Consider the following 57,671-nt stretch of genomic DNA (forward strand, 5'->3'; position numbering starts at 1 on the left):
CTCGCCCCTGACCAATCAAACCGCCCGCGTCGCCAACTGCATCGGTCACGAAGCGCCTGATTGGGTAGCAGGCGAACTTTACATCGGAGGCACCGGTGTGGCCATAGGCTATCTTGGCGATCCCGCATTGACCGCCGACCGGTTTGTTCCCGATCCAAAAGGTGGCGGCGCGAGGCTTTATCGGACCGGCGATTACGCGCTACACCGAGACGATGGCGGCATTACTCTGCTTGGGCGCACCGACTCACAAGTCAAGATCAACGGGTTCCGGGTAGACCTGTCCGAGATCGAGGCCCGGCTGCTCAACATTCCAGATGTGAAACGCGCCTGCGTCCTGGCGGAATCCAATAATGGTCGACAGAAAAGACTCCGGGCGTTCGTTGTCTGTGACGATCCCAATGCCGGTGACCGCATCAGGGAGGGCCTGCAATCGTCGCTACCCGAATACATGGTTCCGGCACGCATTGAAATCATTGACGCGTTGCCCCTGACCCGCAACGGTAAGATCGACCGCCCAAAACTGCTGGAGACGAGCCAGGCTAACGCTGCATCCTCCTCACCGACTCTGACGGACAGCACTGGCGCCCCCAGACCGGTCGCCGATGCGCTCGTGAGAATTGTTGTGGCGAAGCTGGACCTCGATGCTGAACCAGACCTTGCAATGGATCTTCCGGCCTTAGGCGCGGACAGCCTTGCGATCTTAAGAATTCTGAACGAGGTTCGATTGAATCTCGGCGTCGAGCTTGGTCTGCAGCAGGTCATGACCGACCCGGTACTCTCCAGCGTCGTTCTGCAAATCGAAACCAGGCTGATTCAGATTGCACAGCGCGTGGCGGCGAACTCTGATGTAGCAGACAAAACTGCGAACGAGACCTTATTCGAAACAGGTGAGATCTGACGATGTCGGACGAAACTCGCGCCGATCGGTTGATCCAAAGGCTGGAACGCGAAGGCATCATTCTCCAGACGAATGGGAAGACGATTTCCTGGCGTGCGCCGAAGGGCGCAATGACCGAAACCTTGATGGGCGAGATACGTCAGGTCAAATCCGCACTAATCACGCGCCTGGGCGAGCGCGGAACTGGTTGGGTGACGTTGGCGCCAACGCAGCGGCGGCTATATGTGCTGATGCGCCTGTCGCCCGAACGAACCGACCTGAATGTTTCCGCGACCGTCCGCTTTCTTGGTGATCTCGACATAGCAGCCTTGCAGGATTCCTTGAACTCCTTACTCGAAGATCACGATGCGCTCCGCACCCAGTTCGCCGTTAAGGATGGCGAAGCCGTTCAGCGTGCCCTGCCCGCACGCGATGTGGCATTGACGGTTGAGGAGCATTCCAGCGAACCTGACGCTATACGCCGGGCGAAGGACTTTGAATTGGTCCGTTTTCGGCTGGATGGCGAACCGACCCTGCGCGCAGTAGCGCTGCGTTACGCGGATAGCGCTTGGATTGTTCAGCTAAATTTTCACCATCTGACATGCGATCAGGGCTCGATGCGGATTGCTGTCAATGAACTGCTGGCGAGATATATGAACAAAACGCTGAACGTCGGCCTTACTGTTAATCGGGCGCCCGCATCCTACCTCGCCTTCGCGCGTGAGGCCACGGCCAGTGTGGCGCAAACGCGTGCGTGCGATCTGGCCTACTGGAAAGATCGTCTAAAGGACCTTCCTCCGCGTGCGCGACCAGCGTCGGGAGGCACACCGTACTCCATCCGCCAGAGACTCGATGTCGATAGTGCCGCCGCGTTCATGGCACTTGCTAAATCCAATCGAACTACAATTACAGCCGTGATGATGGCGATCTTCTCCCTTACGCTGCGCCACCATTTTGGTCGAGAGGACATCTTGATCGGCTCACCGTTCAACAACAGAGGGCCGGAGCAAGATAGTTCGGTGGGCATGTTCATTAACTCACTTGTCATTCGTCTCACGGATCGTGGAGACGCGGACTTCCCGAGCTGGCTAAAAACTGTGGCGCACAGTCTGATCGACGCGTTACAACACGCGAACACTCCCTATGACATGGTGGTCGATGTCCTGATGCCGGATAACCGTCAGGCCGAGTTATACGATGCTTGGCTTGCAGTTCGGCAAGGATACCGGCTGCCGCCTGTACGCGGGCTGTCAATCGAGCCGTTAGACTTGGATAGCATCAACGCCAACCATACGCTAAAAATGGAAATCGACATATATAATGACGGCATACTGACGCATCTGATCGGAACGACGGCAGCTTGCAGCGCTCTGGAAATGGAAGCGATTGCCTTCAGGTTCGCTTGCACGGCAAAGGCAGTCGCGGCTAAACCAAGCCAAACGTTAAGCGCGTTGACGGCACAGGTGGACCACGAAGTGGAGCAGTGGTCCGCCCAGCAGCGACTTCAGCAAGGCCAATCAAAACGGAGCAGTCTGCGATCCGCAGTCCGCAGCCGTGGTTAGGACGCGCCGGCTGGGGAACACGAGCGTGATTGATTTAACTGAGAAACGGGCGCGGAATGCGTCCGAAATTGCTATGGAGACACGCATGCCAACGCATGGAAACCAAATTGATCTGGCCGAGTTGATAGCTCCCGTTGACGAAGATGTTTTCCTCGACAAATACCTTTTTAAGAAGCCGTTGATCGTGCCCGGGCCCGAAGACAAGTTCCATTCCTTGTTTACATGGCGATCTCTCAACCGCTTGCTGAACAAGAGTCGCCACGATCCAGTTCGGGTTCATATGGACAAGGTCGGCGTTGCTCAGGAGGATCTGCCATTCACCCATATTGTTCCAAACGTTCGGGGCGAGCGCATCTCCCGGATTGATGTCCAGGCGCTATACGGCCATCTGCGCAATGGCGCCACTTTGGTTGTGGACGCAGTGAATGAAGTCGACGAAGACGTGGCAACCGTAACCGAAAAAGTTGGCGCGCGCCTGTCGACCACGCGGGCGACGACCGTCTTGTTCACCTCCTTTGGGCGGACTCCTGGATTTGCGATGCATTGGGATTCCAGGGATGTATACGCCCTTCAGGTCGAAGGTGAGAAGCGCTGGACGATCTATGAGCCGAGCCAGGCCTTCCCTATGGGTCGGGGAGATCACTCAATTCCTGGAAGCGGCGAGCCCGGCACGTTGGTATGGGATGGCGTGTTGACCAAGGGAGACATGCTCTACGTTCCGCGAGGGTGGTGGCACGAGGTCAAATCGACCGATTCCCCTTCTGTTCATCTCGCTCTTGGCGTCGCACCGGTCACCGGCCTAGACTATCTCGATTGGCTGCGTGAAGTCTGCGAAGACGACGACTTCTTCCGCGCCGATATGCCACTGCTGATATCTGACTCCGAGATGGCGGCCTATGCCACGCGACTTACTGCCGCGATCACTGAGCGCCTCGCCTCCTATGACGCGAGGGATTTCATCCAGAATCTACAGGTATCTTCCCCCATTCAAACCTACGTGAGCTTGCCGGAGGGCGTTTGGCCGGACCGTAGTGGCCTTAAGCCCGAAGATCGCGTAAGACTAAGCCCGCTGATGGCGCGGATTACAGACGAACCAGACTGGATCAGGCTGCAAGGAGGCGGTCGGGAATTTCGCGCGCCCAAATGGTCCCTTCCACTGGTGAGGAGTCTTGCGGCGGGCCGGATGGCGAGCGTTCAACAGCTCGGAGAGCTTGTGGCCGGCACGCCGGAAGATGAGATCCGCCAACTGCTCGCACAGCTGATCACAAAAGGCTTTCTTCATATCATACAGTGACCCAGCTGCGACGAATTTCGATCATAATCGGGCGAGCCTGTCAGCACACCCCAAGATCCTTAAAGCGACTTGGCCGGGCCGCGAGATCAGAGAGGGTGTGCACCGTTACTTCCAAGCGGTGCATCGCTGGGGCGCCACATCCGGGAGCGCGTTCGACCGCCACAGCCGCCAGCACATCCTCACTGATAGGAAATTGAAATAGGCTCCATCGATCCGCTGTCCCTAAATGGCCCTCATGGATCAATCGAGGCGGTGAGAGTCCGACCGCGAAGCTATCAAGCGGAACCGACAGGCCCGTCCCCGACGCTTTCAAGAGAGCTTCCTTTAAGGTCCATATTGAGGTCGCGGCGTGCGGACAGCCCGCTTCTCTGGCTTCCTCGATCTGGCGGATTTCCTCTGCAGCAAAAAACTTGTCTGCCACTTCTAATGCGTGTGGCCTGTTCGCCGCTTCCACATCGACGCCGATGTTCCGAGAGACCGTAACACCAACCATCGCAAGGCCCTTGCAGTGGCTCAAATTCATTCGGAGATCGGGTTCTCCTGGATGGATCACAGGCTCCGGCTTGCCATGGGGGCCCAACCTAAAGGCCCAGGTCTCAGGAGATCGACCGGATATCGCGGCCAGCATGGTCCTGGCAAGCACGTGGCCGACCAGAAAGCTTTTCTGATCCGTGGCGAAACAAAAGCGATCGAAACGCTTCCTCTCGTCTTCGTCTAGGATGGGTAAGAGTGCTGATTCGAGGCTGTCATGAGTATCACTTGTGCGACACCAGACGAGGTGAACAACGCCTTCTTGCATAGTATCATACTCCTGCCTTGGCCGTCTCAAGCAAACGCCTTGTACCATCTCCATTCGCTGGAACCGGGCTGAAAGGGGATCCTTAAAATCGGCCACTCGAAAAGAAAGATACCTCGTTTGTGGCATCGCGAAAGGTCGAACAATCTCTGTTAATGCTAAATTTCAACACAGCTTTAGCAAGCACTGAAGGAGTTCACCAATGTACGAGATTTTTGAGCTCGCGAGCGCGTGCTCCTGTCAGCAAACTGGCAGGATGAATGCTTCACACTCTGTGGGTGCTTGTATGCTTAAACACCCACGCAGACAGACCAGATCTAAATGGCGATAGAAAACCTGCGGGAAAAGCTTGGGCTGTTACGCGCCGAGCATTCCTAGCGGTAGCTGGCAAATGGGCCCCAGCGCGGTCAAGCCCGCCGCCTTAGCTTGAGCTAAGGAGTGTTTCGACTTCCTCATCAGACAGGGATTCAATCTGCTGAACCAAGAGAAGGTCTATATACTCCGCCTGAGCGCCGATCGTCGTGCAGGCCATTAGCTCTTGCAAGCGAACGGGAACGGCGAACGCCTCTCGCAAACGGCTGACCAACTGCATGGCGGCGAGCGAGTGACCGCCGAGTTCAAAAAAATCACTATCGACCTCGAGTCGACTTGCATTCAACAGGCCGCTCCAGAGCCCTGCGATGCGAATTTCCGTCGTCGTCTGGAGCGTTTCGCCCGCGGCCACTCCATCTTCGGCCTCGAGCGACCGTTCAGGGCTTGCGCCGGACAGCGCTTGTCTCGCCATGTCCTTTAGCTCGGCGATTTCGGAAACGCTCACCACGACGCGCCTGCTTTCCCCGGCCAGGACGGCGTCGAACACATCAGCCCCTTCATCCGCCCGCAATCCGCTCGCCAATGCCTTTTCGCGCCAAACCCGGAGCGGCGCAGGAACATCTGCGACTGCCGCCTGCCCGATATCGCGCCAGGCCGACCAGTTGATTGACACGGTCCTGTGCGCCATCGGATCGCCAAGAAGCGCCAAAGCGTCCATATGGGCGTTGGCGGCGCAATGGTCTGATTGGCCCGCCGTCCCTAGAACGCTATCCAGCGCAGAGCACAGAATCAGAGTATCCACCGGCTCGGGCAGTGCGCTTCGCAATGAGTTTAAACCCTCAATCTTGGGCTTGAACACCGCGTCTGCGTCTTCCCGGCTACGCAGCTGCAACAGACCACCGGCCGGCACGCCCGCCGCGTGAATGACTCCATGAATTGCGCCGAAGGCCGAGTAGGCTTTTTCGACCGCTTTAAGGGCCGTTTCGGGCTCTGCTATATCACCCATCACAACCTCCCACTGACCGCCAGCAGCATTGATTGCTCGAAGCGCTTCGACCCGTTGGCGCTCTTCGTCCTTAAGAGCCGCGAGGGGTGCGCTCGTATCCGGTGATGTCCGGGAAACGAAAACTAGGCGCGCCTGTGATTGCTTCGCGAGGTGCACCGCCAATGTGCGCCCTATCGCTCCTAGGCCTCCCGTAATGATCCAGACGCCCTTCTTCGGATACTCTGACTTACATTCAGCGCGCGGGTACGGTTTGTACACCTCTTGGCTGAACCGTCCGCCTACATGGAAGAGATGATCGGGCATGACGTGTTGCAGTCTTTCCCGAATGATGGACGCAAGTTCTGCGTCATCGGCGTCCGCAGTGATCTCGAGAGACTGGCAATCAATATCGGGTTGTTCATTCTGAACGACTCTGGTCACGGAACTGGCCATAGCCATCGACGGCGTTGAAGTCGCCGTCTGGTCGGCGAGGATGGCGCCCCGTGACGCGATCAAAATTCTCGGAACGCCTTGTATTTTCCCCTTAGCAATCGCACGCGCCAAATCACATACCTCATGATAGTATGCGGGGCCGGATCGAATGGACGGGGCGGCCCAGACCACAAGGACGCCATCGACCGGCCCGTCTTTCGCGTCCCCCTCCAGCGCGTCATGCCAGCTGACCTCCGGACAAAGAACATGCATCCGCGTGTCGATTTCGACGCGGTCAAACTCTGCCTCCAACGCCTTGGACACACTAGCGTCGTCACAGAAGACATGCCATCGCTGCGGGTGGACGATGGCGTCACGGGGCTGCACGGCGTCGAGCGTTGGACGCCACAAGAAGTCGGAAACCGCTCGCTTCACCTCGGCGCGCGTCGAAGCCGGCGATTCGATTACGTGGCGTCTGCGGGTCAATGGATGGGGGGGCACGGCGGTTCGCCGAAGGGTTTCAGCGGCGTAGTACTTGTCCCAATCCACCGCAACGCCAGTGCACCACAAGCCTGCCAGCCCCTCGGCGAGGGCGGCGCTCGAGCTTTGGACGAAATGATGGGACCGGCAAACCGTGTGCGCCTGCACCCGGTGCGAAGCGCCCTGCATTCTTTGCACAATGCCCGCCATCGATTGGCCCGGACCAATATCGAGAAATTGCGTGACACCGTCTTCGATCAGCGAATCCAGCCCATCCTTGAAGCGGACACAGGCTCTCAAATGCTTGCCCCAATAGCCGGCTCGCAGGTCCGACTCGTCGATCCACCGGCCCGTCACGTTCGAGATCATGGGGATTGCTGGCGCGGTACAATCCATCGTCCGTTCCAGCGCGTCCAGCTCCTCTGAGATCGGCGCCACCAGGGCAGTATGCGCAGCGACCTTTATGGCGATTTTCGCAAACGTGATATCGGCGGCGTCGAGATAGGTTATGAAATCCGCCATCTCCTTCGCCGGCCCGCCCAGCACCGTGTCATCCGGCGTGTTGATCACCGAAATCTCGATATGAGACTCCGCCGGGATATGTTGGCTGATCTGATCCGCAGGCAGGTTGACGTTGACCATTACGCCTTCAGGCATGTCTTCGAACCGGTTTGCGCGAAGGAGCGCCAACTTCGCTGCGTCTTCAACGCTCAAAACTCCTGCGATCACCGCTGCAGCATATTCCCCTGCGCTGTGTCCGATGACAGCGTCAGGGACCACGCCGAAAGCCTGCAGTGTCCGCGCGACGGCCACTTGAATACAGAACATGGCTGGCAGGCTGACCGAGGGCTTCTGGAAAGCCTCGCCGGCTTCATCCTTCGACATGAAGATCGCTGCTCTCAGATTCAGCTGACTCAGGTTCTGAACCCGTGAGATAACGGTTTCTAGCTCCGTGGCGAACACCGGCTCAGCTTCGCACAGCCCCTCCACCATCTCTGCGAACGCCGCGCCCCCGCCCGGAAACACAAACGCAATGCGCGGCGGAGTCAAAGTCTCGCACGCGCCGGCCACAAGGCGCTTGGCCTGCGCGTCATTGCCCCTGCTTGCCGTGTGATCGAGCAGATACGCGCCGCGCGTTGAATAGGGTTTGGCGCCGGTCGCCAAAGCGAAGGCGAGATTAGCCCGTTGCGCGGCATCGCCTTGCTCGATCGTCTCACGGAGCGAGTCGCATCTTTTTTCCAGCGCGGCCGCCGATTTCGCCGATGTCACGAATATGCGCGACCGGAGCGGGTTTGCATTATTCGCCGGTAAAGGCGCCTCTGACATGATGACGTGCGCATTGGTGCCGCCAAGTCCCAGCGACGTGACCCCCGCATGCCGGGGCGCCTTGCCGCGTTCCCACTTAACCGGCGATGTCGGGAGCCGAAAACGAGTGCCCTCCACCCCAAGACCGGGATTGGGCGCCTCGAAATTCAAGATTGGCGGGATGAGTCCACGTTCCATAGACAGGGCCGTCTTCACCAGTCCCAGAGCGCCGGCCGCGGTGTCGAGATGCCCCGTGCAACTCTTTACCGCGCCGATATAGCAAGGCGCCTTGGCATCTCCATAAACGGTGTTGATCGCCTCAAACTCGACTTGATCGCCCAGCTTCGTCGCGGTGCCATGGGTCTCGATCAGCGAAATATCCCGGGGATCGAGATCGGCGACCGCCAACGCCTCCGACAGAGTGGCGATTTGGCCACCCAACCCCGGTGCGGCGAAGCTTGGCCGGTCAGCGCCATCATTCTTGACCGCGCTCGATCTTATGACCGCTCGGATCGGGTCGCGGTCGCTCAGCGCGCTGTCCAAACGCCGCAGAACCAACGCCACCGCGCCGTTCGAGGGAACGAACCCGGACGCTTTGTGATCGAATGGACGGCACACGCCATCCGGCGCCATGACGCCGTCAACCTGGTAAAGATAGCCGCGCTTCTGCGGAATTCTTAGGGAAACACCGCCGACGATCGCGGTGTCGCAATCGCCCGCAAGCAAGCTTTGAACCGCGAGGTGGGCGGCGACCAGTGATGTCGAGCACGCGGTCTGGACCGTCAAACTCGGACCGCCCAGACCCAATTTGTAGGACAGACGCGTCGACAGAAAGTCCTTATCGTTGGCCAAGGTCAGACCATAGGCGCCCACCTGGGCGATGACGTCTTCTCTCGGCAACAGATTATTGTGTAGATAGCTGCTGGCTGCGCAGCCTGCAAAAACCCCAGTATCTTTCAGATAGGATTGCGGCACGCTTGCATTTTCGAGCGCTTCCTTCGCGACCTCCAGCATCAATCGGTGTTGGGGGTCGGTGATCTCCGCGTCGAGCTGGCTGAACTCAAAAAACTCGGAGTCGAACAGGAAAGGGTCATCCAAAATACCGCCGGCCAGCACTCTCTCTCCATGTTGGAGGAAAAGGCTGTCCAGCTGGCTGGCCTCGGCTGGACTGTCGTCGAAGCGGTCTATGCAAGATCGCCCTTCCACAAGGTTCGTCCAGAATTCCTCAAGCGTCCGGGCATGCGGAATGTTGACCGCCATTCCCACGATCGCAATAGACTGCTCATCCGTCACCTTGGACGCCTCCGTTGTGTTCTCATTGAGCGCCTTTTCGATGCGCGCGCCTTGCCTGCGTCGACCGCTTCAGGTCCTCCGCTGCCAGTGCCCAAGTGCTCAGCCAGACCTCTAATCGTGGGGTGAGCGAACAAAGCCGTGGCGGTGATGTGTTCGCCAAGGCGCGAACGCATTTCCGCGGAAGCGTCAATCAGGAGAAGGGAGTCCCCTCCGGCTTCGAAAAACGGCGTGTCGATCCCGAAATCGCCGTGACCCAGACATTTTCGCCAGACATCATGAATGGTGCGCTGCAAATCCGTTTCCGGCCGCTTCTGCCTACGGTGGCTATCATGCGCCTCTTGAAGATGGGCTAAAGCACCGAAGTCGAGCTTGCCGCTGGGCGAAACCGGGAGCGTATCGACAAAGATCCAATGGGCGGGCGTCAGATGGTCCGGAAGATTGTCGGCAGCGAAGGTCTTGATTGCGTTTACGCTTGCCCCAGGCGCAGCTATGAAAGCGGTGAGTGACTGTCCCGACGGCGATACGGCAGCTTGGTCTACTTCGGGATGCTCTGCAAGGAGACGTTCTACTTCATCCGGATCGACCCGATATCCCCTAATTTTCAGCTGCCGGTCCACACGCCCGACTAATTCAAGATCACCATTGGCCATGCGTTTGGCTAGATCTCCCGTCCGATACATGCGCGCACCGCCGCCGCGAAACGGATCAGGCAGGAATTTCTCAGCTGTTTGGTCAGGTGCGCCGACATAGCCAAGCGCGACCCCTGATCCTCCGATATAGAGTTCTCCGGTCACACCTGCGCCCAAGGGTCGGTAGTCTTGATCGAGCACGTAAAGGCAGGTTGCGGCGATCGGTTTGCCGATTGGTATTACGTGAGCGTTTTTCGGCGTCTGTGCGCTATCAAAAAAACTGCTGCCCACAACTGTTTCGGTTGGGCCGTACTCGTTGAATACTCGCGTCTGTGGCGCTCTATCTCGCCATTGCGACAGCATGTGTGGCAGCAATTGCTCGCCGCCCAGCACGGCGGTTTTGACCCGGTCCAATACAGCCTGCGGTAAGGTCTCGGCAAGGCGCTCGAACAGGCGGGGCGTCAGCTTCAGACAGAGTTTGCGGTCATCTTCGTCTTCGAGCCCGGCCGCAACGGTCGCCGCATCCCTCAAAATTCGGACTTTCTGTCCGGCGACGAGCGGCACCAGACTGGTTGTAAGGGATAGGTCGAACGCGAAGGGCGTACAGACGATAGCCACTCCCTGACCGTCAAATTCATAGGCTCTTGCCGCCCATTCGGCGTAGTTAGCAAGCCCCTCATGGGACACCATCACGCCCTTCGGCGCTCCAGTCGATCCTGATGTGTAAAGGACGTAGGCTGGGGCGCGCAAGTCCAGCGGCGAACCCAATAGGTCTGGTTTAATGTCGGTTGAGGCTTCGGAGCCTTCGAACCAATCCGATAGGACTATTGTTTTCAAATTGATGGGGTCGGCCGGTGGTTCCGTGGCAACGAGAAGCACCTTGGGTGCGCAATTTCTAAGAATGCGGGAGATTCGCCCGGAGGGTTGCGCCAGGTCGATGGGGACATAAGCTGCGCGCGCTAGCATGACCGCCAGAAAGGCCAATATCGTGTAAACGGATCGCTCTGTAGAAACCGCCACTAAACCGCCTTCAACGTTAAGGGTTCTGAGTTTCTCGGCGAGGGCCAATGCACGCGCAGCGAGGTTCCCATAAGTGATGCAAAGCCTGTCGTCCTGAAGCGCTATTCGCCCGGGACAGTCCCTGGCGGCCTTGAGAAAACGCTCCGGCAAAGCTTCGAGCGCAGGCGCATACGGTGCTCGTCCCTGGAGGTCCAACCATGCTATCTCTTCCGAACCGTGACGAGTCAACGCCGAGATCGCCGTATCAGGTTGATCAATCGCCTGCTCGATCAAAGCGCGGAACCCCTCTCGCCTGAAGGCCAGCACCTCCTCAGACAGAAAAACTGATTGCCGTGCGGACAGAACAATGGTGTTCGCGAGCGGTCTCCATGAGAGCCTAAGATCAAACGGATGGGCGCAGCTGTCCGCGAAGAGCATTTCCACGCCGATCTTAGAACTTCCGGAGTCAAGAGGGTCAGGGGCAATGTCAAAACCCCACTCTCCCTTTGCCGGCGAGTAGGTTTTTCCCGGACCATCGGTCGACGTCGCCCGGTGGCGTCTCTCGATCTGATCAATCAGCGCTGCGAAGCTGAGCGTACCGTCAACTTCTATTCCGAGCGGTTCATACAGGATTGCGGGGCCGACCATTTCCGCCAACGCCTCTTCCTGCAACCGGGGGTCGGTTGCAATGCTGACCCCACCCGCACCGCTGTTGGAAGCAGTGTTGAACTGAAAGGCGACCCAAGCGGCTAGAAGAATAGTGTTTGGGTCGGTCGATAACCTCGAGGCGAGACTTTGGAGCATTTCGACGCTGGAGGGCGCTAACTCCAGATTGCACCTTAGGGGCCGTGTGTGGGCGGTAGAGGCCGCGCTGGTCGAATGGAAAGTCGGCTTCCGGCTGACCCCGTTTGCAGCGGCAAGTTCGGTTTGCCAATCGGCGAACTCTTCAAATTGAACGGGGTCCTCCGACAGATCTCCGCCGTTCAACAGCAAAGCGATCTCGCGCGCGACCAACGCCAATGATCGAGCGTCTATGGCCCAGGACTCTCCCGAAAGCTCCAAGACTATGGTCCCTTCACCCTGATGAAAAGCACGGGCAGAGATTGGGGAGTCCTGATCCTCGGCCCAGGACACATGGCCTGGATGCTCTATCCACTGCGAAACCTCACTCGGAGTCCGTTCAAGGCGGCTTCCGAGAACGGGATGGCGTTTGCAAACGGCGTCCAATGCGGACTTGATCTGGACGATATCGGATAGGCCGGAAATTTTGTACAAGGCAGTCGCAGGCCATGGCACGCGCCCTTCACAGGCGTCGAACATAGCCTCAAGATAGGGCGAAGTTCGGAATTTGATCATGCCTCGCGGCCCGCTCAGACAGCCGAGCGCTGTCGCACGCTGAGCGGTCTCATATCGACCCAGATCTTGGCGATATGATCAAGGCATTCTGTCTTGGTCCCGGTAGTGCCCTCTGCCGTCCAGCCGGCTGGCAGTGCCTTCGTGACCGGCCAGATGCTGTATTGCTCCTCATGATTAAAGACGACCGCGTATTGAAGTTCCGTTGTCATAGTGGTCTCCCATTTCAAATCTCTATCTTGGTCAATACCGCGCCCGCCCGCTCATCATTACGAGCAGCTCTCGACTTCCCTGATAGGCCAAGCGTCCATGAGCCGCGCTGACATTGTCAACGAACAGCAAGTCACCTTGGCGCCAATGCACTGGCACTTCGATCGCCTGATAAGCTGCCTTGATTCGTTCAATAACAATGTCGGGGATCGGGGTTCCATCTCCGAATGTACAGTCGCGCGGCGGACCGGTTTCTGCGAAGACGGTTTCAATCGAACGCCGCGACCGCTCGGGCAGCGCCGCTGGGTGAAAATGTAGGAGCTGGCCGACCCAGCATTCGCGTCGCGACAGAGGATGGGTCAGAATTCCCGGCCGTGTGGCGTAGGTGGTTAGCACATCGCCTCGCCACTCCACCCGCATCCCGCTTTCCGCGCACTGCCTCTCCACAACCTCTCGATCCTCCGAGCCGAACACAACTTTCCAATCCAGCCCAGGACCAAGGCCGTACCGTCGTACATAGGTCAGACCACGGTCGATCAGCCTCGGATCGATACTCTGAATAGAGTCGAGCACAGTGCTGCTTGACGCCACCACTGTCTCTCCTCCCGACGCCGCCGGTGCCCCGCAGGCGAACCAGATATGAGCCGGCCATTCACTATTAAAGCTGTCTTCATTATGCCAAAGTAGGCGCTCCTCATTGGGATAGGGGATCGGAGTAAATACCTCTTTGCCCCGCGCCTCTCGTGGATGTTCCCGCGTTGCATAGGCGGCATACCCAGTGGTCTTCACGATGGCCGCAAGTTTTTCCGGTGTGTCTACGTCGTAGCCTCGAAATAGAACAGCTGACTCCTCCGCCACCGTGTCAAATAGCCGCTCAGCGTTCGAACCGACCCAGTCGGCCAGGTTGGCTCCGGTCTCGTCAGGTCGGTAGGTTGTCAACGATGGCACTGGATCCGCGGACTCGGATCCGCTCCCAAGCGCGGGACGGCGCGATTGTGCTTTGCGACGTTTAAATTCCATGGTCTTCCTCGCAATAGGCTGATTGGCTTCAAGCCTTTCTGGAGACTGTGCAAGGATCGCTTCGAGCTCGTCAAGTATGCTTGCTGCAAGTGCCTCCGCAACAATCTCCGGGCGAAAATGCAGCTCAAGCGAGGCTCCAGCATCATCCTCTATCACCGCAAGCGTCAGTGCTTCCTGGGCGATCGGAATCGTTCGCGGCAATCGCATCAATTGAGAGGTGCCAAGCGCATGGCGCATCGAGTTGACGCCTTGGTGGATTATCTTCGTGTCAAACAAAGGTTCAGATCGCGAGCGTGATTGGTTTGCGGCGCGCATGAGTTGGTCATAAGGCGTACCGGCAAGGGGCAGGATTGCGCGCATTGCGAACTGGACGGTCTGCACGATCTCGGCCAGAGTGGTTTTCCCCGAAAGGTCCACAGGAATTGGCACCTGGTTCACAAGCGGGGCGATGCAATGGGCAGATGTGGGGTCGTCACGCTCTGCAAAATCTGTTCCAACGATCAAAGACTGTCGACCCGTCTTAAGCCGCAGCGTCTCGAGAAAAGCCGACAACACGACTGTGAAAGGGGTCGTATTGAGCTCTTTCGAGAGGTTACGAAATGAAGTACGCACCCTTGCCGTCAGGGTCTGGGTGGGTCCGACTGAGGGCAAGTCCACCGTTTCGCCCCAGATGGCACGCGGGTAACCATTCAAAAGCCGGAGAAGTTCTTCTGTGCCGCGCGATTGGTCCGCATTTCCGGCAGCAACAGCAATCGAGCGCCGATTTGGCAACGCTGTGTCGCGGCCCAGCGTCAGAGCGACATATTCTTCCGCGAGGTCGGCCAGCACCAGCTTCACGCCTTCTCCGTCCGTGACAATGTGATGCAGGGTCAGACACAAGAGCCAGTCCTCTTCATCGAACCGCGCCAAACGTAACGCCAGCAAGGGCCCCGTTTGGAGATCGAAAACTGTGCCGTCAGCCTTGGCGGCCAGTTTCAGAGAAGCGGCCTCACGATCAGCGGAGCGGATATGCGACATGTCCTCCACTGTTAGTGTGGAGACGACGGTTTCCAAGACGACCGGTTTAGGATTTCGTCCCTCCTGGATAAAAATTGTTCGAAGATCATCATGATGAGCGATCAGCCGCTCGAGAGCAGCGCGAAGGGCGTCAAGATTGAGCGGGCCCGCGACACGCAAGGCGATTGACACGTTAGGCACGAGGCCGGGTTGGAGTTGCTCTGCGACCCAGATCCGTCTTTGAGCACTAGTGAGGCCGCCTTGGATGCCACTCGGTTGCGAAGCAAGTGCGGCAGATTCGATATGGCGGGCAAGATCGCAAAGCTTCGGAAAGGCGAAGACATCCGCGACTTTCACCCGCCTGCCAGTCGCTGTCTGGGCGCGCACGGCCACGTTGTGCGCCAGGAGCGAGTGGCCCCCGAGCATGAAGAAGTCACTCTCCGCTCCGAAGTCGTCTCGTTCAAGCACGTTTCTCCAGATCTGGAATAGTGCGTTTTCAAACTCACCTTCGGGCGCGGTCTGGACAGCCTCGTCCTTTGGGACGGCCATGCCCCGCAATGCGGCATTCAGATCGAGCTTTCCACGGCTGGTGACCGGCAGGCTGTCCACGCTCTTGAACAGGCTTGGAACAGCATAGGGAGGAAGCTGCTTGGCTAAAAACGCACGCAGGTCGCGCTCGTCGAGCGACGATCCTTCAGGCAGCTCGAGAATCGAGACGAGTTTTCGGTTAGCGCCCTCACCGACCGCTGTTGTGATGCTCGCGCGGACTGCGCCGTAGCTTGCGATGACCGCATCAACGCCCTCGGGCTCAATGCGGTAGCCGCGAACCTTGAGCTGTCGGTCACGACGGCCGCGGAATTCAAGACATCCGTCGGGCCGGATCCGAACCAGATCGCCGGTTCGGTATAACCTCGCTCCGGGTTCCGACGAAAAGGGGTCCGGGAGGAAGTTTTCCGCCGTCCGCGCGGGATCGCCCACATAGCCGCGCGCGACACCGGAGCCGCCAATATAAAGCTCGCCGTCGACACCGGGCGGCGCCGGGCGAAGGAACGCGTTCAGAACATGGAGGCTCTCGCCGAATAGTGGCTCGCCAAGCGGGGGGTTTCCGCCGTCACGCAAGCGATGAGCGGACGACCAGATGGTGGTTTCGGTGGGACCATAGACATTCAGCACACGGCCACACCGTTCGAACAGACGGCCAAACAGGCCGGACGGCGCGGCCTCGCCGCCACATAACACGGTCAGTTCAGGGAAATGGAACGGTCGCTCCAAAAGGTTGGATAGGGTCGACGGCGTGGCCTGAAGCAGGGTGACGCCGTGGCGTTTTACCGCGGCAAGGACTGTATCTGGCGAGGTCAGCGCTCCGTCTCCCCCGATGACGACAGCGCCGCCAACCAGAAGGGGCAGGAATATTTCCAGTATCGAGATGTCAAAGCTTGTGGAGGTGAGCGACAGCAAGACGTCATCGCTGCTCGCGCCAAGCAGATCTGCAAGGGCGGCCAGTGTTGCATCCAGTGCGGCGGCCTCAACACCGATGCCTTTGGGGCGCCCTGTCGAGCCGGAACTGAACATGATGTAGGCAAGCCGATTTGCCGGCGGCGGCGCCGCCATTCCGCCCCCGGCATCGCATTGGTCCGACGTCAGGAGCACACGTATGCCCTTGGGGCATTTGGGCAGCAGGTCGGGTGTCGTGACAGCGGCGCGGACACCGCTTCGCTTGAGAATGTCTGCAATCTGCGCTTCAGGCAGATCGACGGAAATGGGCACCACGGGAAGACCCGCCATCAACGCCCCCATGAAAACCGCGATGTAGTCCGGAGACTTGGGCAACAGGACACCCACCGGAGCATCCGGCGAGCCCCCGCGCGCCGCATCAAGAGTTGCACTCCAACTGCGCGCCCGAGCGAGCAGGTCGCCGTAGGACACCGTACCGCCTTCGGCGATCACGGCGTCCTTCTCAGGCAAACAGGCCGCATGTTCTTGGAAGGCTTGGATAAGCCCCGAAACTTCTCTCGCGCGCTTGCCGCCCAGCCGCTCGGATTGGGCCAGCAACGGCCTGTCATGCGCGCGCAAAATATCGACATCCGCATGGGCATCACCGACGCCAGCGAGCATCGCGTCAAGCACAAGATTCAAGGTGTCGGATATTCGCTTCGCCGTGTTACGATCAAACACGGTGGTGGCGTATCGCAAAGTCCACCTGATGCGATGACCTTCATCAAAAAAGTCAAAGTTCAAATCGGTTGGTGCGCCTTGCTGCGAAATATCCATGTGAGACCAGCCGTGCTTGGCGAAGACGGATCGGAGCAAGTCGAGCCTGTGCCAGCTGGCGAGGACCTGATAGAGCGGTGTCGTGCCCGTCGCGCCCGACAATCCAAGATGCTGGACCAGCGAGGAAAAGGGCGCCTCGATACAGGAGCGGGCGCGCTCAAGCTCGCGCTGGCACTCCTCGATTAGGTCTTTGAAGGTCATGGTTTCGTCGGCTTGCAGGCGTAGGGCGACAGGGTTCATCAAAGGGCCGACAATCCCGTGCCGCTTCCGGTCATCGCGAGACGCCATGGCTGTCCCGACCACCAGCTCGCTGGTCGAGCTCAAGCGGGTCAATGCGCTGGACAGAGCAGCAAGCACCGCGACGAAAACAGTCGTGCGCGCGCTCTTGGCAAGCTCGCGCAAGCGGTGCGTCGTTGTCCGAGACAGCTTCGACCGCACAAGGCCCGCCTCAAACGATTGGACCGGGCCAGGATCGCGGTCACTTGGCAGGCCCAGTCGTACAGGCGCTTGCTTGAAATGCCTCGCAAGCGCCTGGAATTGCGCTTGTCCTCGTTTCGAAGCGAGGAAAGCCGCTTCGGCGGCCGCGACCGCCGCCAGCCCGGGATCCGCTTTCCAGCCTAAGGCTTCCTGTTCGGTGGAACCCGAGTAGTCTTCGGCGAGCTCGCGGGCCAGGATGTCCAGGCTCCAAGCATCCGCCACAATGTGATGGACGACGATGAGCAAATAGACGTCGCCTCCCGACACCTGTCCTATCACGCACCGCATGACGTCACTCGCCTCAATATCCAATGCTCGTCCAGCTTCGGCCTCGAACCGACTTACGAGGTCGGCTTCGCACTCAAGCGGCTCCCGCCACACTGCAATTTCGGGATAGGCATCACCTACCGGCCTGGTTCGCAAACGAGGGGCACCGTCATGATCTTCAATCACACTGCGAAGCGATGGATGCCGGTCCACCAACCTTCTAATGCACGCGGTGAGGCGATTCATATCGGCCACGCGTCCGACCTTCATTGCAAGGGGCAGATTCAAAGCCTCGCCCGCACCCAGCCGATGCTGGTGCCAAAGTGCCTGTTGGCCCACCAGAAGCCGCTCTGACGCATCGCCCGGCGCCTGTGCCGGACCTGATATGTCGTCGTCGGCGCGAGCCGCAGCGACCGATTGGCCGACTGCGCACAACGGCAAAGTCCCTAGCAGATCATCCGGCGCCAACCGCAAGCCATGGTGACTTTCCAGACGATCACAGACGTGCAGCGCGCCCATGCTGTCCAGTCCGTGGAAGGTAGCGGTTTCATTAACGTTGATCGAACCGGCGGTCAGACCGAGCACCTCTGCAACGGTTTGCACCAAAGCACCCTCGGGGGACCCGCCGGAATAAACCACAGTTCCCGATTGACCACGGGAGGACTCGATCAGGTTTAGGCCCTGCCGCGCATAAAGGCCTTTGGCTTCTAGCCTCCTAATTTTGCCGCTCGACGTTTTGGGAAGGCTGTTTGGTTTGACCAGGAGCAGGTCATCAGCCTGGACGCCAATAGCGTCGAACACGGCTTTCCTGATCTGCGACAACATGGCCTCAGGCGTCATTCGCGCCCGAGTGGGGACCTCGCGCGCCACTATCAGTCGTTCGCCAGCCGGATCGTCCTCGCCAAAAGCAACGGCTGCCCCATTCATCGGTAACGCCGACTCAACCGCCTCCTCCACGTCTTGTGGGAGTATATTCCGACCGCGTATTATTATTAGATCAGTTTTCCGTCCACAGATGAATATCTCGCCTTCAGCATCACAAAACCCTAAATCGCCTGTCGCTAGGTAGGGCTCCCGCGCGCCGTCAACGCATTCGTGAAACGGATCCCGTTTCGGATTGGTGTAGCCGGACGCAACATTCGGACCAGCAACGTGGACCTCGCCAACCTGCAGCGGCGCGACACTCTGGCCCGTCGACGGATCGACGATTTTCAGCGTCACGCCTGGCACCGGCGAGCCGCACCCGACGAGCACCCGTTCGTCATTCTCAGTCCTGGCGCTCCGAGCTTCGCCTTGCTCAAGCGCGTCGGCAGAAAACAGTTTCTTGCGCGCGCCCTCTCCGCGGCGGGCGCTGCTCACAATCAGAGTCGCTTCAGCCAAACCGTAACAGGGTAGAAACGCCTCTGCAGAAAACCCGAAAGGCGCACTGGCGACTTCGAAGCGCTTCAATGTAGCGGGCCGAATGGGCTCAGCACCGGTGAACGCGATTTTCCACCCTGAAAGGTCAATTTCCACGTTTGGATTCTTCTCAAGCTGGGCAGCCACGCGCGCAAACCCGAAATTCGGTCCGCCAGCCACTGTCGCCTTCCTGTCAGAGATCAACTGAAGCCATTTAAGCGGGTTTCGGATGAAGGACTGGGGGGTCATCAATAGATTAGGAAAACCCACATAGATCGGCGCTAAGATGCCACCGATTAGGCCCATATCGTGGAAGGGTGGAAGCCAGAGCACTCCTTTGTCCGACGAGCAGAGCGAGAATCCCAGCCGGATCATTTCCAGGTTGGCCATAATATTGTCATGAGTAAGAATGACGCCCTTTGGGGCGCCCGTTGATCCGGACGTGTATTGAATAAGCGCAATAGCATCTCTTGTCGGCGTGGGAATATGTGCCAAATCCGATCCGGAGCGTGCTGCAAGCCGACGTTCTGCAACATCCAAAACAGCCAATTTACCAAGAGCTTCACTAGAGGACGCGGTGAAGTCGAGCCACCTGTTTTTGGTCTCACATCCATCAATCAAGACCAGTTCGGCACCCGCATCCTGAGCTATGGCTGACACCCTTGGTAGCTGCGACGTCGCCGTCGGCGGATAGATCGGGACTGCGGTCACACCCGCCCTAAAACAGGCCAAAAGAGCAACAACATAGTCCAAACCCGGTTGGCATGCGATAAGCGCACGGGACCCCGGCCTGCCGCCAACTTCGTCTGAGGCCGCTACTTTCAAAACGGCATCCTGCAACTCCCGGTAGGAAATTGGTGTAATGTCGGAATGCGTGGCTAGGAATTCGAACGCAACCGCATCGGGAAGTAATTGCGTGAGTTGTTCGAGACGATCAGATATCGTCCCTCCAAGTTTCCCGACAGCCAAACTCAACCCCTTATGCTCAACCTAGCCCAAGCACCGGACAGGATAGTTGCGAAAAGCGTACACCTTATCCTTTTCCACCTACAAGTGTTCAATCTTGTATTATAATAACGCATCCCATCTTCAAGCTTATCCGCTTTGCGACGGAAAAAACCTCAGCGTTTCAATAGAAATGGAACCGTCACGATGCCGTCGACGGCCCGCTGAAAACCAAACAGAAAGACTGCCAGCTTAGTTTCAGCTTGACGCTTTGTCATGCAGTGATAACGCTCAACGTACAAAAGCTAACAGACAGTCGGTCGGGTCAGTGTCGTGGTGCAATTGAGAGCTGAAAAAGTACTGTCAGATATCGACGAGAGCCATCTCCGCAGTCAGGTTGAGAAACTGCTCGGCCCGCGGAGCCGACTTCACGCGCCAGAGCGCATGGCTGAAGTCGAGAGGGAGCTCATCAGCGCACTAGTTTCCATCGGCCTTCAGGTCAGCAAATGCCCTTACTCGTTATCGAATGTCGCGGGAAACAAGGACCTCGGCACGCATGAGGAAGGCGACTGGTCCGACACCGTGTATGAGGAGCTCAATGGACAGAATATCGTGGCGTTGAAACCCGGCGCCGGCTCAGATGTTATTGTCTTGGGCGCGCATTTCGACACCACCCGCGACTCTCCGGGTGCCGACGACAACACCTCAAGCCTCGTCGCATTACTTGAGGTCGCGCGTCTTTTAGCTCCGCTGGAGCTTGATGCGACGCTGCTTTTCGTTGCCTTTGATATGGAAGAGATCGGCTATCATGGGTCTCGCGTTTTCGTGCGGGATCAACTGCCCGAGCCTCCCAAGGCGGCAATCGTTTTCGAAAGTGTCGGTTACACCTCGACAGAGCCTGGGAGTCAGAAAACTCCACCCGGATTCAGGCTGCTCTACCCCCGCCAGGCTCGGAAGCTGAAACAATGCGAGTACCGTGGAAACTGGTCGGCGATCGTGCACCGTCGGAATTCACGTCGTCTGGCTCGGCGTATCGCTGACGAACTGGATGGCGTAAGTTGCGAGAACTCGACGATTCTCATGAGCGATCCGGGCGACCTCCCGCTGGTCGGCGACCTGATTAGGAAGGTTGCGCCTTTCGTCCGAAACTTCGGCCGCAGTGACCACATCGCATTCTGGGAGCAGAACATACCCGCGATTATGATCACCGACACGGCGAACTTCCGAAATCCGCACTATCACCAACCCTCGGACTTACCGGACACGCTCGATTACGGGCACCTGCGCCAGGTGATTGCGGCTACAGCGATCGCCATCGAAGCCCTGGCGATTGGCGGGTCATAGCTAGCGCTGACTTCACACGCGCTAACTCCCACAATTGCCTAATTTTGATGACAACACGCAAAGGTATGGTATACATCATTAAGAAGAAAAGGATTTATAAGCTTGTGCTGAGCTAGGGATATGGAGGGATAGTTTATGGACGAACAAGCAATCGCCGAATTGGGCGCCAAGGCGCGCGAAGCCCTGTTGGCTGAGCAGAATGGCGTTTTTGATGCCATAAAGACAAAAGCCGAAACCATGGCTCGCTTGGAGGCCGAACGGCTGTACGCCAGCCTGATTCACCAGTTCCAGGAACATATGTAACTCACCGCGTTAGCGGATCGGAGAATTCACAAGAGAGCAATCTGCTCATTTGTGGATTTTCTTTATGTGCGAGGATTACTTAATAATCTGCACCCACTCAAAAAATGCTGAACCTTCTTCCGTCACTCCTAAAACCCACGATCGAAAACGCTTTAAAAACAGAATTTTACAAAGATACCTGGACTCCATTCCAATCCGTGCTGGAGGGTGTAAGAAACTCGTCGTCCGAGGATCAGGTACAAGAGCTGTTTCAAGGATTACCCTTTGTATCCAAAGATGAAATCAGAGCGGCTGGCGACAATGCCCGAGTGCTTGACGGCCAGCTCATCGAAGAAAGCCTCACAAGCGGATCGACGGACGCACCGTTCGTGTTCGCATTCGGCCAAAGAGAACGAGCGGCTGAGGCGACGTTCTACAAGTCCTTCTGGGGAGATTCCTTGGATCGCGAGAAACGCCGTATCGTCCGGCTCATGGACCCGCAAACCACCGTGGAAAAGCGATCGTTGACGCCGACACGTTTCCACGACGTCAGCCTGTACAAGCGAGGAAGCTTTTCCTACTTGCTCGACCACGTGATCTCACGCACCTGGCGTGAAGATCAAGTGGAGGACACTGTCACCGCCATATCCGCATCGGAACGCGTTCTTAGGGCCTTCACTGAGGCAGCCCGTGCGCGACATCCAGACGGTTTCGAGAGTCCGATTCAATACTTGTACACATCTTCCTCCCCGCTTACGCCGGAGGCGCGCACGGATTATGAGACATTCTGGGGCGGCCACGTTATAGACCGTTACGGCCTGTCCGAAACCTTCGGGGGTGCGACGCAGTATTCGGACGGCTGGTACATGTTCGACCCGACCCTTTTCCCCGAGGTGGTTTCAGCGGACACCCGAACGCCCCTGAAAGAAGGGGTAGGCATGATGGTCCTGACGCCGCTTTTCCCGTTTCAAGAGGTCCAGCCGCTAGTCCGATACTGGACCGGCGATGTCGTTGAGGTGACGCATACGCGGTCGAGCCTGCCTGGAAGGCTGGCCATACGCCCTCTAGGAAGGGCATGTGATGGACTTTTTGACGAGACGCGCAAGACCTGGGTTTTGACGCCAGACATAGTGTTTCGCGCCCTGGAGGACCGTATGGACATAGACCGGGCGCCGATGTTCCTGGATAGCCGTCAGGTGGTCGACCACTACCGCGTGGGTTTGCCGCTGAGACGGCTGACACGCGCCGACGACGCAGGCGGACAAATCATTCGGCTTTATGTCTCGGCCAAGGGCGAGCCGAGCACCCGCCGCGCGACTTTGACTTCGATCGAAAACACGATCCGCAGCCTCGCGCCAGACTGCTCGGACGAAAGTCGTTATAGATTCGAAGTCAAGCACTCGGACGACCCTGAAGGCCAAGCTGATGCGGCTGGCGAATCGGTACCGTCATGACTCGGTGAGCCGGGCCGGTGCACGTCGGCGGCTCGACAGAAAGCGTGACTTGGCGAGCCGGCATGCGACCGTGACCATCGGATTGGTCGCGTTCGCAATATCGAATTTGGCGCTTTGCGCCAGCAGCATGCATGCCGCGGAAGCCTCAATTTCAAACTCCGCCATCAGCCACCGCAGCATCTCGGAGGCGGAATACCGCAACGCCATCTCCAGCGAGCGTGCATTGCCGACAACCCAGATCCAGTCGCCGTCCTCGCCGCGCGGCCACATCACCTGCCGTCCTTTAATGACATTCACGGCCAGGACGACATCGACCGAAACCTCGATCCCCGCACCGCAAATCTCCCCGTCGCCCTGCGCGGCATGACCGTCGCCCAGATACAACATCGCCCCCGGCTCAAAGACCGGCAGATAAAGCGTCGAGCCAGATCCAAGGAGGGGTGAATCCATATTGCCGCCATAGCGCCCAGAGGTTCCGCACCAGATCGACTGACCCTTGTCAGGAGCAACGCCGATACATCCCAGCATGGGCGACAGAGGAACGGCGAGCTCGACCGCGGCGCCGGATGCCTGAGCAGGCCTTGCGACCCCTGCGGCCTTGTCAATTATCCAGCGATTGGTCCGCCGCGCCGGCATGATATCGGCGATATCAGGATCGACTATGCTAGGAACCGGAGTATTCTCACTTGTTCCATAATCCCTGTTGGGCGAGATAGATTTCAACTCGACGACGAGCGTATCGCCCGGTTCCGCGCCGGCAATCGAAAACGGACCGGTCAGTGGGTTGTCGCAACGCGTGAGTTGGTGCCCGTCCGCATCAACCCCATAGGCGTCTACGCAGTGTGTTTCTAGGACCATGCCCGGATCAAGCGTCATGACGGGCGGGTGCCCGCCAAAACGGTCATGGAACTGATCTGCTCTAAAGTACTGTCTTCCCAAGACGCACCACTCCGTAAACGGCCACTAGACACACCCGCTTCGATTTGAAGCACGTGCGCCTTGAAAACTCTAGCATGAGCCCCATCAGGTTGAAGGCTCAATTTCAGACGCCTGGGCCCAGTGGCATTGCCCCGGCGTCTTCGAGTGGAAAGTGGCTTGAACAAGCATCTGGGGGCTGCATGAAAACGTGACAGGCCCACACTGTGGCAAGTGTATGGTGCGGCTAACGAATTCTGTTCAATCTTTAATGGACTGAGCCAGGGGGGCACACGCGATCTTATGTTCCTTTCCGACGGTGACTAGGCTTTGTTGGCGCGCTTCGCATTCTGGTATCGCGCTCGGACATTGACAATAAAAAGGGCACCCCGAAGAATTCGAAATGATGGTTTTCGCCTTGTTTCGAGAGTATTCCCTTGGACGGCTTGATCCAACTCGTGGCACAAGGATTGAGGACACTAACTTTCGGGAGTACGGATGGGCTGGTTCTTTAAGGAGAACATCGCAACACGCGTCTTCAACGATCTGTCCCGAATAGAGAACAACAGCGCGTTCACACACTTTTTTGATCAGAGACATGTCATGGGTTATAAAAAGGTATGTTAGTCCAGAATTTTCGCGGAGCTTATTGAGCAACTCAAGGATGGCAACTCGATTCAGAGCGTCGAGACCGGTCGTTGGCTCGTCGAGGATCAAAAGCTCTGGTTCAGTTGCGAGAGCCCTAGCGATTGACACTCTTTGTTGCTGACCTCCGCTCAGTTCGCTGGGCTGTCGGTCGATAAATCGCTCGTCAAGATTAACAAGTTCGAGGAGCTCCAAAGTCCGTCGTCGACGCTGTTTTTTGTTCATCCGGTAGTGTAGTTTCAATGGTTCTCCCAGAGTTTCTTTGACACTCATGCGTGGGTTTAGCGATTCACTTGGGTGCTGGAACACTATCTGCATGAAACGCCTTAGGCGACGCAATTCAGATGGTTTTAGTCGGCCGAGGTCGTGGCTCTTAAAGAACACTGAACCGGAAATTGGTTTGATTAAGCCCGCAATGGCCCGGGCAAGAGTTGTTTTTCCGCTTCCACTTTCGCCGACCAACGCCACTGACTCACCCTTTTGAAGTCTTATCGACACGCCATTCAGCGCTCGAATACTGCGGCCGCGCCTTATCGGAAAATCGCAGATGAGGTCTGAGGTGTACGCGAGCGGAGGCCTTGCTTCTCGCGAATTTAAGTGTTCGACCTGACCCACTAGAATTCCTTATTTAATGACTCTTCCGATGGTATAGCAGCTTCGCGATGAGCTAAAATACAGCGAACAGATTGGTGTAACGCGACCTTCGCGACGGGAACTGGCATCTTGCAATTTTCAGTGCGCCAAGGACACCTATACTGGAATTGGCAGCCAAGTGGTCGGTTCAAAAGGTCAGGAGGCGGGCCGTCAACTTTCAAACGTGGATGTGTTACTAGCGTCAGCGCATCAATTAAGCCTCGGGTGTATGGATGACATGGCTTTTCGAGTACAGTGGTTGTTGGGCTTTCCTCTACTACTTGTCCTGCAAACATAACTGCCACCTTGTCTGCAAGACGCGCAACTACACCCATATCATGCGTTATTAGCCAAACAGAGGCACCCGAGTCTGTGACAAGTTCGTCGATTAAGTCAAGGATGTCTGCTTGGAGAGTTGCGTCTAGACCTGTCGTTGGTTCATCTGCAATCAAGAGGCTTGGTTTGGAAATCATAGCAATGGCGATAATCGCTCGCTGAGCCATCCCTCCGCTAAGTTGGTGTGGGAAGCTGTGATGGCTTTCCGCTCCCTTTGGAAAGCCGACAGCCTGTAGCTGTTCTATGGCTCTACTCAAGGCTGCGCGTCGGCTAACGCGCTCGTGCGCTCTGATCATTCTGACTATTTGATCCCCTAATGTCAGGAATGGATTCAGCGCCGATACTGGATTCTGAGAAATGATTGAGATTTGACGTCCGCGGATCCTTCGCAAGTGTTGAGCATCGGCTTTGACTAAGTCGTCACCTTTCCAAAATATCGACCCGTGCGTGATGCTTGCGGCTTCTGGCAGAAGACCCATAGTGGCCCATGCAGAGATCGATTTTCCTGCACCAGTTTCTCCGATCACACCAACAATTTCTGACGAACAGATCGATAAATCAAATCCATCGAGCAGTTTAATCTGCTTCCCCGCTTGATAAACTGAAACCTCAAGATCACGTATTTCGAGAAGCGGGACCGGCGTAGTCCGCTCGCTTGGCTTCATTTTGTTATCCTCCCGGCAAAAAAGTCACCCAAAACTGAAAAGAACAAAACAGTAAGACAAAGTGAGGCGCCTGGAAAAGCAACGACCCACCACTCTCCAGTAAGAATGTAAGGAGCACCCTCAGAAATCATGGCACCCCACTCTGGCGTCGGTGGAACCAGCCCGGCGCCCACAAAGCTAAGCCCAGCAGTAATAATTAGGGCCCATCCAATGTTAACCGAAGTTTGTGCAATCACCGCTCCTAAAGCATTTGGCAGAATGTGCCGAATGATTACATTTGCATCTGAGTTGCCGATGCAACGAGCAGCCTCTACAAACGCGCGGCCACGTAGCGACTGTACTTCCGTGCGCAACAAGCGAGTGAAGATGGGGATGTTCAAAACCACTAAGATGAAAATAACTGTGATTAGATCTGGGCCAGAGAAAGACGCTATGGCAATGGCAAGAATGAAAGGCGGAAAGGATTGAACAAAATCAAGGGCTCGCAATGCAACTGTAACAAGTGGGCCACGATAGTATCCAAGAGCCGCGCCCAATGGCAGAGAAACAATTAGCCCCCCGAGGACTCCAGAGACTGCGAGCAGAATGTCAAGCTGTGCTGCATACAGAACGCGCGAAAACACATCGGCACCATAACTGTTGGTTCCAAACCAATGATCCGCGCTTGGTGGTTTGAGAACATCAAGGGGAAAGGGCTTGTAAGGGTCAAAAGGCGCTAGAAGCGGTCCGAAAACGACAATCCCGATCAAAGTGATTGCTACAATGGCGGGAAGTATCATTTCGCGCTTGACCGGAGAAAGAGCGCACATCCGCTTAAATAAGTTGAATAGCTTTACACCACGTTCAATCAAGCGAAACCCTCGGATCGATTGCTACGTTGATAAGATCTACAATCAAGTATACGGCCATCGTAAACGATGCGGTCAAAAGGACAAAACCTTGGATTGCTGCATAATCTGAGTTCAAAATAGCCTGAACTGCATACTGACCTACCCCACCCCACGAGAATACTTTCTCCATTAGAACAGCACCTCCGAGGAGATATGCAAACAGAATGCCGCAAAGTGTTACAATTGGAGGGAGTGCTGCTCGAACTATGTCAAACAAGATGGTTGTTTCTCGCAGTCCACACGCGCGAGCATATCGGATGAACTCAGCCGTTCGGGCGTCGTCTGTAGCTGCCCGAGTAACTTTTCCAACCATGGGAGCGAGCACAAACCCAAGTGTAAGTACCGGGAGTGTGAGATGACGCAAAGCTACGTAGAACAGGTCGAAGCGGCCCTCAATAAGAGTGTCGATGGTAAGAAAGCCTGTGACCCATACGACCGCTTCTCCAGACGGGCCCATGCGCCCAATCGGTGCTGGCACCCAGTCTAGTAAGAAATAAAAGAGATAAATGGCAAATAGTGCGACAAAGAAATCTGGCAAAGAGCCGGCAAAACGAATGTAAAGACTTGCAGTGCGCTGGAAGACGGACTTACGACCAATTGAAGCGTATAACCCACATGTCAAGCCAAGGAATATGGCGACTAACATAGAGTAGAAGACCAACTCCATTGTGGCTGGCGCACGTCGTAAGAGCTCGTTCAGCACTGGTTCACCCGTGAACCACGATCGACCCATGTCTCCACGATACAGGTTCTCCAGATATATGACGTATTGCTCGATCAATGGTTTGTCGAGGCCCATTTGCTGTCTTAGGCTTTGCACGCCTGCCGGACTTTGGTGGGGCCCAAGTAGAATTTTTGCTGGATCTCCAGGCAAGAAACGCACGAGCAAAAATGTGAAAACAGAAATCGCCAAGAGTTGCGGAGCGAGTGCAAGAAATCTCCGCGCGACGTACCAAGTCACGCTCGTGTTTCTTACTCTAGCTCTCCAGAATGTAATCATTCGATAAGACAGATCCTGTCGCCTGGTATTTTTTCGCATCATAGCGTTATCGCGAAAACAGCCTATAAACCACTAACCGATGTTTGGGCACTTACCTGACGCCCCAAAACTAGACCGTTCTGGCCCGAAACCTTTCATCCAGAACCCCGTGTAGGAGGAGGAGGGAGGATACAAGGATCACAAATCGACGCGGGAGTTGGGGTTCATGCGATGTCGACGCATGTTCCCAATAGATGGGAGATTAAGGTCTATCTGCGAATGTCAATCAGGGTTACATCAAATAGATTAGGTGTATCCCAAGCAACTCCCGTGACATTTGGTGCAGTAATCAGTTGCCAGCCAGGTTCAGCTAGCCAAACCGAATTGGCGTCTGAAACAACCATCAGTTCCTGTATTTCATGAAAGAGTTGTGAGCGCTGCATCCGATCAAGAGTTTCGGCCGCCGCCGCCAAGCGTTCATCAACCGCCGAGTTGCAATAGTTCGAAGCATTCAGGAAGGAGCCACACGGGTAGTTCAATGCAAGTGCGTATCCGGCATCTGGAAGGATCGGAAACTCGCGCATGAAGAACGCTGGAAAGCTTCCGCTATAAAGCTCGGACGAATACGCTGCAGGAGACATCTCGTTCAATGTCACGTTTAACCCGACAGCCTCATAGGCATCTTCAAGAATAATGGCTGTATTTCGCTGAACGTCGTCAGATGCAGAAAAGTTGATCGTAAGCTCGGCTCCCACCGCGCCGGCCTCTACGATGAGCCGTCGCGCTCTATCAGGATCGTACTCATAAACATCAAGCTGGATAGCTCCTGGATATGTAGACGGAACTGGACCATAGCTAGGCTCTGCAGAACCGAAAAATACGCCTTCTAGGATATCCGCTTTTGGTGTTGCGTGGTTAAGCGCTCGCCGGACAAGTGGATTGTCGGTTGGCTCTACTTCATTGTTTACATCCAGCCGAAAAAGGCTGTTTCCGGCTGTAGCCCATACTTTGAGCCGCTGACTATTCAGAGCTCGATCTACTAGAAACGGGGGCAGTCGATCCGCAACGTGTACGTCTCCTGACAAAACAAGTGCAAAGCGGTTAGATGCTTCAGGCACTTCCCGATAAACGATGCGGTCAATTTTTGCGGCATCGCGATAATAGCCATCAAAGCGATCTAGCACTACTCGTTCGCCGGGCGTAAACTCTGTGAGGAGGAATGCACCATGACCAGCCCCGTTGGTTGCGAGCCATTCGCGAGCCCAAGGATCGTTTTCCGTGGAGTGACGTTTTGCCTCTTCAGAGTCGAAAATATCTAGATCGTTGTTAACAAATAGTAGTTCAAGCAACGGGTTTGCAGTCGGAGTACTGATCTTCCATGTGTACCTATCAACTACTTCCCACGAAGGCTCGGCGATACCGAGTATGAATTTGGCGTAGAACGCGCCCACTGCATCAAGGGCCCACTGGCGGTCCCAAGTCCACTGTACGTCATGTGCCGTCAATTCGTTGCCAGCATGGCTCATCACGCCTTCGCGAAGCTTAACAACGAGAGTGCGGCCACCATCCTCTAGCGACCAACTTTCAGCGAGTCTTCCTTCAATCATGTCTAGGGAGTAGTCAGGTAGCGAGAGCCCATGTTCATTTGCGGCGCGCCCTAGCGCGAATAGGCGTTCGTAAATCGCGTGACGTATCTGATGATCTTCGTGTGCAAAGTTGTAGTCGTGATCAATGCCGTTAGGAGTTTTTACCGCTGCTACGACCAAGGTATCGGTGCTATCCTGAGCATGGCTTACTAGAGGCGCCAATAGCATGAACCCCGTGAAAAAATTCAAAAAAACTTTTTTCATGATATCTCTCTCAGTTTTTTCGAAGATGCTGCTTTCGATTTCTCTTCAAAGGTAACTTAACCAAAAACAGGGCTAGGACAATCTTCAAATCTGTATGCCCGCTTGGGAAACCGGCGTCCCGCACCAGATCCATTGCTCTTTTTCCGCAGCAACGTTGATACACCCGAGCATCAGGGCAAGCGAGATCCCGGATTCTTCCAGATACACCAGCGGCTGTGCCCGATAACTCGGGCGCATGCAAGCCTCCAGCAAATTTTCCAACGCGCGCCGAGTCTTACATTATTCGGTGAGTTTAAACACCGTCAATTTTCCACATTCTGAACCGCCCCTGCCCCGTCACCTCGCGGATCAAACCGGCTGCCTCCATCCATGCCACATTGCGCTGAACGGCGGCTCGACTGGCTCCGGTCATGGCTTCAGCCATTGGTGCGGAAACCAAGGGCCACTGAGAGAAAGCTTTTCGCAAGGTCACAGGCGTGCGGCCAGACAATTGCGCCATGACGCTTTCTGCCCGCCCGGTCCACGCCTCGATGTCGTCAAGTGTTCGCATCGCCGTTAGAATTGCGCCGTTCATCCCATCAAACCAGCGGACCAAGCGTTCCGTTGGCAAGCCCGAGGCACGCAGCCCCCCTGCCCCGCCCATGGCGAGCGGTGCGAAGATGGCACCGCTTCCGTCGCTTGCCGCGATCCTGGACGCGGTGACGGCGGCTTCCATCTGGTCGCCGTGCTGCCCGAGGCCCGCCAGGCTCCAGAGATGAAAGCCCATGCAAGCCCGCGTGATTGGATGTAAGTCGCCCGCAGCAGCCATGACATCCAGCCAACCGCCCGCGCGATCTTCGAAACGCTCTGCGCTGTCTTGAATGTTCTCGGGATCGCGGCGATCTAGGAAAGCGGCCAAGTCAACCTTCGGTCCGGGACCGCCTGTCAGGCGTCGAACAGCCCATCCAACTCTTGCTAGGGCATTTGGGTCATCCTGTGCGCCTGACAACCGCATCGATACCCAGAGCGCCAGGCGATCAGAACTCACCCGATCCCCTGTGAACCAGCTGAGGTCCGCCGCCTCGATCAATGCGAGGCGATGCCGCCAGCCTTCCGGGCCGCGCAGCAGTCGGTCATCCAGAGCACCTAGGCGTCCAGCGACCCGTGCCAGTCTCGCAGCGTGAACGCCTTCTGCCTTTGCCCAGTCTTCGATGACAGCGGTGTCGGGCGGTTCTGACCGTGGCCCGGGTGGCAAGTCATCCGGTTCTTCTTCGAGTGGTTCCGGCAGGAACCAGAGATCGTCTTCGTGAGCCTCATCATCCCCCTCGACTGTGATGAGGGGGTCGTCAAAGTCATCAGTCAAAGTAGATGTTTGTGATTTCATATGTCCAAAATACTGTAATTTTGCACATTACCCAAGCGTTTTTGTGGCCGTTGCTTGCGCCCTTTATTTGGTACGCGCGCGCGACTGCCGGCGGAACCTCTCAGATCGCGCTCAGCGCACGGAAACCAAGGGATTGTGCGCCAGCTCGACGAGAGAACACTTGCTTGCATTGGTTTACAAACGGTCGTTTATTGGCGCTATATGAAACTGCAAAAAGACTGTTTTGATGCCATTGATAGGCTATGCGCGCGTATCCACAGAGGATCAAACCCCCCTGCCCCAGTCGCAGGCCCTGAAATCTGCGGGTTGCGCCGAAATCTATGAAGAGCACGCCTCAGGCGGCAATCGTGCGCGGCCGGTGCTTGGGCGTGTGCTCGAACGCATCCAGAGTGGCGATACGCTGGTCGTCGTGAGGATCGACCGGCTTGCGCGGTCTCTGTCGCATCTGCTGGAAGTGATCGAGCGGCTGGAGGCCAGGGGTGCGTTCTTTCGTTCCATTCAGGACCCGATCGACACCGGGTCCCCGCAAGGCAAGTTCACGCTGCAGGTTCTGGGCGCCGCGGCCGAGTTCGAGCGGGCGCTGATCCGGGAACGTACCAAGGCGGGGCTGGCGAGCGCCCGTACCAAGGGCCGGGTCGGCGGGAACCCTGGACTGCGGGCCAAAGACCCTGCTGCTCTTCGCAAAGTGCGGCTGGCGCGACAAGACGGCTACATGGAGCGTCTGAACGAGACGGCACAAGATTGGGTGCCCCATGTGCGCCGGTTGCGACCCGACTTGGCCTGGGAAGACGTGGTGCGCATCATCAACGGCCCATTGCCCGAGGCGCGTCGCTGGACCCAAAGCCGTCTCGTGCGCGCTGTGAATGCCTATGTCCGCGACGGCTTCCTGCCGGCCGAGGTGCTGGCCCGCGCCGGGCGCCGCGAAACCGACGACCGTCTGCCCGCCATCGTCGCCGGCATCAAGGGCGCGGACCCCGACATCACGCTTCAGGCGATCTGTACCCGGCTGGAAGCGATGCGCGAACGCACACCACGCGGGCGGACAAGCTGGCAGCCTTCTTCGGTCAAGATGCTACTGGAGCGGGCTGAGAGGCTGGGGCTGCTCGATTGAGATTCCCGAGAATCGCCCATCCGATTCTGCCGACTGATTTCTGTACGCACTCACAATACATCTTGTGGTCACTACGTAGTTGGCAACGAGGTGTTGAAGTAGAGCGAGAGCGCAGTCGCCCAAGACGCTGATTTTTAACAGTTTACCGTCGACAGAAATCGGTGCCTTCAACGCCCCCAGGCCGCTCAACGGTTTGGTCTGGATTTATCCACAATATCTGTTAAGCTTTGCAAAACAATAAAGACTTGAGGGCAGTGATGAACGGGATACGGGCCTCCCAGAGATTTGAAGTCATGTCCAAGCGGCTTGGTAGTCGGTTGCGTGAACATGCGCAGGAAACCTTCCCACCAGACGCTCAGAAGGGCCTCCGCCGCTTCGCCATGCGGGAAGCGGCTGAACTTCTTCGCATTAATCAGAACACCTTCCGCCATCATGTGTCAAACCTCGAAGGCTTCCCCGAAGGTGTTCTGGAGGGCGGCAACCGCCGTAGCTTCTCTGCAGAGGAGATGGTCGAGGCACAACGCGTACTTCTCGAGACTGGAAGGATCAAGCCAGAAGAACACCCGCACAGAAGACCGGGAGAGGCTTGTCAGGTCTTGACGATCTTCAACCTGAAGGGTGGTTCGGCAAAGACGTCATCTGTTGCCCATGTAGGACAACTACTGGGTCTGCGCGGCTACCGGGTCTTGCTGATCGACCTCGACAGCCAGGCAAGCCTGACAAACCTGTTCGGGGTTACTCCCGAGCTCGATCCGGATATGCCGACTTCATACGATCTTATCCGATCCGATGATCCACTGCCCGCAGCAGAGATCATTCGCAAAACGAACTTCCCGACCGTGGATCTGATCCCGGCATCCATGGACATCATGGAGTACGAGTTCGAGGTCGCCCTGAGCTTCAGACACGGCGCCACCACGTTCCATAGCCGCATCCGGGAAGCGCTTGAGCCCGTCCTCAACCGATATGATGTGGTGATATTTGACACCCCGCCGCAGCTGAACTTCTCGGTAATCTCTGCCCTCTTTGCATCGACCGGGGTCCTGATCCCGCTCAACGCGTCGATGCTCGATGTCATGTCGCTGGCGAGCTTTCTGGGCATGGCGAGCAACCTGATGGGCGTCGTCGAGGCACACGCCCCGGAACATGGACTGAACTTCGTGCGCGTTCTGATCACCCGCTACGAAAATACGGATGGTCCGCAGGTGCAGATTTCATCTCTGCTTCGGACAGTCCTCGGGGATGCCGTGCTGTCTGCCGAGTTCCTGAAATCAACAGCCGTGGGTGATGCTGCGAACACCCAGCAGAGCATCTTCGAGGTCGAACCTCGCGACGTGAATCGGAGAACTTACGAGCGCGCGATCGAGTCCGTCTCGCGCGTGACCGACGAAGTCGAACGCGAAATCCTGAAAGCATGGGGGCGTAGCCATGGCGCGTAAAGTCTTCGGGGACTCACTCAAGAACGCGATGGGCAAAACGCCGCCTTCGGACGAGGATCTGGATGTGAAGCGAACGAGCCCGACCGTAGCTCGCGCACAAGCATCCGTGCTCGAAGAGGATAAACACGCCACGCGGCTGATCGACCCGACCGCCATACGGATGTCCGCGGTCATGGACCGCATCGATCCAAGCGATGGTCTGGATGAGCTTGTCTCGTCGATCCGCGAGCACGGTCAAAAGGTTCCAGTGCTGGTTCGCCGAACCCAGGACGGTGCGCTTGAGATCGTCTATGGACGCCGTCGGCTTCTCGCTTGTCGCCAACTTGGTCAGAAAGTGCGCGCCACGGTCATGGAGATGACCGACGAGGAAGCTCTCATTGCCCAAGGCGTAGAGAATAATGCGCGCCAAGACCCATCGTTCATCGAAAGGGCTCTGTTTGTCGCCGGGATCATTCGAGAACTTGGGAAAACCGACGAAACGCGCAAAAACGCTCAAACGATCGCGTATCGGGCACTTCAGATCGATGAATCGCTCGTCTCGCGGATGAACCGTATCGCTACGGGCATCCCGATGGAACTGATCCAGGCTATCGGACCTGCACACGGCGTTGGTCGACGGGTTTGGGAAAAGCTTTTCAGGCTGTGCGAGAAAGACGTCGCGAGAGCCCGAGAAGTTGCCGGCGAAATTCCTCGCAACATACCGGGCCCCGACCGTCTCGAAGCGGCGGTTACCTTGCTGACAGCCACCAAACCGTCGACGCAGAAGACACATCCCAGCGAGCGCGTGAAGATCGGCCGAAAGGGCAACCGCATCACCATCGATGTGGACGCTGATCTTGTCCCTCGCGTTGAGGAGGCAGTCCGAAAACTGGTCACGGAGCTTCTTGACCGCGGTCAAGACAGGCCAGAGTGACGACCCCGTGTCTTGACCGCGGTCAAGACATCAAAAGCAACGAGCAGAAAACGAAAGGAGGACCGGCTAGAAAAAGAAAGACCCCCCGAAAGCGGTGCTTCCGAAGGGCCTCAATCAGTCTCGACACCTGATTGATACCCCCAAAACGAATCGATTTCAACACCGCTCGCGGTGAACGGGGAAGCTTTTTCTTCCGAAACACCATGAGACATGCAACTGAAACAACAACCGCCCTGGCGGAACGGACATCTCTGCCCTGCCCTAACCCCTATGAGCTTCTGGGCCCGGTTCGCGTTCTGAGGAAGGAGCTCGGTCTCACAACCAATGACCTCGCCGTTCTGACCGCGCTCATTAGCTTCCTACCCCGCAAAGAACGTGAGATTCAGGACAGCCAGCGACTTACGCTCACTGTCGTGTTCCCATCGAACGCTTCTCTGTCTAAGCGCGCCAATGGACTCGATGAGAGAACACTTCGACGCAGCTTGGGACGACTCTCAGCTGCTGAACTGATCGAACGCAAGAACTCAGCAAATGGCAAACGCTTTCCGCTGCGGTATGGAGGCGTTATCAGAGATGCCTTCGGTATCGACCTGAAGCCCTTAATCCAGAGGTACGGCTCGCTCGCGACGCAAGCCTTGCAACTCACCGAAGAACGCGAGCGCTTGCGCTCACTGAAGGCTGAGGCGTTGGCCCTACGAGCTTCGCTACTCCAACAGACACGCTTCGATGAAGCAAAGCTCTCTACCCTCAACATGATCAGAAATGTCCTGCGTCGAGCAACATTAACCGTTGATGCAGTCCTGAGCGTTATCTCGGAACTTAGAGCCCTCGGAGCCGATACCGACGCAAGCTACGGTGAACACCATGCCACAGGAAAAGCTCGTACCGAAGATAATTTACAAGCTGTCGAACACCGACCTCATACACCAAGTTCCAACGATCTGCCCGCCACAAACGGACAAAATGTCCGGCACATAGAGTCTATAAAAAAAGATATTAAAAAGATTGCTCCCTCTACGGTCAATCGCGGTGAACAACCCGCACAAGCCAAACCCACGATGAACCGAGACCCAGCACGCATGGCATGGGAAGACTTCACCCATGTTGCGGGATTTTTCCCAGATCCGCCGCGTACAGGAGAAGCCCTCACCCGCATTCTATACGACCTCGGTCGATTGCTTAGAATAAGCCAAGACGAACTGCGGCATGGCATCCAGAAAGCTGGCGCGGGAAAACTGCTTCTCGTCTTCGACTACCTGATAGCAAGAGCAGACACGATCAAACACCCTGACGCCTATTTCGAAAGGATCCTACGCACACAACTTGCTCCCACATGAACTTCTTGACCGCGGTCAAGAACGATCATGAGAGGGAAAGGAGTGTTGGTTTGAGGGTGACGGGAAATGAGATCGGGAGAGTGGCTTCCGACGCCCGTCGTGGAGAAGATCTGATGACCAAAGCCGTCCAGAAAATCACCCTGTCCCCTTCGCGGGATATCCCTTTCGACAAGCTGGTGCTGAGCCAGTCCAATGTGCGGCGCATCAAGGCTGGCGTGTCTGTCGAGGAACTGGCCGAAGACATCGCTCGCCGCGGTCTGTTGCAGAGCCTAAGCGTGCGGCCCGTCTTGGCTGACGATGGGACCGAGACCGGCAAGTTCGAGATCCCGGCCGGTGGACGGCGGTTCCAAGCGTTGTCCCTGCTGGTGAAGCAGAAGCGTTTGGCAAAGGCGACACCCATTCCCTGCATCGTGCGGGATGCTGCGTCCGACATCCTCGCCGAGGACGATTCCTTGGCCGAGAACATGCAGCGCGTCGCCCTGCACCCGCTCGACCAGTTCCGCGCGTTTGTGTCCCTCCGCGACAAGGGTCAGAGCGATGCAGAGATTGCTGCGGCCTTCTTCGTGACGCCACAAATCGTGAAGCAGCGCTTGAAACTCGCCTCCGTCGCCCCTGCACTGCTTGAGGTCTATGCCGAGGATGGCATGACGCTGGAGCAGCTCATGGCCTTCACCGTGAACCCCGATCACGCGCGTCAGGTTCAGGTCTGGGATGTGATCCATTCATCCTGGAACAAGGAGCCATTCCAGATCCGGCGCATGCTGACCGAGACCTCGGTCCGGGCGTCCGACCGGCGCGCGATCTTTGTGGGTGTTGAGGCCTACGTAGCGGCGGGCGGCACGATGCTGCATGACCTCTTTCAGGGCGATGACGGTGGCTGGCTCGAGGACCCTGCCCTGCTCGATCGGCTGGTGACGGAAAAACTCCAGGCCGAGGCTGAGACGGTTGCGGTTGAGGGCTGGAAGTGGATCGAGGTCGCGCTTGACCTGCCCTACGGCTACAGCCACGGGCTGCGGTCTCTGTCTGGTGATCCGGCACCGATGACGGATGACGAAGGTGCAGCTCATGCCAAGCTGCTCGCCGAGTACCGAGCGCTCGAGGAGGAATACGCGGATCAGGATGACATCCCCGACGAGATCGACACGCGGCTTGGCGTATTGGAAACGGAGATGGAAAAGATCGAGACCCGGCCGTTGATCTTCGACGCGGAGGAGATCGGGCGGGCAGGGGCGTTCGTCACGCTCGACCGCTACGGCGCGCTGGCCGTCTATCGCGGCTATGTGCGCCCAGAGGATGAGCCCGTTGAGGAGACCACGGTCCAGGATGGTACGGATCCAGCGGTGGCGGGGCAGGGGGATGATCGTGATCTCACCGATGGCCATGGCAGTGCCGCTCATGGCGGAACCGACATCATGTCGGGTGGCCAGCCGATCGGAGCTGACTTGCCGGAGGATGAGGACGACGGCGCGCTGAAGCCGCTGCCCGAGCGGTTGGTCATGGAGTTGACGGCCCACCGGACGCTGGCGCTTCGTGAAGCGATCGGGCGCTCGCCGGATGTGGCGCTGACGCTGCTGCTGCTGAAGCTCGTCACGGACACCTTCCGCACCTCCTCTGCTTCAGGAAGCTGTCTCGAGGCATCCGTGCGTCAGGTCTACATGTCGGCGCAGGCGCCCGATCTGAAGGACAGCGTGGTGGCAAAGCTGGTCGACGAGCGTCACGCGGAATGGGAAGCCGATCTGCCGCTTGGCGATGATGCGGCACTCTGGGACTATCTGACGATCCTCGACCAGGGCAGTCGGCTGGCCCTGCTGGCGCATTGCCTCAGCTTCGGCGTCAACGCGCTGCATGAGAAGGTGAACCCTTACGGGGCAGGCATCTCCGCTGGGGGTCTGACCCGGCGTATGGCGCATGCCGATCTCGTGGCGCGTGCCACAGGTCTCGACATGTTCGAGGCGGGCTGGGAGCCGACGGTGGACACCTATCTCAACCGCGTGCCCAAGGCGCGCATCCTTGAGGCCGTGCGCGAGGCGAAAGGGGAGGGGACTGCCCAACTCCTCGATCACCTGAAGAAGAGCGAGATGGCCAGTGAGGCCGAGCGCTTGCTGAAGGGCAGCGGCTGGTTGCCCGAGGTCCTGCGCCGGAACGATCTCGTGGCGCTACACGGTGAGGACTGTGCCGAAGGGCTGGGGGCGGATGCCGAAGTGGCTGACAGTGTCAGTGAAGCTGACCTTCCTGCATTCCTGACGGATGACCTGCCTGCTGAAAGCGCGTCGATGCTGGCCGCGGAATAACGTGATCCACTGGGGGGCGGAGATTCCGCCCCCAATCACCCTATAGTGTAACAATATCAATAAGATGAGTGCGATTACTCGCATTCGGAATGAGGAATCATGTCTGCAACAACCATCATCGACACTGCCCCCCTCGGGGCGCTCATTCGCTACACCGATGGCAGCCCCAAGCCGCCGGCACGCTTCACGAAGAAGCTGGCGGCCTGGGAACGTTCGAACGGCGTCGGCCGTCTTGTGAAGAAGGAGCCACCCCGACCTTACCCGACCTGGACGGCACCCGCGTCGTTCACGCTGCATGAGGGTAACTTCTCCTCGGAGGGGGTGATCCTCGTGACCATCATGCGTAGCCATTCGGCTGACAGCGCCCTGGTCTTCGAGGTGGCCGAGGAGCCGAAGCCCGGGCAGGTGCGCGTGCTCCTCGACTTCAGCGGCAACACCGAGCTGCTGCATCTGGCGGAATCTGTCACTGCGGCCGAGCTTTGGATCGCCAAGGAAGGATACCGCAATGCGCGACTTGAAATCGTTGGCGATGAAGAGGGCGAAAGGGCAGGGGGCGCGGACCTGGCCGCCTGAGCCCAACTGAAACCGAGGGGCCCGCCAAAGTTCGGGCCTCTCATCCATCACAACCCTGTCCTTTGAGTTCGCGGGGCACCAAAGGATCCATCCCCAAAGAAGAAGTCTTCAACCAAGAGCGTGGCCGGGAGGCTGGCGGCGTTCCAAGCATCAGCGGGACAACCGGCTCCTGATGTTGGGGGACCATCCCCCGCTCGCCATTCCCTTCCTTGGCCCGAATCCCGTCTTCGAGATCAACCCGCGAGGGGTCGGACTACGGGCAAGCCCGTGCCGCCGGATGGATTCGGGCAAGCCGAACGCACCCGGTGATGTCAGCCAGTCTTCGGGCCTGCGGGGTCCTGTCGCGCGGGGGATGGTCCCCCGCCTCCAAGACAGGAGCCAAACAGATGTCCCGCAAAGATGCACACGCCTTCGCAGCCTCCCTCGCCGCCACGCTCATGGTCTCGATCATCGTCTTCCAGGCAGGGGATGGAACCTTCGGCGCCGTCCCCGCCGATGAAATCGACGGCGACGAGGTCGTGATCGTCTCGGAATACGATCCCTTCGGGTGAGGCTTCGGCCTCACTTCCCGAGGGCTTGGCGCAAAAGCGGCTATCGCCGATAGCGGGCCTGCTCTACAGAGCAGTCCTAAGTGCAGAAAAAATATAAGAAAATAGCTCTCCTATAAGAAAGCTTTCCTACGTTTCTGCGATTTTCTTCAAACGATGACGTCGCCGGTGATGCGTCAGACTTCAAGGCCAATGCTCCCGATCTTTCACATGGGCATTTGGAGCATCTGTTGGCAATCTGACGGATGCCTGAAATCCAGAAGTTTCACCGGGACGTGGTGACTGGAGCAAGAGAGAGGTTTCGATCCGTTCTGCGATGGCTGAGACGATAGCGAGGCCAAGCCCGCTACCATCAGTTTTTGCATCTGCCCTCTCGAAGCGCCCTGTCAGGCGTTCGAGTGTTTGGGTTGCTACCGCGGGGCCCTCGTTCGCCACGATCAACTGCCCGTCGCTCGTGAGTGTAACCTCGACTGGGGCATTCTGCGCCCCGTGGCGTAGGGCGTTTTCCATCAGATTCCGGCACAGAATTCCCAATGCGTCGGGGTCGATATCAGACAAGACAGGCGTGTCCGGCAAGTTCAACATAAGGCGCCCGTTCTCTGTGCTGCGCGCAATATCTTCCACCACGACCCGAGTGATGGTTCTGACATCAGCGCTCTGGTCCATCCGAAGTCTACCGCCTTCCGCCCGCGCAAGCTGCAGGAGACGTTCGGACAGCCGAGCGAGACGCTTGAGCGTCGCCTCGATCTCGGCGGCGCGCGCGTCGATGGTCGGATCTTTGGTCTCTGACCGCAGTCGCTGCGCCTGGGCGATAGCGCCCGCCAATGGTGTCCTTAGTTCATGAGCCGCATTGGCTGCAAAACTTCGCTCAGCCTCGAACGCGTCGCGCAGCCGAGCCAAAAGGCTGTTCAAGGTTGCAGCCAGCGGTCCGATTTCTGTCGGCAGGTCGGCCGCGGGTACTTCTGACAGGTCGCGCACGCCGCGCGCTTCAAGCCGCGTACGGAACCGATGGAGAGGGGCGAGGCTAAAGCGCACAGCGAGAATAATCGACGCGAGCGCCAACGGCAGCACAACCAGCAGCGGCAGGCCGAGGCTCATCTGGATTTCCCGAGCAACCGAAGCGCGATGCGTCAACGGTTCGGCCACGGTGATGCTGATCGTCCCCTGGAGCGCCGCGTCGCTGTAGAGGCGATGTGTGGCGTTCTGCCCAAATCCCGGACCGTCGTATGGAGGAAACACGGCAGGGTCCGCCGCATGGGATTGCAGCAAAATGCGTCCCTCGGCATCGCGTACGATGTAGGTGAAGAACTCGTCATGCTCCCGGATCGGCGCGAGGCGCTGCGTCACACCCTGATCTTCTCGCCCGACGATGTCGGTCACGGCCAGCGGCAGGATGCGCTCGGCGGTTTCGCGTAGGGCGCTGTCGAAGACCTCATCCATCTCGCCCCGAACGATCACCGCGGTAACCGTGGCGGCGGCGAGCCAGAGGATCGTCAGCACAAGGCCGAGTGACAAGCCGAGCCGTACCTGAAGGCTGGATGGCCACATCATGGCTTGCCCAGCCGGTAACCCATGCCGCGCTCGGTCTCGATGATGGCGCTCCCCAGTTTCTTGCGCAGGCGGCTCACGTGCACCTCGATGGTGTTGCTCTCGACTTCGGCGTCGAAAGCGTAGAGCTTCTCCTCCAACTGCGCCTTGGACAGGAGCTGCCCGGGACGCGCCAGGAAGGCCTCGAAGAGCGCCCATTCCCGCGCCGTCAGCGGCACATGTCTGCCATCCCGATGGACGCTGCGCGCGGCAAGGTCGATGTCGAGCGGTCCGTGGGTCAGGATCGGGTTGGGGTTGCCGCTGTAGCGCCGCGCGACCGATCCGATCCGTGCCGACAGTTCCGACAGGTCGAAGGGCTTCACAAGATAGTCGTCAGCGCCCGCATTGAGGCCTTCGATCCTATCGGACACCTGGTCGAGCGCCGTCAGGATGATGACCGGCGTCACGTCTCCACGCGTCCTGAGGCCCTTGAGGAACCCGATACCACGTCCGTCTGGCAGCATGAGGTCGAGCAGGAGCAGGTCGTAGGAGGTTGCGCTCATCGCGTCTGCCGCCGCGTCTAGCCGCGTGACCCAGTCTACTGACTGGCCATCAGCTGCGATCTGGTCGCGCACGGCAGCGCCAAGAGTCGTGTCGTCCTCGATCAGCAATATGCGCATGGTCGTACCCGTCCTTTCCTGATGTCCCTCCATGATCCGTCTGGCTGACACGAAGCTGAAGCTTGTGGGTCGAGCCCCTTCAGGCTGCCGTCAGCTTCGCGGCGCATGAATGGCATCAAGAGGCGAGCCACTAGGAGTGTGCCCCATGAAGAAGACATTGACAATTATCGGCTTTCTCGCGGTCTTTCCGGTCGGCGCGGCGCTGGCTGACGACGATTGCTTCGTGCCGATGGCCGACTGGCAGCCGCGCGATGCTGTTGCCATGCTGGCTGAGGAAAATGGTTGGACGGTGCGCCGGATCAAGATCGATGACGGCTGCTACGAGATCGATGGGAGGGATGCCGAGGGGCGTGCGATCGAGGTGACTGTCCACCCGGCCACGCTGGAGATAATCGAGTTCGAATACGAGGACGACGAGGATGATCGCCGCGAGCGGGATCACGAGAGACGCGACGATGACTGATGCAGCGCGTCGCGACGGTAATGTCCCGGTGCCGGGCCTGCCGCCACTCTCCCGGCTTTCCCTAAACTCTCCTCTAGCTCTGACGGGCCCGGTGCTGGTTGCGTTGCCATGCCTGCTGGCGGCACTGATCGGGTTCAACACCTATGCGCCCTATGGCGCGGATGCAGCACTTGGCATTGCCGTCGGGGCCGCGGCAGTTGTCGCGATGGCACAGACCCTGATCCTCGCCGCACGGCCGCCGCTGGTGGAACCATTGTTCGGCGGTCTCGATCGCATGTACCGTTTCCACAAGTGGCTTGGTATTTCCGCAATGGTCCTGATGATCCTGCACCAGCAGATCGAGCCGGATTTCGAGCGTTTGGTGCGTGAAACCTCCCTTGGTGAACTTGGTGAAGAGGCGGGCGAACTTGCCTTCAACGCGCTTCTCGCCCTGGTTGCTGTCAGCTGGTTCCGGAGATTGCCTTTCACCCCACTGGAAATCCCCTATCAGATCTGGCGGTTCAGCCATCGTTTCATGGGGGCCCTTTTTGCAATCGTGGTCTTTCACCAGTTCTTCGTCGACCTGCCGACAGAGGTAGATCCATCGCTCTCGGTGCTTCTGAACACATTCGGCATCGCCGGAGTGATCGCGTGGATATTCACCGAGCTGGTCGCCCCGTTCCTGCGGCGTAGAGAATTCACCGTCACAGAGATCAGCCAGACTAAGGACACCACCACGCTAACCCTCCGCCCCGAGAGGCGGGCCATGCGGTGGCGGCCGGGGCAATTCGCCTTCTTCCGCGCGCCAGAGGCAGGACTGTCCGAGCCGCACCCCTTCACGATCGCCAGCGCCCCGCGCCCTGATGGCACCCTGAAGTTCTCCATCCGGGGGTTGGGTGGCTGGACACGAAGCTTGCCCGCCATCTTGCGGACCGGAACGCGCGTGCAAGTCGAAGGGCCATATGGACGGTTCAATTTCCGCAAGGGCGGTGCGCGCCAGATATGGCTGGCGGGCGGCATCGGTATCACGCCGTTCCTCGCCTGGGCCGAAAGCCTGAGCGAAGCGGATAGCCGCGACATTCACCTCATCCACTGCGTTCGGACACAAGAGGAGGCGATTGGGGTAGAGACGCTGCGCGCTGCGGCTGCCCGCAACCCGAGGTTCAGTTTCGAGGTGGTCGTTACGACGCGCGATGGCAGGCTCACGGCCGAGCGCCTGATTGGCGCGGTCCCTTTCGCGATCCGGCAAGCCGATTTGTGGTTCTGCGGCCCAACCGGTCTGAAGGACGGGATTCTCAAGGGCTTGAAAGCACAAGGCCAAACGCCTCGCCGTGTCCGCTTCGAGCAGTTCGAATTCACCTGAACGCGGGGCAGGGCGCATAGCCATGCCAGCCCTGTAGCCTGCGCTCGCATCTTTTTTTGGCCCCGCCCTCATCGGCGGGGCCATTTTCCTGACGGCAAGCTGAAGCAGGAATCGCTGGGGCGTCAGGATGCCCTCAGGTCGGGGTGCCAGATTGGTCTCATCAAACGAAAGGACCCCTTGCCATGAAAAAGACTCTGACCGCCCTTGCCCTGATCGCACTTTTGCCCGCCGGCGCTGCGCTGGCCGACGACGATGATTGCAATGCGCCCCGTGACCAGTGGCAGCCGCGCGAGGCCGCCATGCAGATGGCCGAACAGAACGGTTGGACGGTGCGCGACTTCGAGATCGACGACGGCTGCTACGAAATCCAAGGCCGAGACCAGGATGGCCGCGAGATCGAGGTGAAGCTCGATCCGGCGACGCTGCAGATCGTCGAGATGGACTACGAGGATGATGACGACGACCGCGGTGGCGCCCGCAATCCCGCGCCCGCTGGAACGGTCGCTCCTCCGCAGAACGGCCTCTTCGGAAACGGCGCCCCTCCGCAGGTTCAGGTGAACTGAACAGCTCCGAAGCACCCTGAACAAGGATCATTCCCATGAAATCACTTCTCGCAACGCTCGCGCTTACGACCGCACTCACGCTTCCCGGCCTCGCTATGGCACGGCCCGTGACGCTCACAACCACCCTTAACAACTATGGCGGCGACGGCGCCTACCTCGCGCTTTACGTTACCGACGCCTCGGGCGCCTATGTCGGCAGTCTCTGGATGGCTGGTGGCAAGTCCAAGTACTACGAGCATCTGAGCGACTGGTACCGTGCCACGGGCGGCGATACCGCGCAGGTAAACGGTATCACCGGCGCCAGCGTCGGCGCGGGCCGCAGTCTCGAGATCACGCTCGATCTGGCCGACGCGCTGTTCGATGCGGGCTACACGCTGCACATCGACGCGGCGGTCGAGGATATGCGCGACAGCCCGAACGAGGTGGCCGTGCCGCTGACGACGGCGGGCGCGGGTACGCCGGTGAGCGGGCGGCGCTACATCGCCAACTTCTCCTACGACATGTGAGGGGCAGGGCAATGATCCGTACACTCCATCGCTGGCCGGGTCTTCTGGCACTCGCGCTCGTCACGATCCTGAGCCTGAGCGGCGCGGCGCTCTCGGTCTTTCCTGCGGCCGAGCGCATCGCCGCGCCGCAGGTGGAGACTGGCCAGACAGTCGCCACCCTCGCGGACCGCATCCAGGCCGTCTATCCGGGCGTCGAGCAGATCCGGCGGTCGCCCTCCGGTCGGATCACCGCCTATTGGTTCGATCAGGGCGCGCCGGGTGCTGCCGTGATCGACCCGGCGACGGGCGCGGGCGTTGCCTCGGCCGACCCGAACCAGGCCCTTCGCTGGCTCACCAACTTTCATCGCTCGCTCTTCCTCGGGGATGGCGGGCGCATCGCCATGGCCGCCGGGGCCGCAGCGATGCTGGTCCTCTCGCTCTCGGGTGCTGTGCTGGTCGCGCGGCGGGCGGGCGGATGGCGGCACTGGTTCGCGCCCTTGCGCGGTCCGCTCGCGGGCAGGCTGCATGTCGAGATCGCCCGGATTGCCGTCATCGGCCTCGTTCTGTCCTCCACCACCGCCCTCTGGATGACGGCCTCGACCTTCGATCTTCTGCCGGACGGTGGCGTCCTGCCGGCCGATCCCGCCGAAGTGAGCGGAGAGATTGGGTTCGCTCTCGATCAGATGGCCACGCTGCTGCAGACGCCCGTCGCCGAGCTGCGCGAGCTGAGCTTTCCCTATCCCGGCGATGCGACGGACGTGTTCACACTGAAGACCGACCGGGGCACCGGCTATCTCGACCAGGGAACCGGCGCGCTCGTGGCATGGGCCGACCTGACCGGGTGGGAGCGCGTCTCCGAAACAATCTACATGCTGCACACGGGGCAGGGGGCCGCGACGCTCGGCCTTGTGCTCGGGATGATGGCGCTCGGAGTGCCGGCGATGGGCGTGACCGGCGTCCTGATCTGGCTTGCCGGGCGGCGCGGGCGGCCGCGCATCCGCGGCAACCAGCCCGCGGGCCGTGCCGAGACGATCCTTCTTGTCGGCAGCGAGGGTGGCAGCACCTGGGGCTTCGCCGCGACCCTGCATGCCTCGCTGACGGCAGCGGGGCAGGGCGTCCATGTTGGCCCGATGTCGGGCTTCGCGCCAGAGCGCTACGCCCGAGCCGAGCGCATCATCGTGCTCGCCGCGACCTATGGCGATGGTGCCGCGCCGGCCTCGGCGAAGGGGTTCCTTGACCGGATGAACGCGTCGGCCCCTGCGCCTGATATCCCGATGGCCCTGCTCGGCTTCGGCGACCGCAGCTTTCCGGCCTATTGCGCCTTCGCCAAGGCCGTTGCGGCAGCGGCGCAGGCGAAGGGCTGGGCCGAACTCATGCCGCTGGACACGATCGACCGCCAATCGCCACAGGATTTCGCGCGCTGGGGCCGCGCGCTTGGCGAGATGCTTGGCATCTCTCTCGAGCTTTCTCACCAGCCCGTTTCGCCGCGCACCGAAACATTGACCCTCGTCTCGCGGCGCAACTACGGGGCCGAAATGCAGGCGGGGGCCGCGATCCTGCGCTTCGACCTACCGCGCGCGACGCCGTGGCAGCGGCTGACCGGCGCGGGCTTCGCACGGTTCCAGGCGGGCGACCTGATCGGCGTCCTGCCGCAGGGCAGCCCGGTGCCGCGCCTCTATTCGCTGGCCTCGGGCCGGCGCGACGGGTTCGTCGAGATCGTGGTGCGCAAGCATCCGGGCGGTCTGGCCTCGGGTCAGCTGACCGCCTTGGAGCCGGGCGATACGGTCACGGCCTTCCTGCGCCGCAATCCCGGCTTTCACGCCGGCCGCAGCCGCGCGCCGCTGATCCTGATCGGGGCGGGCACCGGCATCGGGCCGCTGGCAGGCTTCATCCGTGGCAATGCGCGTCACAGGTCCGTGCACCTTTTCTTCGGCATGCGGCATGCGGACAGCGATTTCTTCTATGGCGAAGAGATGTCCGGCTGGCAGGCTGAGGGGCGGTTGACCCGGCTTGTCACCGCCGTCTCGCGCGGCGCGCGACGCAGTTATGTGCAGGACGCCCTGCGCGCCGACGCGGCGCAGGTGGCCCGACTGATCCGCGACGGGGCGCGTGTGATGGTCTGCGGCGGGCGCGACATGGCCACGGGCGTGAGCGATGCGTTGGCCGAGATCCTCGCACCTGCCGGGCTTACGCCCGCAGTCCTGAAGACGGAGGGGCGGTATGTCGAAGATATCTACTGAGCGCGCGCGCATCGCCCTGAACGGCCCCACCATGGGCACGCGCTGGTCGGCGCTGTTCTTCGCGGATCGGGGCCTCGACACGGATGCAATCCGTGCCGCCCTTCAGGCGGCTGTCGACGAGGTGGACACGCAGATGTCGACGTGGAACGCGGAGAGCGCGCTCATGCGGATCAACGCGGCGCCGGTGGGCGATTGGGTGATGGTGCCGGAGCAACTGCGGTCGGTCCTGCGCCTCGGGCTCGAGATCGGGAGCGCCTCGGGCGGGGCCTTCGATATCGGCATGGGCGATGCGGTGACGGCCTGGGGTTTCGGGCCCGGGGCCGCCGCGCCCGAGGGTATCCGCGCCGCGATGGACGCCCTCCGCCGCCCGGCGCAGGAGGTGCTGGAGATCGAGGGGATGCAGCTGCGCAAGACGGCCCCCATCGAGCTGGACCTCAACGGCATCGCCAAAGGCTACGGCGTCGACCGGCTCGCCGAGACCCTGCGCGACCACGGGATCGCCGATGCCCTCGTCGGGATCGATGGCGAGATGCGTGCAATCGGTCTCAGGCCGGATGGCGAAGCTTGGACGATCGCGGTCGAGGCGCCCTACCCGGACCGCCGCGCGCCGCATTCGGTTCTGGCGCTGCAGGACGCCGCCGTCGCGACCTCCGGTGACTACCGCCACTGCGTCGAGGTTCAGGGGCGCCGCCTGTCGCATACTATGGATCCGAGACGTGGCGCGCCGCTGATCGCGTCGCCCGCCTCCGTCACCGTGGTGGCCCGCACCTGTGCCGAGGCCGACGCCTGGGCGACGGCGCTGATGGTGCTCGGTGCGGAGAGGGGTGCGGACCTCGCAAGACAACGTGGACTCGACGCCCTGTTTCTTCTGCGCGATGATGAAGGGAATGCAATGGGCGTGGGAGTCGGGCGTCTTTTTTCCGAAGAACCAGCGGCAATCGCCTCAGCCGGGGGAAGTTGAGCCGCATGGAACAGGCCCGTACCGATCGCTTCAAGACCGCACTCCTGCTGATGGCCGCAACCGGGCTGATCGTGGGACTCGCATTCTACCTTGCGGGCCAACCAGAGATTGCGAGCCTGATCTGGATTGCAGGAGTTGTTCCCGCGCTCTCAGCGCTTGTGGTCGAAATCGTCCGGAGCATTGGGCGCGGCGAGGTGGGCCTCGATATCGTTGCCGCACTGTCGATGTCGGCGGCGCTTGTCTTCGGCGAGACCTTGGCTGCGGCTGTCGTCGCAGTCATGTATTCTGGAGGCACCTTCCTCGAAGCCTTCGCTGAGGGCCGTGCACGTCGTTCGATGAAGGATCTTCTATCTCGCGTACCCCGGACCGCGACGCGGCACCGGAACGGCGGTCTTGAGGATGTGCCTCTCGAGGAGATCGCACCGGGCGATCGCCTGCTGATCCGGCAGGGCGAAGTCGTTCCCGTGGACGGTACGGTGACGTCCGCCACCGCCTTCCTCGACACCGCGGCGCTGACCGGCGAGTCCCTCCCAGTCCGGCTGGCGCGCGGGGCCGACGCCATGAGCGGATCGACCAACGCGGGCGAGGCCTTCGATCTGACGGCGACGCGCGAGGCCAAGGACAGCACCTATGCCGGGATCGTTCGTCTGGTGGAGGAAGCGCAGGCGTCCAAAGCGCCGATGTCCCGGCTGGCCGACCGCTGGTCGCTGGGCTTTCTGGTCGTCACCGTCAGTATCGCCTTCGCGGCCTGGTGGTTCACAGGCGATCCGATCCGCGCGGTCGCCGTGCTGGTGGTCGCCACGCCCTGTCCGCTGATCCTTGCCGTGCCGGTCGCACTGGTCGCGGGTCTGTCGCGCGCGGCGCATTTTGGCGTGCTGATCAAGGGCGCAGGGCCGCTCGAGACAATGGCGCGCATCCGCACGCTGATCCTCGACAAAACGGGGACGCTGACGGATGGCCGTCCGCAGATCATCTCGATCGACAGCCACGATGGCATGACCGAGGACGACATCCTCCGCCTTGCCGCCGCGCTCGATCAGGCATCGAAACACCCCGTGGCGCAGGCCATCGTCGCCTCCGCAAAGGCGCGGGGCTTCACACTGCCCGTTCCGACAGAAGTGGCTGAGATCCCGGGCGAAGGGGTCTTGGGTCGTGTGGAGTACCGCGAGGTGATCGTCGGCGGCGACGGCTTCGTGGCGTCCCGTGTCGGGCGGATGGTGGGCGATCACCCCGCCAAGGGCGCCGGATCGGTCCTTGTCGCAGTGGCAGTTGACGGTCACATGGCCGGGCACCTCGTCATGTCCGACCCGCTGCGCGAGGGAGCGGGTGCCATGCTGGACGGTCTGCGCCGTCAAGGGATCGCGCGCATCCTTCTGGCCACTGGCGACCGCGCGGACGTGGCCGAGCGCGTGACCGAGGGGCTGGGCCTCGACGGGCTACGGGCCGGTTTGACGCCGGACCAAAAGGTGTTGCTGGTGCTCTCCGAGCGTAAACACGGGCCGGTGATGATGGTGGGTGACGGCGTAAACGATGCGCCCGCCCTGGCCGCGGCCGATGTAGGCGTGGCGATGGGGGCACGGGGCGCCGCGGCCTCGGCCGAGGCCGCCGACGTGGTGCTGCTCGTCGACCGGATAGACCGGCTTGGGCCCGGCATCGAGATCGCGCGCGCCTCGCGCCGGATCGCAGTCGAAAGCGTTGTCGCCGGGATCGGCCTGTCTGTCATGGGCATGATCGCGGCCGCTTTCGGCTACCTCACGCCGGTCCAGGGCGCGCTCCTGCAAGAAGTGATCGACGTTGCCGTGATCCTGAACGCTCTGCGCGCGCTGCGCATCGCGCCGCAGGAGCCAGCTACGGGCAAACGACAGGCCATCACGTCAGAGCAAGCTGACATCGTTCAAGGAGCCACGCCATGAGCCGTCTATCACATTCTGAAATCCATATGGTGCATCGCATCGGCTGGCTGCGGGCCGCCGTTCTCGGCGCCAACGACGGTCTTGTCTCGACCGCGAGCCTCGTCGTCGGCGTCGCCGCAGCGGGGTCGGGCAAGCCTGAGGTCATGATCGCCGGGTTGGCCGGGCTTGTAGCTGGCGCGATGTCCATGGCTGCAGGAGAGTACGTGTCAGTCAGTTCCCAGACCGACGCCGAACAGGCCGACCTCGCTCGTGAGACCCGCGAACTCGAGGAAACGCCCGAGGCCGAACTGGAGGAACTGACCCTGATCTATGTCGATCGAGGTCTTGATCGGGATCTGGCCGAGAAGGTTGCCGTGCAACTGACTGAACGCGACGCGCTCGGATCGCATGCGCGCGACGAGCTCGGCATTTCGGAAACCGTGACGGCTCGCCCTATCCAGGCGGCTCTGGTGTCCGCACTGACCTTCGCAGTTGGGGCCGTGCTACCCCTGATCGTCGTGCTGCTGGTCTCGGAGGCGCAGATCGCTCCCCTGGTGGCGGGATCGACGATCCTCGGCCTTGCGGTTCTTGGCGGATTGGGCGCTTCTGCCGGCGGCGCAGGCGTCGTCCGTGGGGCCGCGCGGGTCACGCTATGGGGAGCGCTTGCAATGGCGGCGACAGCCGGGGTCGGTGCGCTGTTCGGGGTCGCCGTAGGCTAGGATTCAATGGGGTGTACCCGAACCCCGCTCTGGCTGCTTGTTGCGGCAATGCTCGTCAACATCGTGCTGATCATCGAGGTGCCACAGATCGAGTCGCAGCGCGTGGGGTCAGAAACCCATGTCCGCAAATGGGTCATGCTGGACGAGATCAACACCGATATTCTGGAGCGGTCCTATGTCTGGGAGGACCGCACGCCCATCGGCACGTTCAGTTCCGTCTTCACATCCAAGATCCAGTCCAGCCTGATCGCGCTTGCCGGGTCGGGCGGGGCATCCGTTGTCGATCGGCTGAAGTAATCTCGATCACCGCAGGGTCAGCCCAGCTTCATTTGTTCCCGTCGATCCACTTCGACATCAGCCCCTTGTCGCGGAAACATTCATCCGGCACGGCACGGCGCTTGATGCGTGCGAGGCGCTCGGCGAAGGCGACCTGCTTTGATGTCGGGCGGCTGTCCTGCGTGCCCGGCTTCAGCTTGGCCTGTGCGTCGATCCAGGCGCTCAAGGAGCGCCGATCTTGCTGAACCTCCCACGGCAGAAGCGTCTGGTTGCGCAGGGCCAGTGCGCGCGCATAGGCGATCTGCTTGGGCGTCGCGGGCAGGGCGTAAGTGGTGCTTTCCATCGGGGATCTCCCTTCTTAGCGTGGCTTTTGAAATAGAACATAACAGGAACAAAATCAAGCCACCTGCGGAAATCATGGGGTTTGAGAGGAAGAGGAGGGCCGGGGGAGGTCAGGCCTGAGGATGCCCGAAAGAGGGCGTCCGGGCCTGATCCTGTTCCTCATTGGTGTCTGATGCCGGAAAGTGGAGGATCCTACGTTCTCATGAGCTTTGCATTTAACGCTCCCCGGCATCAGATCCCTAAAGAGTGAAAGTGTCCTTCGGGTTTTGTGACTGACGGATGAGGGCCTTTGGGGTCCCTCAGATGGGTCCGGGCCGGATTCCGGTCTGTCTTTCCTGATGAAGGGCATTCCGATGCAAACAGGTGTTTTGCGCGTGTTGCGCGCGACCGCTGCCTGGTGGTGGCGACACAAGGAACTACGCCGAACCGGCCAGACGGGGCAGGCACAACGGCTCGAGCGCGAGACTGTCCTGCGTGACCTCGGCTATCTGAAGCAGGCGGCGTTATTGCCAAACGCGCATGTGACCTGCGGAGAGGGTGGAACATTCATCCATCTCGGTTGGACCACCGTGTCGACCTTCGCGCCCATCGAGCGCTTTCCCTTGGCCGCTCTTGCGGTCGCACGTGGCACGCCGTTCATCGATATCCGACCCGTCACCGATGTCATCGCCTTCGCGAACCTGCCGCGGGTGGCGCGGGACGGATCGGTCGACCCTGACTCTTCGGGTCCCGGCAAGTCCGTGTCGCTGACCACCTACATCGACATGGTCGAAGCCCTCGGTGCCAGGATCGCCAACGATCCGCGCCCCTGTCGGTCAACCTAGTCACCACTCCCTCTCACCAAAACTCGAAAAGGAGGCCAGCCATGGCCCGATCCCGTACGCCCAAATTCGATGCCTCAGAGGTCATCACAAACGAAATCATCCGCATCATCGAGCGCGGCGTCCTGCCGTGGCGCAAGCCATGGACCGCAGGTGGCAGCTGTCGCCCCCTGCGCGTGGGCGGGGAACCCTACCAGGGAGTGAACAACTTCCTGCTGACGATGCGGACCGTGATGGCGGGCCACAGCTCTCCCTTCTGGATGACGCTGCCGCAGGCCAATGCGTTGGACGCAAAGGTCCGCAAGGGCGAAAAGTCCTCTGTCGTCGTTTATTACGGTCAAAGCCGGAGAGACGCCGGCGATGAGCATGATCACAGCGACGGGGATGATCACTCCGAGGAAGCCCGTATCTTCCGCTTCCAGAAATCCTACCGTGTGTTCAATGCCTGCCAGATCGAGGGCTTGCCCGACAGCTTCTACCCTGACCCGGAGCCCGTGCCCGAGCATCCGCAGTCCGAGCCCATCCCGCACATGCAGGCGTTTTTCGATGCCATCGACATCACAACCGTCTTCACGGGCCCGGAGGCGTACTATTTGCCCCCCGTGGACAAGGTTTACATGCCATCCATCACGCGGTTCCAGGACCCGCGCAATTTCTACGGGGTCTGGGCCCATGAGCTGGCCCATGCCACGAAAGCTCCCCATCGACTGAACCGCGATTTCGGGTTCTCGAAGTTTGGCAACACGTCCTATGCGCGCGAGGAGATCGTCGCGGAATTGACCTCAGTGTTCCTGGGTCAGACGCTCGGCTTCACGGCGCATACGCTCGAGATGAATGCCGCCTACCTGCACAACTGGTTGCGGGTCCTTCGGTCGGACAAGGGCGCGATCTTCCGGCACGCCGCGGACGCGCAGCGCGCCTGTGATTATCTGATCGCACAATCTGAGGCGGGTAGGGCAGGGCGCAGTGCCGAGGCCGCCTGACCACACGGAGAACGGAGACTCGCATGTCACGCAAGGAACCCAAGACGCTGCGGGTGGCCTGCTTCGAAGACGGCCGCCGCAAGATCATCACCTTCAAACGCGGTGCCTATTGGTGGAGCCAGTCCGAGGGCGCTTATCCGTTCTCGGCAGCGCTCGAGAGCATCAAAGAACAAGGCGGCTGGATCGAAACTATCCCCAACCCGAATTACAGACCCAAGGGGCTGTTCGGGTAGGGCGCCTTCGGCCTCGATTCATCCGCCAAGCGGAAAAGAAAAAGCGGGCTTTGAGAAGGGTGTTTCAACTTCTCAAAGGAGATCCCCATGTCCATGACCGTTCAACCCCAGCCAGACCGTCCCGATCCGACCGTGATCGCGGCGCAGAACGACGCGTTTCGCAAGCTCGCGTGCCTTGGAGTGCCGCCCGCGCAGCCCATTCAGGGCCGGATGCATGTCACCCGCGCGCTTATGGAGGCCGGTGACGGCTTCATGGCCGAGGCGGTGAAGGCCACCGGCACGTTCGACACATTCGAGCCTGAGAATGATCCCGAGGGATGGCACGATTTCGGGGCGGTCGAGATCCGGGGGGAGACCGTGTTCTGGAAAATCGATCTCTATGAAGCAGACTCGGATTTCCGCTACGGGGCCGAGACCCCGGACAATCCTGCCACAACCATGCGCGTGCTGACCATCATGCTGGCGCGCGACTGGTAGGGCAGGAGGCCTTCCCAAAATGTCGATCCGAAAACTCAAGGCCCACTGACCCCTCAAAGGGAAAGTGGGCCTTTTGTCGTGGTGATCCCTGAAACCGGGGATTGGTCACGCGCGCGCGGGCCGCATCTCACCCACCTGGAAGGATATCCCATGACCACAAGCTTTGCTCCTCTTACCGTCGCTATCGGCGATCTGGTCCCGCATCCCGCCAATGTGCGCAGCAACTCGCCGGAAACCTATGATCCCGAGAACATCGCGCATCTGAAGGCCAGCATCGCTGTGCTGGGCCTGCTCCAGCCGCTCCTCGTCCAGAAGCTCGACGGCAAATACGCCGTGCTTGCCGGTGGCCGGCGACATGCCGCGCTGAAGGAGCTGGTCGCGGACAAGGCCGCCAAGGGCTTCACCGCCAAGACCAAGATCGACTGCCGCCTCGTGCCAGAGGATTGCGACGTGACGACGGCGCTGTCGCTCGCCGAGAACATCACCCAGGCACCAATGAATGCAATCGACGAGTTCGAGGCCTTCGCCCGGATGATGGAGGTCGACGGCCAGACGCCCGAGACCATCGGAAAGACCTTCGGCACCACCGTCGTCGCCGTCAAAGGCCGGTTGCGCTATGGCCTGATCCACCCCGACATCCGCGCCGCGGCCCGAGGCAAGGCGATCACGCTCGACACCATGAAGGCCTTCGCCGAGCACCCGAGCCAGGAGGCGCAGCGCGAAGTCTATGAGGCGCTCACGAAAGACGGCGGCTATCTGCAGGCCTATACCGTACGTCAGGCGCTCAAATCCCGCGGTGTGCAGGTCAGCGATGATATCGGGGCCTTTGTGCGCGAAGACTACGAGGCGCGTGGCGGTGCTGTCGCGGCTGACCTTCTGGAAGAGCATTCCGTGCTCGAGGATGCGGCGCTGGTCGAAACCATCCTGCTCGAGAAGCTCGGTGCCGCCGCCGAAGAGGCTCGCATAAAGCTGGGCTTTGCCTGGGCCGATGCGATGGTCCGCTATGATTACGCGACCATGGCCGACTACGGCCGCGTCTATCCCTGCCCGATCGAACCGGATGAGGCGGCCCAGAAGCGCGTCGATGAGATCACCGCTGAACTCGAGAAACTGCAGCTCGAGATGGAGGATGAGGGGCTCGAGGAGGACGCCTACAACGCGCTTTACGACCGCGTGGACGCCTTGGAAGAGGAAGCCCGCGACCTGCAGGAGGCCTACAGCACCGAGGACCTCGCCCGCGCTGGTGTGATTGCGTCGTGGTCGGCTGGTAAGGTCACGCTCCAAGTGGGCCTTGTCCGCCCGGAAGACACCGTCAAAGAGGAGGGCGCGCGCGGCTCCTTGGCCAACCCGACGGGGGAGGAGGCCCCGGGCGCCGGCGAAATCACTTATCCAGCCTCGCTGGCAGAGGACCTCAAGACCGAGCGAGCCATGGCGCTTGGGGCCGCGATGGCGCTGCATCCGGAAGCCACGCTCGATCTGACGCTCTTCAAGCTGGTCAGTGACGTTCTGGCCAGCGGCATGAGTGTCACGCAGGCGATCAAGATCGACGCCCGCAAGGAATACCGCAGCCATGCCAAGATGGACGAGATCGACGAGACCTCGCTCGAGCAGGTGGCGGCGGCGCATGATGCGCTCGATCTGTCCTGGCTCGATGACACCCGCGCGCCCGTCGATCAGTTCGCGGCGTTTCGTGCGCTCGATGCAGGAGAGAAGACCAAGCTCGTGGCCTATGCCACGGCTAGCACCACGCAGTCCTGCTTCGCGCGGGATCCTCGGCGCGACAGCCTGATGCATGACTTTGAGATTGAGATCATGCCCGACATCCGCGCCCACTGGACGCCGAACGCGGCGCTCTTCAACCGCTTCAAAAAGGCCTGGCTCCTGAAGATCCTCGGCGAGGATCTGGGTCTCGCTCAAGAAGCGGTGACGCTGGCCTCGTCGAGCAAGAAAGAGATCGTCGCCTTCTGCGACAAGCTCTTCGCCGAACCCTTCGCCACACTCACGGACGCGCAGCGCGCTGCCGTGGCCGCCTGGTGCCCGCCGATGATGCAGACCGCCGGTGTCGCCTTTGATGACGCGGAGCCCACTGCGGAAACCTCGGAGCCTGACAGCGAGGTCGCGCAAGCGGCCTGAGTCCTCACGCGACCCGCGCGAGGCATTCCCCGCGTGGGTCGACCCTCCCACACCCAACCGAAAGACATCCCCATGGCTATTCTCAAGTTCTCTGCCTCCGCTGTGGCGGCGCAAATCGCGCACGCGCGCGCCTGCAAAACCTTCTTGCCCAACTGGAACGGGCCCGTGGACAGGCCCGCCCTGATCCTCATCGTCGGCAATGGCGTGCATCTGCGCTCAAACGGCATCGATGGCACGACCACCCGCATCGTCACGACCGAGCAGGCCGATCCCTCCTTCGCCTTTGCCGACGGCATGAACCCGTTTCGGGATACCGACTGGATGGCGCAGCGCCGCATGGCGTTTCGCGATCTGACCGGCCAGTTCTACACCGACATCCTCGACGATGTGCAGGTGCTCATCGACCGGGGGCGGGGTGCGATCCGGCTCGCCACCGATGGCCACAGTATCCGCGTCTTCGTGCGTCGGGCCTCGGATTATCTCATCGGCGGGACCTACGAAGTGCCCTCGGGCCTCGGCGGCACTTTCCGGGTCATCCTCAAGGATGCCTGCGACACCTTCGCGATCGTGCAGAACTGCGGCAATTGCGAGGATTTCGACGCCATGCAGCCCTACCGCGTGCCGCTCGATGCGCTGATGGAACTCGATGACCGGAGGGCGGCCTGATGGGATGGCTCTTCTACACCGACGGCCGCGTCCAGACCTACGCGGATGAGAAAGCGGAAATCGCCCAGCTCTGCACCTCTCATGGCGACACGCGCAAAACTGAACTGGTCAAGGCCTGCAAGGTCGGCTCCACCTGGTATGCGGCGGCAAGGGTCACCAATCTCGACGGCACCCCTGTCGAAGACACGACCTATGTGACCGATGCGGATGGCTCCATCACTTTCGGGGCTGTCTTCCTCACCCGATACGATGACGGCTGCTGGGGCTACAAGGACATGGAGGAAAGCGCTGGCCCGAACGAGTCTCTTGCTCCCCTTGGGCTGATCGCGCTCCTCTCCGACCTGAAAGACCCGGACAGCTACGCCCAGGACTGGCGCCAGCGCTGCCGGGACTGGGCTTCGATCCCGGACTACGAGGAAGGCGACAAGATCAGGCTCGCAGCACCCGTGACGCTCACCGATGGCAGCACCTGCCAGATCGTCACCGCGACGCACTACAGGCGGGGTCGGCAGAAACGCCGCTGCTACCGCATCGAGGAAACCGGTGGGCTCGTACGCCTGTCGAAGGCCTCGCTTGCGGGCTCGGAGCTGCTCAGCTCCGCAAAGGGCGAGGCCAGTCCGGTGCTGGCGGAGTATCTCGCGGGGCGAAATTAGGTCCTGCGCCGGACGGTTCATCGGCCTGCCCGGCGACAGCAGATCCTGCGGCTTATCTTGACAAGGCAATGCAAATGCATTACCTATCGCAGGCAGCAAAGACCCTTTTCTTCAGGAGACTGCCATGACAGCCCTCGCACAAGATGTCTCGAAACTCACGGATCGGTATCAGACGACCGTGCCGGCGGGTGTGCGCAAGCAGCTCAAGCTGAGCAAGGGCGACCAGATTCGCTACTGCACCGAGCCGAGTGGCAGGGTCTATATCGAGCCCGTGCGCAGCGACGAGGAAGATCCCGTGCTCGGAGCTTTTCTCGATTTTGTCGAGGCCGATATCAAGGCGCATCCGGACCGTATTCGGGCGTTCGATGGGGCTTTGCATGACCGTCTTGCAGCACTGGTCGGAGACGTTGACGTCGATCTCGATGCGCCGCTATCGCTCGAGGATGAATGAGCGGCGATAGCGTGCCCGCCCAAGCGCCCCTTGTCGTAAATGGATGGTCTATTTATGCGCATCCGCTCTTTCTGGAGCAGCTCGAAGGGCTGACACTGGAGGTCGATGCGCGTAAGGCACGCGATCCCAAGACCTGGCGCAAGAAAAATTCCACGAAACGGCTGGCCGCCATCTTCAAGCTGGTCACCGAGGCCATACCGGCAGATCCGGGTGCCGCCGCCTTCCGGCAAGGCGGCACACTCGGCGATCACCGCAAGCACTGGTTCCGGGCGAAATTCTTCCAGCAGTATCGGCT

Annotated in this window: 47 protein-coding genes (1 of these 47 running past the window's edge); 31 read left to right on the plus strand and 16 right to left on the minus strand. The window is 59.7% G+C overall.

All coding sequences use genetic code 11. The annotated features are described in order from the left end of the window. The 3 genes from FGD77_RS02715 to FGD77_RS02725 all read left to right on the plus strand — a co-directional run. The coding region (locus tag FGD77_RS02715) for a non-ribosomal peptide synthetase (protein ID WP_255006132.1) at positions 1-898 on the plus strand (898 nt) is incomplete at its 5' end. Positions 899-900: 2 nt separating this feature from the next. Beyond that, positions 901-2,439, plus strand: coding sequence for a condensation domain-containing protein (locus FGD77_RS02720; RefSeq protein ID WP_255006133.1), 1,539 nt, complete (start codon positions 901-903; stop codon positions 2,437-2,439). Positions 2,440-2,524: 85 nt separating this feature from the next. Further along, positions 2,525-3,733: a cupin domain-containing protein gene (locus tag FGD77_RS02725; protein WP_255006134.1), complete on the plus strand. Its 1,209-nt coding sequence runs from the start codon at positions 2,525-2,527 to the stop codon at positions 3,731-3,733. A gap of 40 nt (positions 3,734-3,773) precedes the next feature. Here the strand turns inward: FGD77_RS02725 and FGD77_RS02730 are convergent, their stop codons facing one another. The 5 genes from FGD77_RS02730 to FGD77_RS02750 form a co-directional block, all read right to left on the minus strand. Beyond that, on the minus strand, positions 3,774-4,532 hold the full coding sequence (locus FGD77_RS02730; RefSeq protein ID WP_255006140.1) for a 4'-phosphopantetheinyl transferase superfamily protein: 759 nt from the start codon (positions 4,530-4,532) through the stop codon (positions 3,774-3,776). 418 nt (positions 4,533-4,950) lie between these two features. Then, positions 4,951-9,336, minus strand: a complete 4,386-nt coding sequence (locus FGD77_RS02735; protein WP_255006141.1) for a type I polyketide synthase — start codon at positions 9,334-9,336, stop codon at positions 4,951-4,953. Further along, positions 9,333-12,320, minus strand: coding sequence for a non-ribosomal peptide synthetase (locus FGD77_RS02740; protein WP_255006142.1), 2,988 nt, complete (start codon positions 12,318-12,320; stop codon positions 9,333-9,335). Before FGD77_RS02740 ends, FGD77_RS02735 begins: the two co-directional genes overlap by 4 nt. A 14-nt stretch (positions 12,321-12,334) precedes the next feature. Beyond that, on the minus strand, positions 12,335-12,529 hold the full coding sequence (locus FGD77_RS02745) for an MbtH family NRPS accessory protein (RefSeq protein WP_255006147.1): 195 nt from the start codon (positions 12,527-12,529) through the stop codon (positions 12,335-12,337). 31 nt (positions 12,530-12,560) lie between these two features. After that, complete coding sequence (locus tag FGD77_RS02750; RefSeq protein ID WP_255006149.1) at positions 12,561-19,925, minus strand: non-ribosomal peptide synthetase; 7,365 nt, start codon at positions 19,923-19,925, stop codon at positions 12,561-12,563. Between the two features lie 420 nt (positions 19,926-20,345). Between FGD77_RS02750 and FGD77_RS02755 the strand changes: the two genes are divergently transcribed. From FGD77_RS02755 to FGD77_RS02765, 3 genes are all read left to right on the plus strand, one after another. Continuing rightward, a complete protein-coding gene (locus FGD77_RS02755) occupies positions 20,346-21,245 on the plus strand; it encodes a M20/M25/M40 family metallo-hydrolase (RefSeq protein WP_255006150.1) in 900 nt (299 codons plus the stop codon). A 135-nt stretch (positions 21,246-21,380) separates the two neighbouring features. Next, positions 21,381-21,548 carry a hypothetical protein gene (locus FGD77_RS02760; protein ID WP_255006155.1) on the plus strand — a complete coding sequence of 56 codons (168 nt, stop codon included), beginning with the start codon at positions 21,381-21,383 and terminating at the stop codon, positions 21,546-21,548. Positions 21,549-21,652: 104 nt separating this feature from the next. Beyond that, on the plus strand, positions 21,653-22,981 hold the full coding sequence (locus tag FGD77_RS02765; RefSeq protein WP_255006157.1) for a hypothetical protein: 1,329 nt from the start codon (positions 21,653-21,655) through the stop codon (positions 22,979-22,981). On the opposite strand, the gene FGD77_RS02770 is transcribed toward FGD77_RS02765, so the two are convergent. The 8 genes from FGD77_RS02770 to FGD77_RS02805 form a co-directional block, all read right to left on the minus strand. Continuing rightward, positions 22,976-23,920, minus strand: a complete 945-nt coding sequence (locus tag FGD77_RS02770) for an acetamidase/formamidase family protein (protein WP_255006159.1) — start codon at positions 23,918-23,920, stop codon at positions 22,976-22,978. The genes FGD77_RS02765 and FGD77_RS02770 overlap by 6 nt on opposite strands. 237 nt (positions 23,921-24,157) lie before the next feature. Next, positions 24,158-25,156, minus strand: coding sequence for an ABC transporter ATP-binding protein (locus tag FGD77_RS02775; protein ID WP_369682678.1), 999 nt, complete (start codon positions 25,154-25,156; stop codon positions 24,158-24,160). After that, positions 25,156-26,175 carry an ABC transporter ATP-binding protein gene (locus FGD77_RS02780; RefSeq protein ID WP_255006161.1) on the minus strand — a complete coding sequence of 340 codons (1,020 nt, stop codon included), beginning with the start codon at positions 26,173-26,175 and terminating at the stop codon, positions 25,156-25,158. Before FGD77_RS02780 ends, FGD77_RS02775 begins: the two co-directional genes overlap by 1 nt. After that, positions 26,172-27,026 carry an ABC transporter permease gene (locus FGD77_RS02785; RefSeq protein WP_255006162.1) on the minus strand — a complete coding sequence of 285 codons (855 nt, stop codon included), beginning with the start codon at positions 27,024-27,026 and terminating at the stop codon, positions 26,172-26,174. The genes FGD77_RS02780 and FGD77_RS02785 overlap by 4 nt, the downstream gene beginning before the upstream one ends. Continuing rightward, complete coding sequence (locus FGD77_RS02790) at positions 27,019-28,107, minus strand: ABC transporter permease (RefSeq protein ID WP_369682679.1); 1,089 nt, start codon at positions 28,105-28,107, stop codon at positions 27,019-27,021. The genes FGD77_RS02785 and FGD77_RS02790 overlap by 8 nt, the downstream gene beginning before the upstream one ends. A gap of 206 nt (positions 28,108-28,313) precedes the next feature. Continuing rightward, a complete protein-coding gene (locus FGD77_RS02795) occupies positions 28,314-29,894 on the minus strand; it encodes an ABC transporter substrate-binding protein (RefSeq protein ID WP_255006164.1) in 1,581 nt (526 codons plus the stop codon). Between the two features lie 84 nt (positions 29,895-29,978). Continuing rightward, a complete protein-coding gene (locus FGD77_RS02800; RefSeq protein ID WP_255006165.1) occupies positions 29,979-30,131 on the minus strand; it encodes a hypothetical protein in 153 nt (50 codons plus the stop codon). Between the two features lie 55 nt (positions 30,132-30,186). Next, the gene (locus tag FGD77_RS02805) at positions 30,187-31,257 is read right to left on the minus strand and encodes a helix-turn-helix domain-containing protein (protein WP_255006167.1); all 1,071 of its coding nucleotides are present in this window, start codon (positions 31,255-31,257) and stop codon (positions 30,187-30,189) included. Positions 31,258-31,483: 226 nt separating this feature from the next. Here FGD77_RS02805 and FGD77_RS02810 point away from each other — a divergent pair, with 226 nt between their 5' ends. From FGD77_RS02810 to FGD77_RS02840, 7 genes are all read left to right on the plus strand, one after another. Beyond that, on the plus strand, positions 31,484-32,368 hold the full coding sequence (locus FGD77_RS02810) for a recombinase family protein (protein ID WP_076695122.1): 885 nt from the start codon (positions 31,484-31,486) through the stop codon (positions 32,366-32,368). Between the two features lie 293 nt (positions 32,369-32,661). Further along, positions 32,662-33,807: a plasmid partitioning protein RepA gene (gene repA, locus FGD77_RS02815; RefSeq protein WP_161489483.1), complete on the plus strand. Its 1,146-nt coding sequence runs from the start codon at positions 32,662-32,664 to the stop codon at positions 33,805-33,807. After that, a complete protein-coding gene (locus FGD77_RS02820; RefSeq protein WP_076695120.1) occupies positions 33,797-34,720 on the plus strand; it encodes a ParB/RepB/Spo0J family partition protein in 924 nt (307 codons plus the stop codon). The genes repA and FGD77_RS02820 overlap by 11 nt, the downstream gene beginning before the upstream one ends. Before the next feature lie 131 nt (positions 34,721-34,851). After that, positions 34,852-36,057 carry a helix-turn-helix domain-containing protein gene (locus FGD77_RS02825; RefSeq protein WP_255006170.1) on the plus strand — a complete coding sequence of 402 codons (1,206 nt, stop codon included), beginning with the start codon at positions 34,852-34,854 and terminating at the stop codon, positions 36,055-36,057. Between the two features lie 113 nt (positions 36,058-36,170). After that, positions 36,171-38,348, plus strand: coding sequence for a ParB/RepB/Spo0J family partition protein (locus tag FGD77_RS02830; protein ID WP_255006171.1), 2,178 nt, complete (start codon positions 36,171-36,173; stop codon positions 38,346-38,348). 99 nt (positions 38,349-38,447) lie between these two features. After that, positions 38,448-38,921, plus strand: coding sequence for a hypothetical protein (locus tag FGD77_RS02835; protein ID WP_076695116.1), 474 nt, complete (start codon positions 38,448-38,450; stop codon positions 38,919-38,921). A 386-nt stretch (positions 38,922-39,307) separates the two neighbouring features. Further along, positions 39,308-39,472, plus strand: coding sequence for a hypothetical protein (locus FGD77_RS02840; RefSeq protein ID WP_165616582.1), 165 nt, complete (start codon positions 39,308-39,310; stop codon positions 39,470-39,472). 180 nt (positions 39,473-39,652) lie between these two features. Here the strand turns inward: FGD77_RS02840 and FGD77_RS02845 are convergent, their stop codons facing one another. Both FGD77_RS02845 and FGD77_RS02850 read right to left on the minus strand, forming a co-directional pair. Beyond that, entirely contained in the window at positions 39,653-41,020 is a 1,368-nt protein-coding gene (locus FGD77_RS02845; RefSeq protein WP_255006174.1) for an ATP-binding protein, read from the minus strand. Then, on the minus strand, positions 41,017-41,676 hold the full coding sequence (locus FGD77_RS02850; RefSeq protein WP_009503873.1) for a response regulator transcription factor: 660 nt from the start codon (positions 41,674-41,676) through the stop codon (positions 41,017-41,019). Before FGD77_RS02850 ends, FGD77_RS02845 begins: the two co-directional genes overlap by 4 nt. Positions 41,677-41,821: 145 nt before the next feature. Between FGD77_RS02850 and FGD77_RS02855 the strand changes: the two genes are divergently transcribed. The 9 genes from FGD77_RS02855 to FGD77_RS02895 all read left to right on the plus strand — a co-directional run bounded on the left by FGD77_RS02855 (position 41,822) and on the right by FGD77_RS02895 (position 50,638). Continuing rightward, entirely contained in the window at positions 41,822-42,139 is a 318-nt protein-coding gene (locus tag FGD77_RS02855; RefSeq protein WP_009503874.1) for a PepSY domain-containing protein, read from the plus strand. Next, entirely contained in the window at positions 42,096-43,481 is a 1,386-nt protein-coding gene (locus FGD77_RS02860; RefSeq protein WP_255006185.1) for a ferric reductase-like transmembrane domain-containing protein, read from the plus strand. Before FGD77_RS02855 ends, FGD77_RS02860 begins: the two co-directional genes overlap by 44 nt. Positions 43,482-43,663: 182 nt before the next feature. Beyond that, positions 43,664-44,044, plus strand: coding sequence for a PepSY domain-containing protein (locus tag FGD77_RS02865; RefSeq protein ID WP_069301737.1), 381 nt, complete (start codon positions 43,664-43,666; stop codon positions 44,042-44,044). 35 nt (positions 44,045-44,079) lie between these two features. Further along, positions 44,080-44,550, plus strand: coding sequence for a DUF2271 domain-containing protein (locus FGD77_RS02870; protein ID WP_028288620.1), 471 nt, complete (start codon positions 44,080-44,082; stop codon positions 44,548-44,550). Positions 44,551-44,561: 11 nt separating this feature from the next. Then, complete coding sequence (locus FGD77_RS02875; RefSeq protein ID WP_255006192.1) at positions 44,562-46,769, plus strand: PepSY domain-containing protein; 2,208 nt, start codon at positions 44,562-44,564, stop codon at positions 46,767-46,769. Beyond that, positions 46,750-47,730 (plus strand): FAD:protein FMN transferase, encoded by a 981-nt coding sequence (locus tag FGD77_RS02880; protein ID WP_255006195.1) that lies wholly within the window; start codon positions 46,750-46,752, stop codon positions 47,728-47,730. The genes FGD77_RS02875 and FGD77_RS02880 overlap by 20 nt, the downstream gene beginning before the upstream one ends. A 5-nt stretch (positions 47,731-47,735) precedes the next feature. Then, the gene (locus FGD77_RS02885) at positions 47,736-49,643 is read left to right on the plus strand and encodes a heavy metal translocating P-type ATPase (protein WP_255006198.1); all 1,908 of its coding nucleotides are present in this window, start codon (positions 47,736-47,738) and stop codon (positions 49,641-49,643) included. Then, positions 49,640-50,341 carry a VIT family protein gene (locus tag FGD77_RS02890; RefSeq protein ID WP_255006201.1) on the plus strand — a complete coding sequence of 234 codons (702 nt, stop codon included), beginning with the start codon at positions 49,640-49,642 and terminating at the stop codon, positions 50,339-50,341. Before FGD77_RS02885 ends, FGD77_RS02890 begins: the two co-directional genes overlap by 4 nt. A gap of 6 nt (positions 50,342-50,347) precedes the next feature. Next, positions 50,348-50,638, plus strand: coding sequence for a hypothetical protein (locus tag FGD77_RS02895; protein ID WP_233491890.1), 291 nt, complete (start codon positions 50,348-50,350; stop codon positions 50,636-50,638). 28 nt (positions 50,639-50,666) lie between these two features. Here FGD77_RS02895 and FGD77_RS02900 read toward each other — a convergent pair whose 3' ends face one another. Next, the gene (locus FGD77_RS02900; protein ID WP_238373070.1) at positions 50,667-50,960 is read right to left on the minus strand and encodes a hypothetical protein; all 294 of its coding nucleotides are present in this window, start codon (positions 50,958-50,960) and stop codon (positions 50,667-50,669) included. Positions 50,961-51,312: 352 nt separating this feature from the next. On the opposite strand from FGD77_RS02900, the gene FGD77_RS02905 reads away from it, so the two are divergent. From FGD77_RS02905 to FGD77_RS02945, 9 genes are all read left to right on the plus strand, one after another. Further along, on the plus strand, positions 51,313-51,783 hold the full coding sequence (locus FGD77_RS02905; protein WP_255006208.1) for a hypothetical protein: 471 nt from the start codon (positions 51,313-51,315) through the stop codon (positions 51,781-51,783). Positions 51,784-51,824: 41 nt separating this feature from the next. Then, positions 51,825-52,763 carry an ArdC family protein gene (locus FGD77_RS02910; protein ID WP_255006210.1) on the plus strand — a complete coding sequence of 313 codons (939 nt, stop codon included), beginning with the start codon at positions 51,825-51,827 and terminating at the stop codon, positions 52,761-52,763. A gap of 23 nt (positions 52,764-52,786) precedes the next feature. After that, positions 52,787-52,996: a DUF6330 family protein gene (locus FGD77_RS02915; RefSeq protein ID WP_163852016.1), complete on the plus strand. Its 210-nt coding sequence runs from the start codon at positions 52,787-52,789 to the stop codon at positions 52,994-52,996. 87 nt (positions 52,997-53,083) lie between these two features. Further along, positions 53,084-53,473 (plus strand): DUF3768 domain-containing protein, encoded by a 390-nt coding sequence (locus FGD77_RS02920; RefSeq protein ID WP_255006213.1) that lies wholly within the window; start codon positions 53,084-53,086, stop codon positions 53,471-53,473. Between the two features lie 150 nt (positions 53,474-53,623). Beyond that, complete coding sequence (locus tag FGD77_RS02925; RefSeq protein WP_255006214.1) at positions 53,624-55,606, plus strand: ParB/RepB/Spo0J family partition protein; 1,983 nt, start codon at positions 53,624-53,626, stop codon at positions 55,604-55,606. A 72-nt stretch (positions 55,607-55,678) separates the two neighbouring features. Further along, positions 55,679-56,272, plus strand: coding sequence for a regulator (locus FGD77_RS02930; RefSeq protein WP_092765105.1), 594 nt, complete (start codon positions 55,679-55,681; stop codon positions 56,270-56,272). Then, the gene (locus FGD77_RS02935; RefSeq protein ID WP_255006216.1) at positions 56,272-56,925 is read left to right on the plus strand and encodes a hypothetical protein; all 654 of its coding nucleotides are present in this window, start codon (positions 56,272-56,274) and stop codon (positions 56,923-56,925) included. Before FGD77_RS02930 ends, FGD77_RS02935 begins: the two co-directional genes overlap by 1 nt. A 124-nt stretch (positions 56,926-57,049) precedes the next feature. Further along, entirely contained in the window at positions 57,050-57,376 is a 327-nt protein-coding gene (locus FGD77_RS02940; RefSeq protein ID WP_255006219.1) for a type II toxin-antitoxin system PrlF family antitoxin, read from the plus strand. After that, on the plus strand, positions 57,373-57,671 hold the 5' portion of the coding sequence (locus FGD77_RS02945) for a type II toxin-antitoxin system YhaV family toxin (protein WP_255006221.1). It continues 220 nt past the right edge of the window; the window shows 299 of its 519 coding nt (coding positions 1-299); it begins with the start codon at positions 57,373-57,375; the stop codon falls past the right edge of the window. Before FGD77_RS02940 ends, FGD77_RS02945 begins: the two co-directional genes overlap by 4 nt.

It is taken from the genome of Roseovarius sp. M141, from assembly GCF_024355225.1.
Lineage (GTDB): Bacteria > Pseudomonadota > Alphaproteobacteria > Rhodobacterales > Rhodobacteraceae > Roseovarius.

Excerpts from the sequence above, each read along its gene's own strand:
- FGD77_RS02835 (WP_076695116.1), top strand. The coding sequence starts at position 38,448 with ATGTCTGCAACAACCATCATCGACACTGCCCCCCTCGGGGCGCTCATT.
- FGD77_RS02915 (WP_163852016.1), top strand. The coding sequence starts at position 52,787 with ATGTCACGCAAGGAACCCAAGACGCTGCGGGTGGCCTGCTTCGAAGAC.
- FGD77_RS02795 (WP_255006164.1), bottom strand. The coding sequence starts at position 29,894 with ATGAAAAAAGTTTTTTTGAATTTTTTCACGGGGTTCATGCTATTGGCG.
- repA (WP_161489483.1), top strand. The coding sequence starts at position 32,662 with ATGTCCAAGCGGCTTGGTAGTCGGTTGCGTGAACATGCGCAGGAAACC.
- FGD77_RS02760 (WP_255006155.1), top strand. The coding sequence starts at position 21,381 with ATGGACGAACAAGCAATCGCCGAATTGGGCGCCAAGGCGCGCGAAGCC.
- FGD77_RS02830 (WP_255006171.1), top strand. The coding sequence starts at position 36,171 with ATGACCAAAGCCGTCCAGAAAATCACCCTGTCCCCTTCGCGGGATATC.
- FGD77_RS02925 (WP_255006214.1), top strand. The coding sequence starts at position 53,624 with ATGACCACAAGCTTTGCTCCTCTTACCGTCGCTATCGGCGATCTGGTC.
- FGD77_RS02910 (WP_255006210.1), top strand. The coding sequence starts at position 51,825 with ATGGCCCGATCCCGTACGCCCAAATTCGATGCCTCAGAGGTCATCACA.
- FGD77_RS02845 (WP_255006174.1), bottom strand. The coding sequence starts at position 41,020 with ATGATGTGGCCATCCAGCCTTCAGGTACGGCTCGGCTTGTCACTCGGC.
- FGD77_RS02865 (WP_069301737.1), top strand. The coding sequence starts at position 43,664 with ATGAAAAAGACTCTGACCGCCCTTGCCCTGATCGCACTTTTGCCCGCC.
- FGD77_RS02800 (WP_255006165.1), bottom strand. The coding sequence starts at position 30,131 with ATGCGCCCGAGTTATCGGGCACAGCCGCTGGTGTATCTGGAAGAATCC.
- FGD77_RS02755 (WP_255006150.1), top strand. The coding sequence starts at position 20,346 with ATGGCTGAAGTCGAGAGGGAGCTCATCAGCGCACTAGTTTCCATCGGC.
- FGD77_RS02810 (WP_076695122.1), top strand. The coding sequence starts at position 31,484 with ATGCCATTGATAGGCTATGCGCGCGTATCCACAGAGGATCAAACCCCC.
- FGD77_RS02805 (WP_255006167.1), bottom strand. The coding sequence starts at position 31,257 with ATGAAATCACAAACATCTACTTTGACTGATGACTTTGACGACCCCCTC.
- FGD77_RS02870 (WP_028288620.1), top strand. The coding sequence starts at position 44,080 with ATGAAATCACTTCTCGCAACGCTCGCGCTTACGACCGCACTCACGCTT.
- FGD77_RS02895 (WP_233491890.1), top strand. The coding sequence starts at position 50,348 with ATGGGGTGTACCCGAACCCCGCTCTGGCTGCTTGTTGCGGCAATGCTC.
- FGD77_RS02730 (WP_255006140.1), bottom strand. The coding sequence starts at position 4,532 with ATGCAAGAAGGCGTTGTTCACCTCGTCTGGTGTCGCACAAGTGATACT.
- FGD77_RS02840 (WP_165616582.1), top strand. The coding sequence starts at position 39,308 with ATGTCCCGCAAAGATGCACACGCCTTCGCAGCCTCCCTCGCCGCCACG.
- FGD77_RS02725 (WP_255006134.1), top strand. The coding sequence starts at position 2,525 with ATGCCAACGCATGGAAACCAAATTGATCTGGCCGAGTTGATAGCTCCC.
- FGD77_RS02765 (WP_255006157.1), top strand. The coding sequence starts at position 21,653 with ATGCTGAACCTTCTTCCGTCACTCCTAAAACCCACGATCGAAAACGCT.
- FGD77_RS02790 (WP_369682679.1), bottom strand. The coding sequence starts at position 28,107 with ATGATGCGAAAAAATACCAGGCGACAGGATCTGTCTTATCGAATGATT.
- FGD77_RS02860 (WP_255006185.1), top strand. The coding sequence starts at position 42,096 with ATGATCGCCGCGAGCGGGATCACGAGAGACGCGACGATGACTGATGCA.
- FGD77_RS02930 (WP_092765105.1), top strand. The coding sequence starts at position 55,679 with ATGGCTATTCTCAAGTTCTCTGCCTCCGCTGTGGCGGCGCAAATCGCG.
- FGD77_RS02855 (WP_009503874.1), top strand. The coding sequence starts at position 41,822 with ATGAAGAAGACATTGACAATTATCGGCTTTCTCGCGGTCTTTCCGGTC.
- FGD77_RS02745 (WP_255006147.1), bottom strand. The coding sequence starts at position 12,529 with ATGACAACGGAACTTCAATACGCGGTCGTCTTTAATCATGAGGAGCAA.
- FGD77_RS02740 (WP_255006142.1), bottom strand. The coding sequence starts at position 12,320 with ATGATCAAATTCCGAACTTCGCCCTATCTTGAGGCTATGTTCGACGCC.
- FGD77_RS02885 (WP_255006198.1), top strand. The coding sequence starts at position 47,736 with ATGGAACAGGCCCGTACCGATCGCTTCAAGACCGCACTCCTGCTGATG.
- FGD77_RS02720 (WP_255006133.1), top strand. The coding sequence starts at position 901 with ATGTCGGACGAAACTCGCGCCGATCGGTTGATCCAAAGGCTGGAACGC.
- FGD77_RS02850 (WP_009503873.1), bottom strand. The coding sequence starts at position 41,676 with ATGCGCATATTGCTGATCGAGGACGACACGACTCTTGGCGCTGCCGTG.
- FGD77_RS02900 (WP_238373070.1), bottom strand. The coding sequence starts at position 50,960 with ATGGAAAGCACCACTTACGCCCTGCCCGCGACGCCCAAGCAGATCGCC.
- FGD77_RS02920 (WP_255006213.1), top strand. The coding sequence starts at position 53,084 with ATGTCCATGACCGTTCAACCCCAGCCAGACCGTCCCGATCCGACCGTG.
- FGD77_RS02935 (WP_255006216.1), top strand. The coding sequence starts at position 56,272 with ATGGGATGGCTCTTCTACACCGACGGCCGCGTCCAGACCTACGCGGAT.
- FGD77_RS02905 (WP_255006208.1), top strand. The coding sequence starts at position 51,313 with ATGCAAACAGGTGTTTTGCGCGTGTTGCGCGCGACCGCTGCCTGGTGG.
- FGD77_RS02940 (WP_255006219.1), top strand. The coding sequence starts at position 57,050 with ATGACAGCCCTCGCACAAGATGTCTCGAAACTCACGGATCGGTATCAG.
- FGD77_RS02780 (WP_255006161.1), bottom strand. The coding sequence starts at position 26,175 with ATGAAGCCAAGCGAGCGGACTACGCCGGTCCCGCTTCTCGAAATACGT.
- FGD77_RS02880 (WP_255006195.1), top strand. The coding sequence starts at position 46,750 with ATGTCGAAGATATCTACTGAGCGCGCGCGCATCGCCCTGAACGGCCCC.
- FGD77_RS02875 (WP_255006192.1), top strand. The coding sequence starts at position 44,562 with ATGATCCGTACACTCCATCGCTGGCCGGGTCTTCTGGCACTCGCGCTC.
- FGD77_RS02820 (WP_076695120.1), top strand. The coding sequence starts at position 33,797 with ATGGCGCGTAAAGTCTTCGGGGACTCACTCAAGAACGCGATGGGCAAA.
- FGD77_RS02890 (WP_255006201.1), top strand. The coding sequence starts at position 49,640 with ATGAGCCGTCTATCACATTCTGAAATCCATATGGTGCATCGCATCGGC.